Raw genomic sequence first — 57,671 nt, forward strand, 5'->3', positions numbered from 1 at the left:
AAGTTATGCGAGATAAATTCGAAAAAGTTATCACTGCTCAAAATGGCGATGAAGGACTTAAGAAATTTAAAAAATATAATCCAAATATGGTTATAACAGACGTTTTTATGCCTATAATGAATGGCCTTGATATGGCTAAAAGCATTAAAGAAATTTCAAAAGATACACCTATTATAGTTTTTAGCACAAATAGTGAAAAAGAGACACTTCTAAAAGCGATAGATGTCGGTATTGATAAATACGTTTTAAAGCCGATTGATCTTGATGATTTTTTGGTTACGTTAGAAAATGTTGCTAAAAATAAGATAGAAACAGCAAATATTATTCAGGTTACAAATGGATATAGTTTTAATAAAATAAAACGTGTGCTTATTAGAGATGGTGTTGAAATTTCTCTTACAAAAAAAGAGCTTGCATTTATATCTTTACTCATAAAAAGACTTGGTACGCTTGTGCTTCACGATGAAATAAAAAATGTTGTTTGGGTTGGCGAGAGCGTGACAGAGGCTGCTATTAGGACCTTTGTTAAACGTGTTAGAGATAAAGTCGGTAGTAATTTTATAAAAAATGTTCCTGGACTTGGTTACAAAATAGATAGAAGACTCTCCTAGTAAAAGAGAATTTATATTAATTAAGTCTTTTTATAGTTTTTCTACTCTAAAATAACCGAAAATTAATATAAATTTAACTAGGAGGAAAATTTATGCGACCATCCCAGTTGCTACATTATGATTATAGTGTGGCAAAACTCTTTATGTTCTCCACGATATTTTTTGGTATTGTTGGTATGGCTATTGGTGTTTTGGTAGCTTTTCAGCTTGCCTGTCCTGATCTAAACTATATAGCTGGTGAGTATTCGGCATTTGGTAGATTGCGTCCTCTTCATACTAACGGTATCATTTTTGGTTTTATGCTCTCTGGTATATTTGCCACTTGGTATTACATAGGACAGCGTGTCCTAAAAGTATCAATGAGTGAATCTCCATTTTTGATGTTCATTGGTAAGCTTCATTTTTGGCTTTATATACTTGTTATGATTCTAGCTGTTGTGACACTTTTTATGGGCGAGAGTACGTCTAAGGAGTATGCCGAGCTTGAGTGGCCACTAGATATTGCTGTAGTAGTAGTCTGGGTGCTTTGGGGTGTTAGTATATTTGGACTTATTGGTATTCGCCGTGAGAAGACGCTTTACATCTCAGTTTGGTATTACATTGCTACATTTCTTGGCGTTGCTATGCTTTATCTATTTAATAACATGGAAATTCCAACAAGACTAGTTAGTGGATATGGCTCATGGCTACACTCAGTTTCGATGTATGCTGGCTCAAATGATGCTTTGGTTCAGTGGTGGTACGGTCACAACGCAGTTGCGTTTGTGTTTACAGTAGCGATCATCGCCCAAATTTATTATTTCTTACCAAAAGAGAGCGGACAGCCAATATTTTCTTATAAGCTTTCGTTATTTTCATTCTGGGGCCTTATGTTTATCTATCTTTGGGCTGGCGGTCACCACCTAATATATACTGCTGTGCCTGATTGGATGCAGACTATGGGTTCGGTTTTTTCTATTGTTTTGATTTTACCTTCTTGGGGTTCAGCTATTAATATGCTTCTTACAATGAAAGGCGAATGGACACAACTTCGCGAGAGCCCGCTTATTAAATTTATGATTCTAGCTTCAACTTTTTATATGTTTTCAACTCTTGAAGGCCCTATCTTAGCCATCAAATCTGTAAATGCACTGGCTCACTATACTGACTGGGTGCCAGGACACGTACATGATGGCGCACTTGGCTGGGTTGGTTTTATGACTATGGCAGCACTTTATCATATGACGCCACGTGTCTTTAAGCGCGAAATTTATTCAAAATCCTTAATGGAAGCTCAATTTTGGATACAAACAACAGGTATCGTTTTATACTTTGCTTCGATGTGGATTGCTGGTATTACGCAAGGTATGATGTGGAGAGCAACTGATAGCTATGGAAATTTACTCTACTCATTTATTGATACTGTTGTAGTACTTATACCTTATTATTACATTAGAGCTATTGGCGGACTTTTGTATTTGATTGGCTTTTTGATGTTTGCTTACAATATTTATAAATCAACTTCTGCTAAAGCTATTTTGGCAGAGCCAAAAAGTGCAACGCCTATGGGTAGTGCTAAAGCCAATGTGGAGGTGATGTGATGTTTGCTTGGTTAGAAAAAAATCCATTCTTTTTTGCAGTTTGCGTCTTTATCGTCATAGCTTACGCTGGCGTGGTAGAAATTTTACCTGACTTTGCAAATAGAGCTAGACCACTCGAGGGTACAAAGCCTTATACAGTTTTAGAGCTTGCCGGAAAAAATATATATATACAAAATGGTTGCAACACTTGTCACTCACAGATGATACGCCCGTTTAAAGCAGAGACTGATAGATACGGCATGTACTCGTTAAGCGGCGAATTTGCTTATGATCGCCCTCATCTTTGGGGTTCAAAAAGAACGGGCCCAGATCTTATGCGTGTGGGTAATTATAGAACGACAGATTGGCATGAAAATCATATGTTAAACCCAGCCTCAGTTGTGCCAGGCTCGATCATGCCAGCATATCCATTTTTATTTAAGAAAAATGCTGATATAGAGACTGCTTACGCTGAAGCGCTAACTGTTAAAAAGGTTTTTAACACACCTTATGATGAGAAAGATATGCCAGCTCTTGGCACTTTTGAGCAAGCAAATGCTAATGTAAAAGAGCAGGCTGCAAGTATCGTTGAAAGCATGAAAGATGAGCAAGTAAAAAGTGCCTTTGCAAAAGGTGAGATTCGCCAGATTGTGGCACTTATCGCCTATCTAAATAGCCTAAAATAGGAGTTAGTAATGGATATTAGAGAACTTCAAGCTTATGGCTATTTTATTTTGACAGCATTCTTAGCTATCACTTTGTACGCTTATTTTTTTCATCTTTACAAAAGCGAAAAGCAAGGTAGAAGAAATTATGAGAAGTATTCAAGATTAGCCCTAGATGATGAGATCGGTAGTAAAATTTTAGAGCAAAAGGCTACAAAGGAGAGCGTATGCAATGGCTAAATTTAGAAGATAATATAAATTTACTTGCGTTAATAGGTGCCATCTTAATTATCGTACTAACTGTCGTTGTAGCTGGCAAGTATGTTGGTCAAATGAAAGTTAAAAAAGATGAAAGTGTAGAGCTTAGCGAGCACAACTGGGACGGAATAGGCGAGTATAAAAATCCAGTTCCATTTGGTTGGGCGGTAGTTTTTTTACTAACGCTTGTTTGGGCGATCTGGTATTATTTACTTGGTTATCCACTAAATTCTTACTCACAAATCGGTGAATATAATAAAGAGGTAAAAGAGGCAAACGCTAAATTTGAAAAAGAGTATGCAAACCCAAGCAAAGAAACGCTTCATGCTATGGGAGAGAGCGTATTTTTGGTGCAATGCTCAGCATGTCATGGCATCACAGGCGATGGCATTGGTGGCAAAGCTGCAAATTTACAAATTTGGGGTAGCGAACAAGGAATAATTGATACGATACTAAATGGCTCAAAGGGACTTGATTATCCTATGGGTGAGATGCCAGCAGGGCTAGCTGATGCTGATGGAGCAAAGGCTATCGCAGCTTATGTTGCAAAAGAGATAAGTGCTATAAAAAGTACAAAAAATGAAAATTTAGTAGCCATGGGAAAAGAGCTTTACGCAGCTTGTGCAGCTTGTCACGGAGATGATGGTAAAGGCATGGATGGTATGTCGGCTGACCTTAGTAAATATGGTTCAAGTGAGTTTATAGTGGATGTATTAAATCGTGGTAAAAACGGCAACATCGGTGTTATGCCTAAATTTAATGACGGCAGGCTAAACGAGATACAACAAAAAGCAGTTGGCGAATATGTCATATCGCTATCAAAGGGCGAATAATGGAAAATAAAAATAGAAACATCTTTGCTTTAAATGGTATTAGCGGTTATTTGGTGGCAGTTTTGCTTTTGCTATCTATCCTTGGCGTACTTACTTATATTGGTATTGGCTTGCAAAAAGATGTAGCAACTAAGCCTTACTCATTAAAAGATGCAAGTAGCATTGAGATGAAGAGCGTTGATAACGCTAAACACGTCATTATAAAGGAGTAGCGATGCTAGGCATAATAGAAAAAGCCATAATCTTGCTGATAGTTGTTGCAGGAGCTATTTGTGCGTGGTCAGTGCTTACATCAAACCACCTTTTTGTAGGCTAGGTGTGAGAAAATTTATACTCATTTTTATATTTTTGCTCTCACAAAGTTTGGCTTTGGGAGCAAATTTTGTGATAAATAATGATAAAATTCTAAGCCAAAAAGTAGGTGTAAAGCTAAATGAGATCGGTAGTGAGCTTTACGCAAAAAGCGGTATAAATTTAGCGGTTGGCATATATAAAGATGGTGAGCTAGAAGCTCTTTTTAAAGAGCAAAACCTTAGCTTGCCTTATGCTTTTTTACTGCTTATAAAGGATAAAAAGAAAGTAGAAATTTTTGCCGATTCTAATACTTCAAAGCTTTTTAATAAAGAACAAATTTTAAGTGTAAATCCAGAATCAGGAACGATAATTCCTATTTTGGTTTCTAAAAATGGCAAAGATGTCTATAACGCTGCTATATTAAATGGCTACGCTGATATTGCCGAACAAATCGCATCTAGCTTAAATTTACAGCTTGAAAGTAGTGTTGGAAATTCAAACAAAACTACATTAAATTTTTTAAGATTTTTCATCTATGGCTTGGTTGTATTTTTTATAATTGTTATCTTTTATAAAAAGGTAAAAAATGGATAAAAAAACTTTTTGGCCTTATGCTATTGTGCTTAGTTTCATTGCTATCATTATCGCTTGTGCAGTAACGATCATTATAGCACTGAAACATCCAGTCGAGATGGATAGCTCCTATATGCAAAGCTACCAAAATGTCGATGAAAACATAACCTTTATCAAAGAGAGTGAAAAACGCTTTGATGGAAAATTTGATCTAAAATTTGAGCCAAATTTTAATGTCCTAAATGCTAAGTTTAAATTTCATCTAACTCCTAAAAAAGGAGAAATTTCAGCTTTAAAATATGAAATTTTACTCACTCGCCCACAGACAAATAAAGAAAATAAAATTTTAAGAGCTTCATGGCATGAAAATGATCTAGTAAGTGAAGAAACAAGCCTAAAAGAAGGCAGGTGGCAGCTACTTTTAAGGCTAAGTGACACTAATGATACAAGGTATTATAAATTTGACCTTAATGTCACAAAATGATCTTAAAAATGCAGCTTTGGTATCCAAGAAAGATCTCGAAGCTGGATTTAAATTTTAACAAACTAATCTTTTTGGCTAAAACTAAAATCAAGTTGCTAAGTTCTTATCAAATAAAGCTATAAATCAAATCTCTTTAAATCCAAAATTTAATCCTAAACGCTCGCAAGTGCCGACATATTCTTTAAATTTATAGATTAATGGATGCCATTTTTGCGTATCTATCTTTTCATCTTTTAGTAAATTTTCATCTACAAAAATGCCTGTAATCTTGCAAGTAACGATGCTAAACCACTCTTTTAACTCTATCTTTTCTATAACCGTTTCTATCTGTATCTTGCACTCTTTTATCCTGACGGTTTTTACATTTATGCCAGGTTCTTTGCTGAGATTTGCTACCTTAAATTTGTCGTGCTCGTAGGTGTAGCCAAGATTCTTTTTTTCTTCTGGCACGTTACTATCACCAGTTAGTTTTTCCATTTTTTGCACAGCTTCTAACAGACCTTCATCACATAAATTTAGCGTTATATCTGAACCATTTTTGATATTTTTAAAGCCTTGATTTTCAATGCCTATGCCAAGCACTACTGTATTTCCTAACGTCCAAGAAGATGAAAGCACCGTGATATCATCGTTTGCATTTTTATCTTTTGTGGTGGCTAGCAAAACCGGAAAGCCGTAGTAAAAACCTTGTCTGTTTAACTTTTTATGCATTTTTGCTCCTTTTTTGTGATTGTAGCTTTTGGCTCTTTAAGGCTTAAAATTTTAATGTATTTAGATAAAAATTTAAAGCTTTAGCTAAGCGTAAAAAGCGCTCTTTTATCAGCATTTAGCTATCATTGCTTAAAAATTTAAGAGAGAAAAATGCATAACCTAAACCAACTTTTTGTATTTACGAACTCGCGTAAGATTCGTGAATTTAATGCAAGTTTTAATGATGAGCTAATCCCAAAAAGCCTAAGTATCGCTGAGTTTTATAAAAAGGTAGTTTATGTAGATGGTAGGTTTGAGATTGATAGCACCTATGCTTTAGTGCTTATGAATAGAGCCTGTGTCAGCGTCAAAAAGGCAAACTCGGTTCTTAAAATTCCAACTGAGTTTTTTGAGTTTTTGAAAAATAATGACTATCTTTTTTCATTTTTTAAAGAGCTAGCTATTAGTAAAAAGAGTATTGCTGAGATCAAATTTAACGATATTTACGCTAACTTTGAGGAGCATTTAGACATACTTGAAGCGGTTTTAAAAGAGTATGAGGACTTGCTTGATAGAGAAAGTCTCTACGATGATATAACCTTGCCAAAAATTTATAATGTAAATGAAGCTTACATCAAAAGCTTTAGTGAAATTTCACTACACATAGATGGAATTTTAAGCGAGTTTGAGTGGGAAATTTTAGAGAAAATCTCAAAGCTAACTACGCTAAAAATTATCTTTCAAACCAGTGTTTTCAACACAAAGCTAATCAATAAAATAAAGCAAATTTCAGCTATTAGCGAGATTGAAAACTATAAAAAATATGAGCTAAATTTAAAGACAAATGAGCTAATTTGCTTAGAAAATATCAAAAAATTTGAGCCAGTTTTAGAGAAGCGATTTGCGACTAGAAGCCTGCAATGTGCCTACGCTATGGCAAAGGCGAGCGAGTTTGTGCGTGAGGGCATAAAGCCTGAAAACATCGCTGTTATATTGCCAGATGAGAGTTTTAGTGAAATTTTAAGGCTACATGATAAAGATAAAATTTTTAACTACGCTATGGGTGAGAGCTTTAAAAATACAAAATTTTATGAGGCGCTTTTTTACATTACAAGAGCGATAAACGAAGAGGCAAGACCGGTTTTTGATCAAAGTAAGTGTGAGAGCTACGAGGAGCTTGGCTTTATCTTGAACACACTTGGCGTAAGCGAAGAGCTTTTTAATAAATTTAAATCAAGCTATTTTGATCTTTGCGACTTTGCTAAATTTAAAGAGCTAATAGATGAGCTTTTAATGCTTGAAAATGAGCCAAAATGCGAAGAGAAGCTCGCGCTTGAGCTTTTTAGGATTGAAAATTTATGCAGATATTTTAGCTTTAGCCTAAAGCAACTAAGTGAAATTTTCTTGCTAAATATCTCGCGTCTTAGCATAGATGATGTGGGTGGCGGAAAGATTAGTGTCATGGGCATGCTTGAGAGCCGTGGAATGAAATTTGATGGTGTGATCATAGTTGATTTTAATGATAACTTCATCCCAGCAAGAAGCACAAACGAGATGTTTTTAAACTCAAAAGTGAGGCAAAAAGCGGGGCTTATAAGCTACCTTGAGCGTGAAAATTTGCAGAGATTTTACTATGAAAGTCTTATAAACAATGCCAAAAAGGTCGCCATAAGCTGTGTTTTAAACGAAGAGAGTATTCCTTCAAGATTTTTAAAAAATTTCAAAACAATAAAAGATGAGAAATTTAGTGACGAGGCGTATTTAAAATTATTTTTAAAAGGAAGTACAAGCCTAAATTTAAGCGATAATGAGATTATTTTGGAGCATGATTTTTTCACTAAACCGCTATCATTTTCGACGCTAAATCTATTTTTAACTTGCCCAAGAAAGTATTATTACGCAAAGATAGCTGGTATAAAAGGAGCAAAAGCCATAGCAACTGAGCCAGGATCTAAACAAGGAAATAGCGTGCATAAGGCGCTTTATGAATACTACACAAGTGATTTTTATAGACAAAAAAATACCTTTGATTTGGCTATTTTTAAAGAAATACTTGCAAAGCAAGATTTTTCTTCGCTTGAGCTTGAGATTTGGTCGCAGAAATTTAAAGAATACGCAGAGTTTGAAAATGAACGTTTAAGTGCTGGCTTTAGAGTGCTTGAGTGCGAAAAAGACATAGAGAGCAGTTTTTGTGATGCAAAGATAAAAGGCATTATCGATAGGATCGATGCTAGCCCTGATGGCGAACCTTTTATACTTGATTATAAAACTGGTGAGGCAAATGCGAACTCGCTTCAGCTTGCATTTTATGAAGCACTTTATGGTAGCGAGGTAAAAAGTGCTTATTTTGCTCTAAAGAATGAACCTATGCTTATTAACTCTAAAAAAAGCGTAGATGATCTAAAGGCCGAGATAGAAAATCTAAAGAGTATAAATAACACTAAGATAAATTTTGAAAGAAAAAGCGGAGCTTGTAAATTTTGCGAGTATGCCATACTTTGTAGGAGAGAGTTATGAAAGATTTTTTAGCCCTAAAAGCAAGTGCTGGAAGCGGAAAAACATTCGCTTTAAGCGTTCGTTATATCGCTTTGGTGCTTAGAGGCGAAAATATAAACGAGATCATCGCTCTAACCTTTACCAAAAAAGCGGCCAATGAGATGAAAGAGCGCATAATCACAACTTTTTTGGACTTGCAAAACAAAAAAGATGAGCTTGATAAGCTTTGTAAAGAGCTTAGTTTGAACCAAGATGAGGTCATAAAAAGACGCGATGAGAAGCTTGATAGGTTTTTGCAAAGTGAGCTAAAAATTTATACATTTGATGCATTTTTTTCCGGAATCCTAAAGAAATTTAGTCAAAATTTAGGGCTTAGTCCTGATTACAGCGTGCAAGATAGTCTGCAAGATTTGGCGTGGAAAAAATTTGTAAAAGAGGCAAGTAAAGATCAAAAGCTTCTTAGTGAGCTTGCACTCATGATGATAATCTCAAGCCAAAAAGAGGCGAGTTTTTCGCAGACTTTGGCTAAATTTTATGAGAGCTTTGGTGGTGAGCTAAAAGATAGTGGTGCAAGCTATCCAGATGATAGCAAGGTAAGAGCAGCGCAAAAGGAGATAAATGAGCATATAGCCTTGCAAAATGGTGCTAGTGATACGGCTAAAAAGACATTTATTGAGCAAAATTTGTTTGAGCTTTTTAAAAACAAGGTCTTTGAAAGAGAGAGCCTAGATTACCGCACTTTTAGCAAAATTTATACAAGTGAGCTTGATAGACTCTTTAACGAGCTAAAAGAGGCGGCAAAAGAGTATATTTTGGAGGTCGAAAGATACAGACTTAGCGGTTTTAGCAAGCTCTTAAATGTTTATAAACATTCAAATTTAGAGCTAAATAAAGAGATAAACGCTTTAAGTTTTGCTGATATAAATAAGCTGGTCTTTAAGCTTTTGGTTGAAAATTTTGATAAAGATGTGCTTTATTTTAGGCTTGATGGCCGCATAAATCACCTTTTGATAGATGAGTTTCAAGATACAAACGTGATCCAATATGAGATCATCTTGCCAATTATCACTGAGATCGTTTCAGGATACGGACAAAACGGGCTCGGGAGCTTTTTTTATGTTGGAGATACGAAGCAGAGTATCTATAAATTTAGGGGCGGTAAAAAAGAGCTTTTTGATAAGCTTGGAGAGAAATTTGAGCAAATTTTGGTAGAAAATTTGCCTCGCAACTATCGCAGTTTAAAGGCTTTGGTGAAATTTAATAATGCTATTTTTGAAGAAATTTATCATAGGTATGGGCTTAGCTTTGAGCCGCAAGAACCAGCTAAAAAAGATAAGGAGCTAAGCTACAAAGTAAGTGGCGAGTGTCCTTATTTTGAAGCCGAGGAAGATGACTATGGCTACTTGCGTGTGCTAAGTGACGAGGATATCGCGGGTGCGGCAGTTTCACAAGTAAAAGAGCTACTTGTTGCTGGCGTAAATGCAAGTGAGATAACTGTGCTTTGCTGGAAAAATAGTGACATCAGCCTCATCTCAGAGGTGCTTAGCAGTGAGGGAATAAAAAGCGTAAATGAAGGCACCTTGGAGCTAAAGCGAACACCGTTTGTTGCAGCGATCATCGAGTATGCAAAATTTTGTCTTTTTAGTGAAGAAATTTATGAAAAAAATGTAAAAGCACTCATAAACACAAATCCTAAAAGGCTAAAAATAAAAGCTGAAGATAGTGCGACAAAAAGCCTATTTTATCTAGCTAAAAATTTATACATAAATATGGCTGACGTTGATATTTTAAGGCTTTTTGAGTTAAGTAGTGGCTACAAAAATTTAAGCGATTTTATCTTTAATCTTGAAAATTTCAGCTCTAAAATCAGTCCTAAAAATGCTGACGGCGTAAAAATAATGACAGTTCATAAGTCAAAAGGGCTCGAGTTCGCTCACGTGATAGTTTGTGATATGATGAGTAAGGGTAGGGGTGATGACTCAAACTTTATAACAGAATATAACGAAAAAGGCGAGTGGATAGTAAAAAGTAGAATTTCTGGCAGAGAAAATTTTGACCCTGAGTATGCTGGTGTGTTAGAGCAAATAAAAGAGCTTGAAAAGCAAGAAAATATCAATAAAATTTACGTTGCTTTCACTAGAGCTACAAAGTCACTTATCATCGTTAAACAAGCTACTCCAAGTGGAAATAGCCCTAGCTTTTTTTCTTTTTATACTAGAAGTGATAAAAGCGAAGTAAGCGACTATCTTGATCTAAAAGAGTTTAGCTTTGGCAAAATTTTGCCTAGCAAGAGCGAGCAAAAAGAGGCTACAAAAGATGAAAAAATGCCTGAAATTTTAAAGATAGAAAGGCAAGATGTAGAGGCAAGAGAGCAAAAAACGAGCGGTAAAAATTTAGAGGCAATCTATTTTGGTTTAGCGTTTCACTATTTGCTTGAGATGAGTGAGAAATTTGATGAAAATTCGCTTTTAAAAGCTAAGAGTTTAATGCTAAATAAATTTTATAAATTTCTCTCACCTGATAGGCTTGAAGATGCCTTTAAACGGGCAAAAATGCTAATAAATGAGCCAAAATTTCTAAAGTGTATAAAAGATAAAGAAATTTACAAAGAGCAGCCATTTAAAGTAAAAAACGAACTAAAACAGATGGACTTATTTTGTATTGGAGAGAGCGAAATTTGCGTGATTGACTATAAAACGACAGATAAAAATATTGAGGAAAATAAAAAACAAGTTGGAGAATACAAAGAGGCATTAAGTAAATTTTATCCAAAACATAGTATAATCGCCGTCATCTTCTACGCTCTTGATGGAAAAATTTCATATATTGAAGTTTAAATGCTACTTAATTTAAGCTTTATAAAAGCATTGTTTAAATACAATCACAACTCAAAAATTAACTTGGCAAAGGTAAGAAAATGACAAAAATAACAAAGCCAAACGAAGTTAAACGAGACTGGATCGTTGTTGATGCAGCTGGTAAACGTTTTGGTAGATTGCTAACTGAGGTAGCAATTATACTTCGTGGCAAAAACAAACCATGCTTCACGCCAAACGTAGATTGTGGCGACTATGTTATCATCATAAATGCTTCAAAAGTAGAATTTACTGGTAATAACAAAGCTGAAGATAAACTTTATCACAGACACTCAGGATACTTTGGTAGCGTAAAGAGTGAAAAATTTGGCGATTTGATAGCAAATAAGCCAGAAAAACTATTTAAATTAGCTGTTCGTGGAATGCTTCCAAAAACTAAACTTGGAAGAGAGATGATAAAAAAACTAAAAGTTTATGCTGGCAGTGAGCATCCTCATACGGCACAAATAGCTAAAAAAGAAGGAAAATAATTATGGCAAAAGTTTATGCAACTGGTAAAAGAAAAACTGCCGTAGCAAAGGTTTGGATAAAAGCTGGAAGCGGTAAAATCGTAGTAAATGGTATGGACCTTAATACTTGGCTTGGCGGACATGAAGCTATAAAGCTTAAAGTAATTCAGCCACTTTTAGTAACAAAACAAGAGAGTTTAATAGATGTAGTAGCCACAACTTTAGGTGGTGGTTATTCAGCACAAGCAGAGGCTTTGAGACACGGTATTTCACGTGCTTTAGCTGATATGGATGCTGATTTTAGAGCAGCACTTAAACCAAAAGGCTTATTAACTAGAGATTCTCGTGTTGTTGAACGTAAGAAATTTGGTAGAAGAAAGGCAAGAAGAAGCCCACAATTCTCTAAACGTTAATGAGTTTTTGCAAGTGCTTTTGCATTTGCAAAATTTAAGTTGTGTAAATTTCAAATTTACATTGTTAATTAAATTATGATTTAGAGTCGGTTAAATTTTATTCAGTTAAAATGTAACCACTTTAAAATAAATCCTAAGAAAGGAATTCTAAATATGAAAAAGATTGCTTTAGCTATGGTTGCCGCAACAGCGGTTTTTGCGTCTAACGCAGCATATAATTATGAAGTTACTCCAACTATTGGTGGTGTTCACCCAGAGGGAAATTTACGTGTAAAAGACCACAACTTCGTTGGTGTTAGAGCTGCTAGAAATCTTGAAGATTTTTTCTTTGACCAAGTAGAGCTTGGTGTTGATTACACTCAAAAAGCAAAAGAAAAAACAGGTAGCTTAACAAGAGAAGGAAGAGTTCTTAGATATCATGCAAATCTTGTAAAAGATATAGTTGATTTTGGACCAGTTAGTCTATATGGCTTAGTTGGTGCTGGTTATGAAGATGTTCCAGCTATTTTTGTTAAAAATGAAGATGGCGGTTTTGGCCAATATGGTTTTGGTTTAAGATATCAAGTAACTGATAGATTCGCTCTTAAAGCAGAAGCAAGAGACGCTATCAAATTTGAACATGCTGATCATAACCTATTCTATTCACTAGGCTTTGGTATCGGTCTTGACTCAAAAGCAGCTCCAGTTGTGGCAGCAGCTCCAGTTGCAGCAGCAACTCCAGCAGCAACTCCAGTTCTTGATGATGATAACGATGGCGTGCCAAATGATATAGATCAATGCCCTAACACTCCAGCTGGCGTGGTTGTTGACGAAAGAGGATGCGAGAAAGTTATCGTTCTTAGAGATCTAGATGTTAACTTTGCATTTGATAGCTACAAAGTTGGACCAAAATATGCAGCTGAGATCAAAAAAGTAGCTGACTTCATGGGTGAACACCCAGATTATAAAGTTGTACTTGCTGGTCACACTGATAGCGTAGGTGCAGAAGCTTATAACCAAAAACTATCTGAAAAAAGAGCAAAAGCTGTAGCTGATGTTCTTGCTGGCTATGGCGTAAGTGAGGATAAAATTTCAACAGTTGGCTACGGTGAGCTTAAACCAATTGCTACAAACAAAACTAAAGAAGGCCGCGCTCAAAATAGACGCGTTGAAGCTACTTTCAATAAATAATCTTAATTGTTTAAAATTACTTCTTTTGGGGCTTAGCTTCGGCTAGGCCCTTTTTTATTTCTACGGAGAAAATGATGGGAAAAACCATACTTTTTGATTTAGACGGTACACTTATTGACTCAACTTCTGCTATTTTAAAAGGATTTGATAGAGCTTTTTTATCTCATGGCAAAAAAAAGCCAGACCATAATGCATTAAAGTCTTTGGTTGGTCATCCGCTTGAAATAATGTTTGAAAGACTTGGTGCAAGCAAAAATTTAATTGATAGCTATATAAAAGAATATAAAGCTTGCTACGAAAAAATTTATCTTGATGAGACGGTACTCTTAGATTATGCAAGTGAAGCATTGAAGGAGGCAAGTAGCTTTGCTGATATTGGTATAGTTACTACGAAAACTTCAAAATTTTCTATTATCTTGCTTGAGCATTTAGGGGTTATGAAATATATAAAAACTGTTGTTGGAAGAGACGATGTTGCTAATCCAAAACCAAATCCAGAGCCAATAAATTTGGCTTTAGATAGACTTAATAAAGATAAAAATAATGCATTTATGGTAGGTGATACCATTATGGATATAATGGCTGCACAAGCCGCTTTTATTACAGGCGTGGGTCTAACTTGTGGATATGGTCAAAAGAATGATTTGGAGAAATTTAGTAAACATATTTTCTCAAACCCATTTGAAGCCGTTAGCTTTATAAAAGAAGTTTGATAATCTAATATTCCCGAGCTGCTTATACTTTAAAGTAAATTTAACCTAACGTTTAGCTTGCTTGGCTATAAAATTTATTCCAAAAATTCGTTGCTTTTGTTTGGCATAAAATCTTTTTAAAGTATTTATTATGAATTTTTAACATCTAAATTACTCTGAATAAATTTGCTTAAAAACGCTACTTTCATGGTAATTTTATCTTATTTAAAATATAAAATTTATCTAAAATTAGCTAACTTCTAGGAGATCATGGATTTAAGACCTTAGCCACTTTTAGAGCGCTTGCAAATGCAAAATGCAAGTTATATCCGCCAAGCATGCCAGTGACTTCTAAGACTTCACCAATAAAATAAAGTCCCTTAACATTATAAGCTTGTAAATTTTCATCTAAAAATTCACTCTTTATGCCGCCTTTTGTAACTTCCGCTCTTTCAAAGCCAAATGTCCCAGCTGGGGCAAATTCATAAGCAAAAAGCCTTTTTATGATTTGTCTCTCTTCATCGCTAAATTCATAAAAGGCTCTATCTTTTAAGCTAAAATTTTTTAAGAACTCTAGCACAAATCTCTTTGGTAAGGGCAAAACCGAGCTAAGCTGCTTTTTACCATTTACTAAATTTTTCTCACTAAATTTGGGCAAAAAATTTATACAAATTCGACCCTTTTGCCAAAATAACGAGGCATTTAGTATTGCTGGTCCGCTTATGCCCTTATGTGTAAAAAGCAGATTGTCACTAAATTTATGGCTCTCGTTTTTGCTATTTATCTCCACATCTGCGTTTAGGCTAACGCCACTAAGTTCTTTAAACCAAAACTCATCTTTTTGCACGCTAAATCCAACAAGTGCAGGTGCAAGTGCTGATGTTTCAATGCCAAAATCATTTGCTATTTTATAGCCAATGTCACTTGCGCCAAGGGCTTTGTAGCTTAGTCCGCCACTTGCGATGACTAAATTTCTAGCTCTAAATTTCTTATCTTTTGTCAAAATTTCAAAAATTTCATCTACTTTTTTAGCACTAAGAACCTCTTTGTTGTAAAAAATATCTGCATTTTGCCCTTTTAAAAGTACGCTCAAGACGCTTTTTGCACCGCTATCACAGAAAAATTGATTTTGCTTTTGCTCACTAAATTTAAGCTCGCTAAAAAAAATTAAAACTTGATCTGGAGTCAGTACTTTTAAAATTTGCTCTATAAATTTTTGCTCTCCAAGATAATTTTTAGCGCTTATGAAGCGGTTTGTGATGTTGCATCTACCCCCGCCACTTGTTAGGATCTTTTTACCAGCGCTGCTGTTTTTCTCTAAGATGGCAATCTTTTTACCCTTTAAATTTGCTCCTAAAAATAGTCCGCTAGCACCGGCGCCAATGATGATGACGTCGTAGATCAAAACTTCAAACTCTCTTTTAAAGCCGCCTCGCTTGTTAGGCGAGAGTCAAATTTGATCACTTGATTTTTCTCGTTTTTGTAATAATCCACTACACCTTTTTGGCTATTTAGTAGCTCTAAATTTAAGCTAACTTCAGGGCTTAGATAGATATTTTTAAAAATTCTTGGATCGCTCAGGCTAAAGAGTAAAATAAGCCATATCAGGCAAAGCACCACGCAGATGATGGCGAGTACTTTAAAGCCAAAAGCATGCAAGATGTATCCACCAAACGCACCTCCAACAAAGCTTCCTAAATAACCAAATGAATTAAATACACCAAGGGCTGAGCCTTTTTGTGAGGATTTTACAAATTTTGTTGCGGTTGATTGCATGATGGGTTCGTGAAGGTTAAATCCTATAAAAAATATAGCAACTCCCAAAATGAAGATAAAAAGCGTAAAACTAATGGCAAAAATGGTGTAGGTTAGAGCAAAAAGCAGCGTACCAGCTATCAAGATGACCTTGCTAAGTCCCTTGCCATCGCCAAGGGCGCCAGCTAGCCCCATAGCCAAAAAGCCAAGCACGGCGCCAAGTGTATAGACCTTGTAAAGCTCGCTACTTTCGTAACCATACTCTTTTACCAAAACGATAGGGATCACCAAAAATGCGATACTTGCTAGCATCTTTTGCATAAAAGAGGTGAAATTTATGATCATGTAGTCTTTTTGTAAAAACAGCTTACCAAATGGCACTTTTTCACTTTTGGCACTCACTTTTATCTCTTTTGGCACAACGGTATAAAGAAGTACAATGCAAAGTAGGCTAAGAGCGGCACTTAGGTAAAAAAGGCTTGAAAGCCCGAAACTTCTAGCAAGAAGCGGTCCAAGCACCATCGAAAGCGTGAAGCTAAGCCCTATAAAAGCACCCATTATCGCCATGGCTTTTGAACGTTTTTCTTCTGTTATATAGTCACTTATCATCGCAGTCGCAACTGCTCCGATAGCACCTACACCTTGTAAAAATCTACCAAATAGCATGGTAAAAATATCGCTTGTAAGTGCACAAATTATTGAGCCGATGATAAAAACCAAAAGTCCGATCGTTAATGTTTTTTTGCGTCCTATCCTATCCGAGAGCGCTCCAAAAGGTACTTGAAATATCATTTGTGAGATCGCATAGACGCCTACTATTAGCCCTACTAAAAACTCGTTTGCTCCGTGTAAATTCAAGGCATAAAGGCTAAGTACCGGTAAAACTATAAAAAGACCTAAAAATCTGCTTGCTATGATAAAAGATAGTGGTAAAACGCTTTTTAACATAAAAATTTTCCTTATTTTTAAAAGGACTAAGTTTATCATTTTAACGCTAATTTAAATTTAAAAATTTAATCTATTTTTTTGTAAAATACGCCCAAAAATCAAGGAGCTCTTGCAATGAAGATCGTGCTTGCGACGTCAAATTTAGACAAAGTAAAAGAGATAAAAGAGTTTTTAAAAGGCTATGAAATTTACGCCTTAAGTGAGGTTATAAAGCCATTTGAGATCGTTGAAGATGGCAGCAGCTTTCAGCAAAATGCACTCATAAAGTCAAGAGCCGTATTTGCAAAGCTTAAAGAGCAGGGGCTTGGGGGCGAATTTATTGTACTTAGCGATGATAGCGGCATTAGTGTGGATGCACTTGGCGGTGAGCCGGGGATTTATTCGGCTCGTTATTTTGACCTTGATGAAAATGGCAAAGTATGCGGTAAAAACGCAAATGACGCAAATAACAGGGCAAAGCTCATCAGCAAGCTAAAGGCGCTAAATTTAGAGAGTTCACCAGCTCACTATACTGCTTGTATCGCTATTAGCTCGAAATTTGGAGATTACACTACGCACGGCTTTATGTATGGAAGAGCGATAGATGAGGAGCGTGGTACAAATGGCTTTGGTTACGACGCACTTTTTATCCCAAATGGCTTTAACAAGACACTTGGTGAGCTAGATAATGAGACGAAGCTTAAAATTTCTCACCGTTCAAAGGGACTTGAGCTTGCAAATTTCGTGCTAAAAAGTCTAAAGAAAAACTTTAGTTAAGCCCATTTAGCCCTTTGTTAGCTCTCTCTAAAAGATCCCGTGCGCGAGGATTTTGCTCTTTTCCATTTAAAATTTCAAGCACTTTTTTGTAGTTTTGGGTAGCTTCGTCCTTTTGATTAAGCTTTGCTAGGTCGTTAGCAAGCTCTACTAAAAGCTCTGATCGCACAAGCTCGTTGCCGCTTAACTCCGGCGTGATATCAAGTAAATTTAGCGCTAAAAGGTGGTTTTCGTGGGCTTTGTCAAAGTCGTTTTTTAGGTAGTAGGCGCTAGCGATGCCTTTTATACAGATGAGTTCGTCGTTCATTGGGGCATTTGGCGCGTTGTCATAAATTTTTAGAGCTTCTTGAAAATTAGCAAGTGCTTCGTCGTATCTGCCTAGCGCCTTTTGTGCCGCACCTAGGCTATGATAAGAGCGAGCTAGTAGCAGCTTGTCGCTAACGTTTGCCGCAAGCTCTAGGGCTCTTTGTGAGAGCTCTAACGCCTTTTGTGGCTCTTTATTTACCATGCAAATGCTAGCGCTATTTATGAGCGAAGTGATCGCCTGCTCGGTGTCGCCTTCTTTTAAGCAGACATCAGTCGCTTGCTCGGCTAAATTTATGGCTCTCTCCAAATTTCTATCGCTTTTATAAAACTCCCTCACACTCTCTTGTATTAGTTCGTCACAGCTACTTGCAAAGAGGCAAATAGGCGCTAAAAATGGCAAAATTTTCTTCATGTTTTTACCTTTAAAATTTCGCGCTATTGTAGCGATTAAAAGCAAATTTTGTTCAGTATTGCCTCATAAATCATTATTATTTCTTGGCAAATAAACTTGTGACATTATTTTTATGTCTTCTTCTGGATTTTCGATTTGAGTATCAATTATCTGCCTCATTAGCGCCATGCAAAATTTCATACCCATCTCTTCTGCGATTATATCTTTTAGATAAATATTTGTTATTTCATTGTATTCACTGGGAAATTTAACAGAAAAATAAGTCATTTTTTTCTTTTTTACTTCCCATATTCTATATTTGACCTCTGATTTATCATCAATTTTATATTCTTTTGCCTTGATGAGAAATTTATTTATTTGCCCAGCCTTATCCCAAGTGGCAAGACTTTTATTTATATATACTTCATCCCATGTGTCAAAAATAGGAAAGTGCAATAAGAGGTTTCTAATAAAACTAAATAGATCATCGGCAATCAATCCTTCAAAAAAAGGTCGTCCTCCTTTTTTCATCCACTTTAAATATTCTTTAATTGGTTCATAATTAGAAATCTCTTTAAATACCGAAAATGCTTCTCTGAGTCTATAAAATCTAAAGCATGGCTCTTGAGTTTTAAAATTTTCATTAGAAATTTCATCATATAAAAAATAGAATCTATTATAAAAAAGAGTTAATGCTTCTACCTCTTTTTTATTCGGTCTTTGCTTACCATTTTTAATCATTGGTGTCTCTTTTTGTGTCCTCTTGCCAGGCGCTAATCCATCCAAGTTTTTTAAATCGGTTGCGATATTTTTCTAGATTTAAATATGTTGATTATACCTAAAACATCTAACTTGATAATGTATCGTTGCATGCTTTAGAATAAATTTAGGCACTCAAATTTTAGTAAAAAATTAAACCTAAAAAATTTAAGCTTATTTCTTATACAACCTATCTCAAACTAAAAAATAGAATTTTAGAGAAAATTCATCGTGCGTTATCAGGAGGTAAATTTAATTTTCTGCCGCCAGCAATCGATATGCTACTTATCTGTGTTAGTGCTATCTGCTTTTTGTCCTTCTTATTAGACTTTGTGCTGGCCATAGCTAACTTTATAATTAATAGCACCCCGTCTCTTAAAATTCATCTTAAATTTGCTAAAATCATTAAAATTTAAAGGAGCACAAATGTCAAATATCTTAATCATAGGCGCGGGCGGCGTGAGCCAAGTCGCGACCGTAAAATGCGCGATGAACGCGGACGTTTTTAGCAAGATCACCCTTGCAAGCCGCACCAAAAGCAAGTGCGACGCGATCGCTAAATTTATCAAAGACCGCTTGGGCGTCGCTATCGATACCGCCCAGATCGACGCGGACGATACCGACGCCGTGGTCGCGCTCATCAAAAAAACGGGCGCCGAGCTACTGCTAAACGTCGCGCTGCCGTATCAAGACCTAACTCTCATGGACGCGTGCTCTCGCGCCGGCATCCCATACATCGACACAGCAAACTACGAGCACCCCGACACCGCAAAATTTGAGTACAAGCTGCAGTGGGCGAAGGACGGCGAGTTTAAAGCCGCAAACACGATGGCGCTGCTGGGAAGCGGCTTTGATCCTGGCGTGACGAACGTATTTTGCGCCTACGCGCAGCAAAATCTCTTTGACGAGATCCACGAGATCGACATCCTAGACTGCAACGCGGGCGATCACGGATATCCGTTCGCGACGAATTTCAATCCCGAAATCAACCTACGCGAAGTGAGCGCAAAAGGCCGCTACTGGGAGCGCGGCGAGTGGAAAGAGACCGAGCCGATGGAGATAATGTTTAAATGGGACTACCCCAAAGTTGGCGTCAAGGACAGCTACCTGCTCTATCACGAGGAGCTAGAAAGCTTAGTAAAAAACATCAAGGGACTAAAGCGAATCCGCTTTTTCATGACCTTTGGACAAAGCTACCTCACGCATATGAAATGCCTAGAAAACGTCGGCATGCTGCGCATAGACGAGGTCGAGCATAACGGCGTAAAGATCGTGCCGATACAGTTTCTAAAAACCTTGCTACCTGATCCCGCAAGCCTCGGCCCTCGCACGAAGGGCAAAACCAACATCGGCTGCGTGATACGCGGGCTCAAGGATGGCAAAGAGCGTCAAGTCTATATCTATAACGTCTGCGACCACGAGGCTTGCTACGCCGAGACGGGCGCGCAGGCGGTGAGCTACACGACGGGCGTACCTGCGATGATCGGCTCGATGATGGTTGCAAAGGGCATCTGGAGCGGAAAAGGCGTCTTTAATATGGAAAATTTCGACGCCAAGCCTTTCATGGACGAGCTAAACAGGCAGGGCTTGCCGTGGGAGATAATCGAAATGAAACCCGGAGAAAGGTATGAGGTAGAGTGATAAATAAAATCTACTATGAATCATACGTTATAAGAGACGAGAGTATCAAAAGTATTCTCGTCGCAAAAAAAGATACCTCTCGCACTAAAGATGATTTTTATCGTAATTTCCAAAAACTTTTTTACAATCATTTTGAGCTTGAGCAACCTAAAAAAGAAATATTTTATAAAGATAAATTTTGGGCTTTTAAAATAAAAAAATATACTGTTACGACATTGGACTCTATGAAAAATCATAAAGATAGCTTTTTTAATAAAGTATCAAGTTTTTATAATAGAGGAATACCGTGCAAAAATGACGAGGAAGCTAAAGAAATAATACGTAAGACCAAATGTTGCAGAAATGAAAAAGAACTAGCGGATTGTATAAGTAAATTAAAAAACTATATTTCACAGAATCAGGATTTAAATACAAAAATAAAAAGAAACGTAGAGTTATTTGAACGGTTACCATCTACTATTTATTTTATATTCTTAGAAGATTTTAATATCTTGTTCGGGGTTCGCATAATAGCCGAAGAAAATATTGACTTATACTATAAGAATTTGTTTGTATTTTTGACAGAAAACGATAGTGATACAGTAAGTAAAGCAAACATAAGAACATATTCTGAAAAATGTGGTATTAAGAATATTAATGAACAAAACATTTTTACATCTGACTCTAATAAACTAATGATTTATTTTAATAAGAGTACAGTATTATACTACACTTCATATCCAAAAAGAAAGCATATTTTATCGACAAATGTTTTAAAAGTATTAATTTTGCAGTTATTAATTATATCAAACGATGAAATGAAATTAGAATTTGTAAAAGCACTAAGGCAGTCGCCTCAAAGGTATATATTTTTTAGGAACTTTAGATATTATCGCGATATTTTGACAATGAGAGATAAGATTGTTAATTTGCGATTAGACTTATTTGGTAATTATGGTATAAATTCAAGGGAAACGCTTACAATTTATGAAAAAATAAGGCACCTATACAAGCAAGATGACGAATTAGAAGAAATTTTAACACATGCAAAAGAAAAATTTGAAATTCTTAGCGTAAAGACAGCTAGATGGTGGCAAATAGTAGCCGCAATAATCACAGTTCTTACATTAATAAGCGTACTAGATAACGGCTTTAATTTAATAGATAGATTCAATAAATATACTTTGACTATAAACAAAAAATAATTTTTGATTTTATTTACACATAACCTCAAATTTCTGCTTTAAAATTTTAAAAATCTCGTGCTTTGGGAGTTCGTATTTGTCGTATATCACGGCGTTATCATCGTCGCTAGGCTGCATGAGGCCATATGCTAGCCTGCCTTTTTTTAAATTTTATGTTTGAAACACTAATTTTGCGCTTGGCGTCTATCTCGGGGATGCCGATTTCATCGATATCTTTAAAATAAAATTTCTCATTCTTGCCGCCTTTTTGTATGAAAAATCCGTCATCTTCGATTTTTCGGTATCACAAAATAAGAAACTAGGATAAAGAGGTAACTTCGGCGCAAGCTAATTTACTGGCGCCGAATTTGAAAGTTATTTTATCACCGCTTCAAAGCCAACATCTACATCTGGATAGCTCTTTCCGCCGTGAAATGGTTTGGCGGCAGCGGCAAATTTATCAAAGCTTTCATTTAGCTTCAAATCATTTACAAGATCAACTGAAAATTTTGCTACTAGCTTGCCATTTTGCACTTCATATTTTGTTTTAAAAGTTTTTGAATTGCCATTTATGCTAAGCTCAACATCCATTTCTCCAGCCTTATCGTCGCCATTTACTGCTACGATCTTGCCATCTACTGCCTTGCCATCGAAAATAATGCCAATCCTTTTATCGCGGTCAGGTAGCTTTGTGTCGATATCTTTTGGCTCTAGCTTAAATTCAAAGCTCTTTAAAAAATCAGCAAAATTTGCATTTTCTTGACTTTTAAAATTTATTGTTTTAAAAGTACCTGGTACGGCTGTTTTATTTGCTAGCTTATAGCCAGTAAATGTTACCTTTGGTTCACCTTCTACGCTAAATGCAAGAGCTGAAACTGCAAAAAATGAAGCTGCTAAAGCAACATAAGTAAGTTTGTTCATAAAGAATCCTTTTTATAATATTGATAATAAATATCGTAAATTATATATCCACTTACTTCAAAAAAGACTTAAAAACTCTTTTTAATTAATGAATAAATTTTTAATGACTTCTTACTCTGGGTCATCGCTAAAATCGTTATCCCTAAAGATCGCATAAAAATTTATGAGCCAAAAAACAAAAGCGATTGCTATGAGTGTTGCTGGTAAATGAATGTAAAAGCCACTCCAAAAATAAGCCAAAATTCCTCTACTAACACCAGCTAAAAGAACTAAAATAAAAGCAACCTTACTAAGGCGTAAAAACTCAAGTTCTTGTCCGCTGTGACGAAGTCCTGCGACATTAAATATAAGCATCACGCTAAAAATTACCGCATTTATTGCTATTAGGTGCATAAAATTTGTTTCAAGATGGAGCCCAAAAATACCGCTAAAGCCGATTCCTAAAAATCCAACCGCTAAAAATAGCTGCATAAAATAGTATAAAAGCACAAAGCTATGTTTAAAAAGCTCTTTATAGTGCCACTCTTTAAGCTTTGCAAGTACCGCACTTCCACAAGCTATCGCAGCATAATAGACACCCATGCTTGCTTCAAAAAATATATTTAAAAGTAAAAAGGCACAAACGCAGCAGATAGCGATATTTTTATAGATAAAATTTGGCACAAAAACAGCTTCATCCATACCTTTTTCTCTTTTTAGCGCTTCTTTTCCAAGCACGACACTAACGCGGTATGAGATGAGTAAGATAGCTATTGCGTGGATAAAAACTTGTAAATTTAGAAATTTTTCATTGCCGCTTACTAGATAATAAATTTCAAAGCCTAAAATACCAAACAAAAAGCCAAGCACGCCAAATTGATCATCATTTTTATCTCGCCAGATCATATAAACACAAAGCAAAACCAAGTAAAGCCAAAAAAGAGTGATAAAGCAGTGTGCTAAAAATAGGCTAAAAAATGTCAAGATAAAGCTTATAAAAAAGAGTGAAAATAATATATAGGCGTGTATTTTTAAAGATGCTTGAAAATTTGTCCAATCAGTTAGTCCAGTTAGCAAAAATCCAGCATAAGCAAGCGCTAAAAAGAGTTGCAAAAATATAAATTTATGCAAACTCACAAAATCAGTTGGAGTAAAAAACACACTAGCACCAAGCACCGCACAGGCGGCACTCATTAAGAAAAATATCCTCATAGGATGAGTAAAAAAATTATTAATCATAATAAATTTGCCCTTTGAAATTTTCATCTATCATCTTGCTAATAAAAGTAAAATCACGCTCTTTGAAATCTTTGTCTATTTCAAGTTCTCTTTGTATAACTGCGCCTTTACTTGATAGGAAATAAATTCTATTTGACATCTTTACAGCTTCCATTCTATCGTGTGTGACGAGAACTACGCTCATACCTTCGCTCACTCTTTGGCCAATAATCTCAATTAAAATTTCTTTCATATCATAGTCAAGCCCAGAAAAAGGCTCATCCATCAAAAGCAGATCAGGTTTTGTCACGACCGCCCTTACAAAAGCGACTCTTTGCCTCATACCGCCACTTAGCTCACTTGGATATTTTAAAGTATCCTTTTGACTTAGTCCAACCTTTTTAAAAAGCTCTAAAACAGCGTTAATGTCTGGTTTATTCATAACCAAAAGTACATTTTCAAGAGCATTTTTCCATGTAAGCAGGCGATTTTCTTGAAAAAAATATGTAGTCTTTTTAAAGCTATTAAAAATTTTTCCTTTTCTAGGCTCATTTAGTCCGCTAATAAGCCGAAGTATCGTTGTCTTGCCACATCCAGATGGCCCAAAAAGCGTCACTACCTCGCCACCTTTTACATTTAGGCTAAAATTCCTTACGACCTTATCTCTTAAAATTTCATACTCTACATTTTTAAGCTCAAGCATCATCTTCTCCAAGGCATCAAAGCTATTTTTAATGGCTCGATGATGAGGTATTCAAAAAGCATGATAAGAGTGATGCTTAAAAGAACATATGCCATTACCTCGGTTGTTTCAAGCATTGCCCTTGCATTTGCTATCTTTGCTCCCATGCCGTTATTTGCACCTAGTAGCTCAGCCATTATGACTATCTTTACGCCCATTGCGACAGCTACGCTAATAGAGCTTATTATGTAGCTCGTAAGATGCGGGATGTAAAGGTGTCTTATTTTTTTTAAAATTCCTAGATTATAAGCGTCAAACATCTCTTTTAGCTCCTCATCTACGCTACTCATAGCAACTGCCGAGCTTGCAAAAGTAAGCGGTAAAACGGTTATAAAGATAGTAAAAACGGTGCTAAAATTTCCAAATCCAAACCAAAAAATAGCAAGCACTATCCAAATAATCGGCGGCATTGACAAAAGCAAGATGATAACAGGCTTTAAAAAGGCTGCAAAACTTTTAAAACTACCTGCTATTAGCCCTAAAAATATACCAAAAAATGTTGCCGAGCAAACTCCAATCAGTGATCTGCAAAGCGTTATGTTTATCTCGCTGTTTTTATAATCTTTTAAAATTTCACAGGCTTTTAAAAATACATCTTTTGGTGGTGGAAGTAGGAGTGGGGAGCTAAACTCGCTTCCCACTTGCCAAATGGCTAAGATCAAAAAAACTACGGCAAATCCGCTAAATCCGCCCCAAAAATAGTCAATTATTTTTAAAAAGCTTGAGCGATCTTTTTTAATGCCATCGATTAGTATCATAAAAATAGACCTTTATCTGGTATCTTGCCGCCTAGAAATTTTGGATTAAACTGATAAATTTCTTCAAAAAATGCCATGATCTCATTTTGTAGCTCATTTGCTTTTGTTACTGTTAGATTTGCCTTATCAAAAGCATTTGCAAGTGCTACTTCCGGAGCTGGCAAGTAGCTTGAGCCTATCTTTGCTGCACTTTGCTTGTTCTCAAGTATCCAAGAAAGTGCATTTTTAAGATCGCTATGAAGCGTGTCAAATAGACTTAAGCTTTTCTCGTAAAAGCCTCTTTCTACGATAATGCCAGCCATTGGGATTATTGGTTTTGTGCCAAAGCTCTCGCCCCAAATTTTTGGAAAATCAACTGAATAATGCACGCTAACGCCTGCTTTTTTACCACGCAAAATAGTCGCTTCGCCAAGAGGTTGTGGAACTATTAAAATGTCAAAATCTTTTTGTAAAAATAAAAGTAGGGCTTCAGGAGGCGTTGCTGTATAGGTGATGTCTATTTTGCTAACGTCTATGCCTCGCTTCTTGCAAAGCGCTCTTAAAACAAGATCAGGCATGTCACCTCTAAATGGCATGATAAGCTTTTTGCCTACAAAATCCTCTAAATTTTTGATCTTTTCATCCTTAACCATAGCGTTCATAACGCCAAGTGTCAGTAAATTTAACATCGCAAAATCAAGCCCTTGATTTCTTAAATTTGCAGCGACATTTGATGGCGACATCGTGACCTTGATATCCCCACTAGCCACGCCTGCACGAAGCTGATCTGGTGTTTTCCAGATATTTAGGCTTACATCATAATTTTTATTTAACTCGCCTTGCAGCGCAGCAACCGCCATGATAACGCTTGGGATCGCTGGTGCACCCCACATAGTAAAGCTCTCTTTTGCAAATAAATTTGGTGCAAATGCGCTAACGCCTAAAGCTGTGCTAAGTCCTAAAAATTTTCTTCTATTTAACATCTTTTTCTCCTTTAAAAACTGCTGTGGAAACTAATGAAAAATGTCCTGCCAGGGGCATGAACGACTACTGGATCAAGTGCTGCCACGTGATCACCGCTGATAAATTCTGCATAATCTTTGTCAAATAAATTTGCTACGCCAAATCTTATGCCAACTTTATTTTTAAACTCTACGCCGCCATAAAGATCAAGCAAACCAAATCCTTTTGCAGCCTCTTTTTTTGTCGATACCTAGGCCATTTTGCTTGCTAAAATCGCCTCTAGTTTGCTTTGAAACTAGCCTTAGTGCGGTGCCAAGATTATAGCTGCCAAAGCTTGCATAGTCTTTGTAGTCAAATGCAAAATTTGCCTCAAAAGGCCTTATTTGATAAAGTGGTCTGCCATCGGTTTTGTTTTGTCCGTAGTTGTAGTAAAGTGAGCTTTTTAACCCAAAGTGCCTTGCAAAGCTATATTCTGTATTGAAATTTACACTATAAAGCGTTGCATCAACGTTTCTTGAGATGACGGCATTTTTATTTATTAGTGGCATCGCAGCCTTTGAGTGGCGTCTATCAAAAATGATCAAATTTTTAACGCTATCAGCGATGAAATGTCCGCTAAAGCTAAAGGCATCTTTGTTTTGTAGAGAGTTTAGGTATTCTTTGTAAAACTCACTGCCAAATTTAAAGCCAAGAACTGCTCTATTGTGCCTTTCTGGCTCTAAATTCGGATTTGCTATCCAGCCTTTATCGTCTGGACCATAAAGTGCATTGAAACGCTCCATATTGCTTGGCAAGCGAGATAAGCTCTCAAGTTTTGCAAAGTAGCTATCCTTGTCATTTGGTGTAAATTTATATTTTAAACTTGCACTAAAAGCGTCTTTTTTGATTTTATCGCTTACGTCTTCACCATAAATTTGACGAACTAATTTACGAGTGGTATTAGGTGCGATCGGATTTGGCACAAAAAATTTAGTGTCGATACCATTTAATTTACTTCTTTGCTCTTCATATTTTAAGGCAAGAGAAGCTTCATTTGCTTCATTGAATTTATAAGCAAGTGTATCAAAGAGCATAAATTTATCATTTCTAACATCAGCAAATCTATATCCGTTAAAGACCCAGTTGTTGCCTTGCTTCATGTATCTTTTGCCGTCATGTTTATCCTTTTCAAAGCCAGCGCCTATTTGATTGTGAAAGCTTGCAAAGTCAGCATCATACTTTAAATTTGCCTCAAATATATTTCTCTTTAAATCCACTTTCACATTTGGAGTAGCATCTCTTAGATGAAAATTATCAGCTTTTCGCTCAACCTTTTTTAGGATAAAATCGAAATTTAGCGTATTTGAAAGATCTTCTTCGCCTAATCTAATATTTAGTTTGCCGACTTTTCTTGTCGTTTTAAAGGCATCCATCACGTGCTCTGGCTGCTTGTCTTTATCAATATTATCCCTTAAAAACGTAAGTCTAAGCTCGCTAAGATCATTTGGTACGAAGCCTAAGATAGCACTTTGGCCTTGCCTATTGTAGCCATAGTCCCATCTTTTGCCACTTCCATCTTTATAATTATTTGCTTTGGTGAAATTTGCATTTAAAATGGTGTAAAAATTTGCGCCACGATATTTAAAAAGCGATGAATTGTAAAAGCTTTTGCCATACATTCCAGCTGAGATATGAAACATATCAGCTGAGTTATCAAGTAAATTTGTAACAAATGGGTATTCGCCTCTTTGAGTGCGGTCAAATTGATTTTCGACAAAGGCACTTTGTGCAACGTTTGGCGTAATGACTGGTGGCGGAGCAAATTCTCTAATAGGCTTTATAATATCTAAATTTGCTTCATTTGCTAGAAGCAGTGATGAAAGAACTGCTAGGCTTAAAATGGGCCTCATGTAAACTCCTTTTAAAGATATAATTATGATTTCTTTTATCAGAATTGTAGTAGCAAAACCCTTTATAAAAGTTGATGTAAGTCATCCTTTAAATTTTTAATCCACATTTACGAGCTTATTGTAGATAAAATGCTTAATTTTATTTTTGCAAGAGTAGTTAAATGGTGTAAATTTAATGTGAAAAAATGTATAAAATTTTGATAATTGTTATATAAAAATTTTTAGATTATAGGTTGATTTAATTATGCTCTAAAATTATTAAGCCTATCTCTTAGCTCTTTTGAAATGGTAAATTTTGAGAGTTCATATTTATCAAAAATGATGATCAAATCATCACCTAGTGGTTGCACTAATCCAAAGCAAGCATCTCTATCAAGACGGTTTTTCTTAAATTTTACACTCAAAGTTTCAACTTTTTTCTTATCGCCAAAACTCTTAATGGCGATTTCGTCGATATCCTTAAAGTAAAATTTTATGCTTTTTGAGCCTTTAGTGATGATAAATCCATCATCTTCAATACGTAAAAAGTTGTTTTGAAAAATTTTTCTGATACAAAAGAACACTGAGAGAGCGCCAATGATGATGCCAAAGAGAGACGCTGTGCCAAGAGCTAGATAAAAGTAGCCAACGATGCTAAATATAAAAAGCCCAAGCCCAAAGGCTAGCGCCCAAAAAACATCTTTTTTACTCTCTTTTGTTATCATCATTTTTCCTTTTAAGCTAAAATTCCAGCACCATTTATCGCTTGGCTGCGCTCTTTTGCATAAATTCTCTCGCCATTTATCACGTCATATTTCCAGATCGGCGCATTTGCCTTAAAGTCCTCGACAAATTCGTTTATGAGCCTTAGCGCGACCTTTCTTTGAGGGCTCACAATGCCTGCTACATAAGAGCTCGTATGCACCGCCACATCGCCTTTTGAGTGAGCAAAGAGTACGTAGGCATTTTCTTTTTTGGCTCGCTCTTCCCAGGCATCTAGCCATTTTTTAAGTATTGGCTCATAGATATCAAAGCTAAGTGCCGAAATGCCGCCTTCCTCTCTTACGATTCCAACAAAAGTGATGAGTGCGCCGCAGTTTTTATACTTAAAGCGTTCATACCACTCGTTTGTGATGCTTTGAACATCCAAACTTCCATTATAAATTTGCATCTTAGCCCCCACAAACTGGTGGTAAGATAGAAATTTTATCACCTGATTTAAGAGCAAAATTTATATCGCTTACGATCTCGTCATTTACGGCAACCGCACAGATATTTAGCCATTTTTTAAGCTCTTCTTTCTGGCTTAAAGCCGCTTTTACTTCGCCTAAATTTTTTACTTCTACTTTTATATTTTCAAGCCCGATAGGCCCAAGAAATTCGATCTCTATCACGTTTTATCCTTTGAGATTTTTGCTGATTTTACTTAAAAATAAATTTAGATATACTTATTTAAAAATTTAAAAAGCGAGTAAAAATGAACGAAATTTTAAAGAGCATAAAAACCCCAGCCTACGTCTGTGAAGAGGTAAAAGTACGTAAAAATTTAGAGCTTTTAAGGTACGTAAAGGAGCAAAGCGGAGCTAAAATTTTGGTAGCACTTAAGGGCTTTGCATTTAGCGGCGTGATGGATATGGTTGGCTCTTATCTTGATGGTGCGACTTGCAGTGGGCTTCATGAGGCAAAATTTGCAAGCGAATACGTAAAAGGCGAGATCCATACGTATAGCCCAGCGTTTAAAGAGGAGGACTTTGATGAAATTTTAAAAATTTCAAAGCATATCACATTTAACTCTTTTGCTCAGTGGCAAAAATTTAAAGGCATTGCCCTGCAAAATGGCATCATCTGCGGCCTGCGCGTAAATCCAGAGGTCTCGCTAGCACCGACTGATAGCTACAACCCATGCGGTAAATTTAGTAGACTTGGCATTACAAGGGCAAACTTTAAGCCTGAGCTTCTTGATGGCATCACTGGGCTACATTTTCACGCACTTTGCGAGGAGAGTGCTAGCAGCTTACAGGTCGTGCTAGAGGCATTTGAGGAGAAATTTGGCGAGTTTATACCAAAAATGAAGTGGATAAATATGGGCGGCGGCCACCACATCACGAGGGCTGATTACGACGTGGAGCTGCTTATAAAGATAATTAGACGCTTTCGCGAAAAATACGGCGTGGAGGTCTATCTGGAGCCAGGCGAGGCTGTGGGCTGGCAAACTGGCTTTTTGATAAGCAGCGTGCTTGACATCGTGCACAACGAGAAAGATATCGCCATCCTTGACACCTCAGCTGAGGCGCACATGCCAGATACCGTGCTCATGCCTTACCGCCCAGCCGTTAGAGGCGAGAGTGAAAACGGCAAATTTGCTTATAGATTTGGCGGCAATACCTGCCTAGCTGGCGATATAGTGGGTCTTGAAGCGGGCGATGCGGAGTATAAATTTGATAGCGAGCTAAAAATCGGCGACCGCGTCATATTTGAAGATCAAATTCACTATACCATCGTCAAAAACACGACATTTAACGGCATTAAATTGCCTAATTTAGTGCTTTTAAAAGAAAATGGTGAGATAAAGATGATCCGTGAATTTGGATACGAAGAGTATAGACGCAGAAACTAATCACTAGTGTTTTGGTTAGCTTTTGATAGCTAAATACTAAAAGTTCATTTGTATGTTTGTATGTATATCTATAAAATTTTTATAGATTAATATCCATAAATTTTGGCAAATTTATCTATCTTTGAGCTTTCTTGCCAGTTGTATTCGGTCTCGTTTGCGATATTTTGGGCTAGCTCCTTGCCAAAATGATCACTGATAAATCCAAGCGCCATATCCATGCCAGCAGCCACGCCTGAAGCTGTATAAAATTTACCTGCCCTCACCCATCTGGCGCGCTCTTGCCACTTTACAGCTTCGCCGCAACTTTTTACCCACTCAAGCGATCTTTTATTTGAGGTAGCCTTTAGTCCGTCAAGCACTCCTGTGCGAGTGATGAGCGCTGAGCCAGTGCATACACTTAGGCAAAATTTAGATGCCAAAACGCACTCTTTAAGTCTTGAGATAAACTCACTATCATTTACAAGCGCTCTTGTGCCTTGACCTCCAGGGGGTAGCAAAACGCTCTCATTTGGCATCTTACTAAGCTTTTTGGTCTTTATAAAAAAGCCTTGTTTGCTTCTTTTCATCCCGCCATCAAACGAAACGTAGCTTATCCTCATTTCAGGCACCCTTGCTAAAAACTCCACTGGCCCCATAAGATCAAGCGTCTCGTACTCATCAAATATAAGGCAAAGAAGATGCATAGCGCAGTCCTTTTTAACTAAATTTTGGCTTTATTTTAGCTAAATTTTCAGATCAAAAAACTCTAAAAGTTAACAAAGCTTAAATATTTTTTATAAAATTTTTAGTAATCTTTTTTGCTAAGGTTTGCTTGTGATTAGCTCTGATATAATAGCGACCAAAATAGCGTAGCTATGCGATTTAACGTATTTAACCAATACTTAAATCGTTTAAGCTCAAACTCATAAAGGACTACAATGACGAGAATTCTTACTCTGCTTTTTACATTATTTGTAACAGCAATGGCAACTCAAGGACCAACTGGCGTCAATCAATATAATAGTGCCATTTGGGCGGCTGAAAGGATAGAAAATATCAAGCCATACGAACAAGGTTTGGGGCCGATATTTACTTTTATCCAAGGTAATGATTATTTTGCAATAGCAGCACTTTCTATCATTTTGGCTGTTATTGGAGCATTTGCATTACACTTTTTAATCATCGGACCAAAACATTTTAGCCATGATGGTAAAAAAGTATTTGCCTTTTCATTGATTATACGTATAGCTCATGGTTTGGCAGCGATCTCATGGATCATTTTAGTACCAACTGGTATCATCATTATGTGGGGCGCAGAGCTTGGCGGTGGAACATTTGTGCGTTTCTGTAGATACTTGCACGATACAGCAACTGTGATCTTTGCTATTTCTGTGCTTCCTATGTTATTTACCTGGACAAAGAGAATGCTTCCGGCAATTTATGATATCAGATGGATGATGATAGTTGGTGGCTATTTATCAAAGAAAAAGAGACCTGTTCCAGCTGGTAAATTTAATGCTGGTCAAAAAGCATGGTACTGGATCGCTATCCCTGGTGGTATCGTTATGATAATTACTGGCGCGATTATGTATTTTACGGACTTCAAAGAGCCAGCGGTTGCTTCTTGGTTTGGTCTTACACAAATTGATCTTTTAAGATACAGCGTAATTATCCATAACTGTCTTGGCATTGCATGTGCAGTATTTTTCTTAGTTCATATTTATATGGCAGCTATTGCTATTCATGGTGCTATTTGGTCGATGATTACTGGATATAAAGAGGAAGAAGAAGTTTATGTTCTTCATCACTACTGGTATCAAGAGCTCGTTAGAGAAAATAAAATTCCAGTATCTGATTATGAAAAGTCTTATACAAATTTAAAATAATTAACTTTATTTTGACCTTGCTAGTAAGCGAGGTCAAAGCTCTCTTTTATCTCAAATTTATACATTAAAATTTTTAAAATAATTAATATTTTTTTGGCTATAATCCAAACTAGTTTCAAGGTTTGAAATACTAATTGCAAAAGGAAAAATCATGACAACAATTGATTGTAGAAATTTAGAGTGTCCAAAACCAGTCATAATGACAAAAAATGCACTTGATGGCTTAAGTGAAGGTGAAAGCTTAGAAATTTTGGTAAATGCACTAGCCCCAAAAGAAAATATTTCAAGATTTTTAAAAAATCAAAATATAGAATTTAGCCTAGAAAGCAATGGCAACGAGACTAAAATTTTAGCTACAAAAGGTAAAAATGCGCTTGAGCTTACAAATTTTGATGAGTTTGTCTGCGACATAACACCAAAAAATAATAAAGTACTCTATCTAAATGAAGAGCGCGCGGGAAGTGGCGAAGTAGGAATAAATTTACTATCAAAATTCCTGGGAGCTTTTCTTCAAGTTGAGAAAAAACCAAAGATAATAATCTGCGTAAATAACGCTGTAAAGATGACTACAAACCGCTCACATCCAAGCTTTAAGCCGCTTAAAGATCTTGAAGCTGCTGGTGTTAAAATTTTAAGCTGCGGAAGCTGCTTGGAGGCTTATAAGCTAGTAAGTGATCTTGCAATTGGCGAAATTTCAAATGCTTATGAGATCATCGATATACTCTCAACTCACGAGCAAATCAAATTATGATCTACTACGACAAAAAGCTTACGCAGTTCGTTAGAGCCGCTGGTTGAGCTGCTAAGCTTGACCCGTCGGGTCTAAACAAAACGATTAGTAGCTTAAATTTATCTCATCCAAATCTGCTCTCAAGCACCAATTCTAACGAGGATGCGAGTGTTTTTAAAATTTCAAGTGATCTTGCACTTGTTCAAACGCTTGATTTTATAACGCCTGTGGTAAATGATCCATTTATTTACGGTCAAATCGCTGCTGCAAATAGCCTAAGCGACGTCTTTGCAATGGGTGGTGAGGTGATAAATGCTCTAAATATCGTAGGCTTTGATAGTTGTAACTTGGCGCCTGAAATTTTAGGAGAAATTTTGCAAGGCGGAGCCGATAAAGTAAAAGAGTGCGGCGGTATAATCGTTGGCGGGCATACGATTGAGACACAGCAGATGTATTATGGGCTTAGCGTCACTGGAAGGGTGCATCCTGATAAATTTTGGGCAAATAATACAGCCATAAATGGCAATGTTTTGATACTTACAAAGCCCCTTGGAAGCGGCATTTTAAGTACAGCAATAAAGGCTGATTTATTAAGCATCGAGCAAATAAAAGAGGCTGCAACTATTATGGCACAGCTAAATTTTTATGCATTAAAAGCACTTGATGGCATCAAAGTCTACGGCGCTACTGATGTGACTGGATTTGGCTTTTTGGGGCATTTAAGCGAAATGCTAAATGAAAAGATCAGTTTTGAAATTTATGAAAAAAACGTGCCAATCATTGCAAGCGCAAAGGAATTTTCAGATATGGGCATTATTCCAGAAGGAAGCTATAAAAACCGCGAATTTGCAAAACATTTTATAGACAAAGAAGCTGACATTTTGCTATTTGATGCACAAACTTCAGGCGGACTTTTGCTCGCAGTTGGCGAAAAGGACGCGATGCTTGCAGTAAAACGCTTAAAAGAAGTAGGTTATGAGCACTCAGCTATCGTTGGCTCTGCGGTGTCAAAGAGCGAGTTTGGTATATTTTTAAGATAAATTTTTTAAAAATAGCATGCTATCCATTGCGTTAGCGAAATCTTTTAATTTACTTAACCATTCTATAATTTCAAAAACTACAAAGGAGAGATGATGAACTATCTTGAAATTTTAAAATTTCGTCATGCTTGCAAGGTTTTTGACGAAAGCAAAAAAATCGGTGCTGGAGAGTTTGATTTTATACTAGAAGCTGGTAGGTTAAGCCCTAGCTCAACTGGCCTTGAGCAGTGGGATATCTTAGTTGTTCAAAATAAAGAGCTTAGGGAAAAAATAAAAGCTCTTTCATGGAATCAAGCGCAAATCACATCTTGCTCGCATTTAGTTGTCGTTTTAGCTAAGATCAAAGAGGTAAAATTTGGAAGCACCTACGTTAATAAAATAATCGCTAGAAATACCAACAAAGATCCTGAAGCCATTGCTGCAAGGCAAAAATTTTATCATGACTTTTTGCTAGCAAATTTTAAAAATGATGATGAGCTAACATTTCAGTGGTCACATGAACAATGCATGATAATCGCCACAAATATGATGAATGCAGCTGCAAGTTTGGGCATTGATAGTTGCCCGATAGAAGGCTTTGACAGACACGCTTTAAATGAACTTTTGGGGCTTGATGAGAGCTTTCAAAGAGTGGCTATCATGGTGCCATTTGGCTACCGCCTAAATCCACAGCCAAAAAAACTTCGCAGAGAAATTTCTGATATCGTTACTTGGATCTATTAAGATATTTGAGCCAAATTTTAAATAAATTTTTGGCTCAATTTTAAATAAATCAATAAATTCTAAATAAATACTTACCTTTATAAACCCAAATCAAGTAAAAATGGGATAAAATCAGAGCCAAAACCTAAACTAACGAGGTGTCTATCGTGCTTGAGAAACAAAAAACCAGCCTTCAAATAGTAAAAATGTTTTATACAAAGGCTATTTTACTTTTACTCTCATTTATATTTTTAGCATTATTTGTAGTTTGTGCTGGTACGAACGATATAAAGTATGATCTTAGCTCAACTAATTCAAATATAAAATCATCAATCTCAAATAGCTTTTTTATAATAAAAAACGATCTATTTTTAAAATCAAAAATGGTTGAAGCAGGTCTTAGCGATATGCTATTTGATAAAAATTCAACAAAAAACGATCTTTATATAGCTTTTTATGTTTTTGATAAAAATAGAAATTTACTCTATTCAAAGAGATTTTTAGGTGCTGATAACATAGCCGAAAAGGATCTATCTCGGCTTAGGTTAAACGAGACAGATGCTGGAAAATTTACAGTATCAGATCGAGTTTATAAAAACAGTCGTTTTAGAGACATTTATGCATCTTATGGACTAAAAAATGGAGGCAGCATTTTAGTTCAAATTGATATAAAATTTTTGCAAAACTACACTAATGTAGGTTACGATGATAAAAGCAAAACTTATGCTTATCTGGTAGATAAATATGGAAATTTATCAAGAGATGAGTTTTATAAAAAATTTGATGAATCGATGTTTTTGCCTTATGTGAGTCTTGGCGACGAGTTTAAAGAGGATAAAATAATATTTTCTTTAAGCCATATGGGCTTTTATCTCATAAGCTATATGCCAGAGTATAAAATTTTTGTTATTACCGCTTCAACGAAACATTTTCATATCTTTATGCAGTTTGTGTTATTTTGGCTATCGATCTTTTGTTTTATATCTTCTTTAATTTTGTGGGTTAGAGATGTGAAATTTATAAAAAATAGAATAATGCCAGCTTTAAAAGAGGTAAGAGATACTTTAGATGGCGATGAATACGAGATAAGACGAAGTTTAAATGTAACAGAATTTGAAGATATAAAAAATGGAATAAACAAGCTAAAGATAGAAACCAAAAAAGCAACTGATGGGCTAGAAGAATACAAAAGTAGATTTGGCTATATTTTTGAGCAAAGCTTTTTGAAAATAGTAGTTTATGATGCTTATAGCGGCGATATTATTGATGCTAGTAATGCATTTTTATCTTCTGTTGGCTACACAAAAGATGAGATTATAGAGCTAAATTTAAATGATTTAATAGATGACGATTTTGCATTGTTTATGCAAATGAAACAAGACGCTCAAAATAGCGATATGAGTTTTAAAATCAAGCTAAAAACAAAAGATGGCGGCACTAAAGAGGGATTTTTACAAGAGTCGCAGATTGAACTAAGGGATTCTAGGCTAAATTTTATGCTTATACATGAGCTTGACGATGGAAAATTTACGAAAAAGGATAACGAAGCAATAAATGATTATTCGTTTTTATCGCCAAATGTAATAGCAGAAGCTTTAAGCAGCGATCCATTTTCTATCGTAAGAAGTACGCAAAATATCGATAGTGTCTTTAAAGTCGCACAAGATAAGAAGCTTATAAATTTAAAAGATCTAATAAGCCCTGAAAGTTTAGATGAGTTTGCTGTAAATATTTCTAATGAATCTAAAAAATTCTTTGAAAAAGGTAGCAAAAATAGCGAGATAAATCTCGTAGCCAATATGCAAACAAATGAAAACAACAAAACGCCATTTAAAATAAAAGTAAAATTTATTGATAATGGTGCTGATAAAGAGCAAAAGATCATCTACTTTTTTAATGACTTAAGTGATATAGCAAAGTTGCAAGAAAAATATGATGCTGAATTAAAATATTTTCAAAGCATACTTTGGGCAAGCCAAGCGCTTGTCTTTTCATGGGATAAAAAAAGCGACACCCTTTATATCCCAAATGCTATCGCCAAGTCGCTCGGATATGCATTAAATGGAGATATGAGTATAAATTTTGAACGTGCAAAAACTATATTTGTAGATGAATTTGTAAGCTTTAAAGACTTTTTTGACCTTATAAAAAAAGGTGAAGTATATGATGGAGAAGTGCGTTTTTATAGGGCTGATAAAGAGATTATTTATGTAAGGATTAGAGCAAAAGCAATAGCTTTTTATGATGGTGAAGCAAGCATCATAAAAGGCACAATGCAAGATCTTAGTGTGCAAAATAGCTTTTTTTCTTATCAAGACCTTTTAGCAAAAATTTTCTCATACGCAAAAGAGCAAATTATTATGCTTGATGATGAGTTTAGGATCATAGATGCTAATGACGCTTTTTTCGATACGCTTGACATTTCTGGAGATAAAAATTTTATAGAGAAAATTTACTCAAAAGATATAATAAATTTTAAAAACGGACTAAAAGATATTAAAGATGAAATTTTAAATTCACTTCAAATAACTGGCTTTTGGCAAGGTCTTATTCATGATGTTCGAAGCAAAAATAGACTCGAAGTTATAAGCATAAGTAAGCTTTTAAACGCGTTTGGCGATCAAGAGGGATATATATTACTAGCTTCAAGCGCAAATGATGATTGCTACAATAAAGAGTATCTCGAATTTATCGCGTATCACGATACGCTGACTGGACTACCAAATAGATTTTTACTTTTTAATAAGCTAGAAAATCTGCTAAAACAAGCGAAAAAAAGCTTAAAAGTAGCAGCCTTTTATGTCGATTTTGATAACTTTAAATCGATAAATGACGGATACGGACATCAAGTAGGCGATAAAATCCTAATAGAAATTTCAAAAAAAATAGATGAAATTTTTCCAAAACAAGGAATATTTGCAAGAATAGGCGGGGACGAGTTTATAGGTGCTATGCCTTATGAAAATTTGGGAGAAATTTACGAGACTGCTGAGAACATCTTAAGAGTGGGCCAGAGTAAAATTTCTATTGATGATGAAAAAAAACTTAGCGTAAGTATTGGTATTAGCTTAAGTGGCGATGCACTTAGCGTTGATGATCTAATTGAAAGAGCCGATTGGGCTATGTATCAAGCAAAGCTTAATGGAAAAAATAAATATTATGTATTTAATTCGAAAAAAGATACGTATTTTAAAAATGAATATAGAGATGACTCAAAGATCATTGAAGCTATCGATGCTGGCGAGATGTTCTTGCTTTATCAGCCTGAGATTGATATAAAAAGTGGGGAAGTTAGTAGCTTTGAGGCATTTATTAGATGGAAAAATGGCGATAAGATATTAAGACCATCAGACTTCTTACCGCTTGCAAAAGGCTCAAAAGCAGTCGTTGCTATCGCATTATTTACGCTAAAAGATGCTTTAAAAGCTAGGGCTGTATGGCTAAAAGAGGGAATAAATGCAAAAGTTAGAGTAAATTTATGCATTAAAAAGCTAATGACTTCTGAGTTTTTTGAGAAATTTAAAAAGCTTTTAAAAGATGAGCAGCTAGACGCTAATGGGTTAATCATAGATATCGTTGACTCTGCAAGTGGTGTAAATTTAGATGATGTTGTTAGATATATCGATGCTTATAAGGAGCTAGGCGTTAGCTTTTCGCTTGATGATTTTGCGTCTTATTCTGGCTCGGTAGAAGCTTTAGGTATGTTAAAAACAAATAGATTTAATATAGATAAAAGATTTTGCAAACAAATTTTTGATTCAGTAGAAGCACTAAAGACCATACGCATGATAAAGTATGTATCAGATACATTTAATTTTGATGTCATGATAAAAAATTTAGAAGATAAAAGCATGCTTGAAATTTTTGTTGGATTTGGCTTTAGTAGATTTCAGGGACGGCTCTTTGCGCCAGAGCTTAGCCTGGATGATGTGCTCAAATTTAAATTCACTCTATCATCTCCGCTAAATGTAAGAAATTTTCAAGATGATGAGAATTACAATATGCTTTGCAAAATAGTAGGCGTAAAAGAGCTTATGACTCGTTTGATAAATTTACTTAAATGCGATGAAAAAATAAGTGAAAAATTAAAAAGCGAAATAGCAAATCAAGTAGATGATATCAGAACAATAAATGAAAAATTAGCTGAAATTTTAGATACGATCCTTGTAAAAATAGATAAAGAGAACGTAATAAATTTAGCTAATGAGGCAATTTTGTTATGCGATAATGATCTAAATTTGAGTGGAGCGAATAAATAATGAATGAAAATGTTTTAAATGTTTATGAGCATGAAATCCCAAATGGAAGCAAGCTATACTTTGCCAGTAGCGCAAAGCTAAAGAGACAGATCGAACAAAAAGCTAGTGAAATTTTAGAAAATGAAGGCTTTAGCGAGATCGTAACGCCATTTTTCTCATATCACCAGCATTTAAGTGTAGATGCGACAAATCTTTTACGTTTTAGCGATAGCCTAAATCACGAAATAAGCCTAAGAGCTGATAGCACGGTAGATACTGTAAGGATCGTGCTTAGAAGGCTAAAGGCAAACGAATCAAAAAGATGGTTTTATATCCAGCCAGTCTTTCGCTATCCAAGTCAAGAAATTTATCAAATCGGAGCCGAGCTAATCGGTGAAAATGATGTTTTAAAAAGTATAAATATCGTAGCAAAGCTTCTTAATGAGCTAAAAATGGATACATTTTTGCAAGTGAGCAATATACAAATTCCAAGAGTAATTTGTGAAATTTTAAGTGTGCCTATTGAAATTTTTGAAAACGGACAAATGGAGAAAATTTTATCTCAAAATGTTCCATGGCTAAGCGCTCTTGCTCTTTTAAAGTCAGTTGATGAGCTGGATGAAGTGATTAAAATTTCTCCAAGTAAACTAAAAGAGCCGCTTGAAAATTTGAGAAATTTAGCCAGCGCTTTAGAATATAAAAATTTAAGAATAGTTCCGCTATATTACTCGAAAATGAGATATTACGATAGTTTATTTTTTAGATTTTTAAGAAATAACAGCATAATAGCAAGTGGTGGTAGCTACGAAATAGACGGAAAAATAAATAGTGGTTTTGCTGTTTATACAGATGCATTGATAGAAGAAAAAATTAATTTAAGGAAGTAAGAATGAGAAAGGCTGATTTAGTAGTTGGAGTTCAATGGGGTGATGAGGGTAAAGGCAAGATAGTTGATATGCTAGGACTAAACTATGACATGATCTGTCGCTCACAGGGCGGTCATAATGCCGGTCATACGATCTGGGTTGATGGCGTTAGATACGCGCTTCACCTTGTTCCAAGTGGAATTTTGCATAAAAATATCATAAACATCATTGGCAATGGTGTTGTTGTTTGCCCAGAAGTATTAATCACTGAAATGGCACAGTTTGAAAATTTGGAGGGAAGACTTTATATTAGCGATAAAGCACATTTAAATCTAAGTTACCATAGCCAAATCGATCAAGCAAAAGAGAGACTAAAGGGTGAAAAGGCTATCGGTACGACTGGCAAAGGCATAGGACCAACTTATGCTGATAAAATAAGTAGAAGCGGTCACAGAGTAGGCGAATTACTTGAACCAGAGCGTTTGTGCGATGCTTTGATGCATGATTTTGAGACAAACAAATGCGTATTTGACGCACTTGGTGTAAAAATTCCTAATGAAAATGAATTGCTTGAAGAGCTAAAAAGATATAAAGAGGTTTTGGCTCCATTTATCGCAAATACTACAAACCTAGTGTGGAAGGCACTTGATGAAAATAAAAAGGTATTACTTGAAGGCGCTCAGGGCACGCTTTTAGATATCGACCATGGCACATATCCATACGTAACTAGCTCAAATACCATAAGTGCAGGTGCTTGCACAGGTCTTGGGCTAAATCCAAAAGAAATCGGTGAAGTAATAGGCGTCATAAAAGCATATACGACTCGTGTTGGCTTTGGTCCTTTCCCAACAGAAGATAAAGGCACGAGCGGCGATAAGATGTGCGATATCGGTAAGGAATTTGGCACAACAACAGGCCGCCGCAGACGTTGTGGTTGGTTTGATGCTGTGAGTGTAAAATATGCTTCAAGGCTTGACGGTGTCGATACTTATGCGCTTATGAAGCTTGATGTGCTTGACGGATTTGAAGTGGTAAAAATTTGCAAAGCTTATCAATATAATGGTGAAACTATCGATTATATGCCAACAGATCTTGAAAATGCAACTCCTATCTATGAAGAACTTGCAGGCTGGGATAGCGTAAAAGGCATAAGCAAATATGAAGATCTGCCAGCAAATGCAAGAGCTTATATCGAGCGAATAGAAGAGCTAACTGGCGTAAAGATCGGCTATATCTCAACAAGCCCTGAAAGAAGCGATACGATCATTAGATGAAAAGCAAATTTACCTCTATCGTCCGCGTAAAAAAACAAGAGATGGATAAGGTAGAGGCAAAGCTTGCCGTTGCTAGGCTTAATGTAAGAAATTTTGAAGAAAATTTAGTACATTTAAGAGCAAGGCTTGAGGAGTTTTGCTTACCAAAAAGTGGCAATATAGGCGAGCTAAAGGAAAATTTAGAGTTTATAAAGATAGCAAGGCAAGAGTTAAATGCCTGCAAAGAGAGCCTTGAAATAGCTAAAAAAGAGGTTTCGCATTACGAACATAAATATAAAAATGCAAATTTAGAGTACGAAAAGATGAAATATCTAGAAAAAGAAGAGTTTAAAAAAGAGATAAAACGCATACAAAAGGCCGAAGCACTTGCGCTTGATGAGTTTGCGGTGATGAAATTTACAACTAAGAGCGAGTTGTGATGAGAGCGGTTTTATTATTCTTTATTATTTTAAATTTTGCATTTTGTTTTGAAGTGCCAGTTGATTGTACGCAAATTTTTGAAGCTAGAAAAGAAGAAATTTCAAAGGAACTTGAGATCATAGATGAACAGCGCCAAGCTTTAGAGGTATTTCGCGCAAGCTCGGCAGCAGCCTATGAAGAAAATAATAAAAAGCTTGCCAAAAAAGAAGCTGATCTAAATGCGACAATGAAAGTGATCGAGCAAAAACGCAAAGAGATCGATGAAGTGGTCGCCAAAAATGAGAAAATTTTAAAAGAACTTCGCACAATGACTAGTGATAAAGTCAATGAGTCGTATTCTAAGATGAAAGATGGCGCGGCGGCTGAGGTGCTCTCTAAAATGCCTAGATCAAATGCGGCTACCATACTTTATGCTCTTGATGCCAAAAAGATATCAACTATAATGGCAAAAATGGATCCAAAAGTAGCATCCGAGATCACCACTTTACTTCAAAAAGGGCCACCATTTGCTGATGAGAAAGGCGATATGCCAACCCCAGCCGGTAGCATAAATATACAGTAATAAATTTTTGCACAAGCAAGCAAAATTTTAAAGAATTTAGACACCAAACATAAAGCTCTATGCTTATAAATTCTTAATTTTAAGCTTGCCTAACTTTAGCTTGTATACTTTTGTGGTAGCTATTTTTTAATCAAGCTTGCTAAGACCCCAACTCCAAGAATGGCTAGAATGATAAAAAGGCTAATTTGTGCAGAAATTTCAAAACCGATATGAAAGATATGAGCAGTCGCATTTACAGCTAGCTTTGCTGCGATAAAAAATAAAAGCACGATCACAGAAATTTCTAGATATTTTAAAAAATTTTTGAGTGCTTCAAGTACAAAATAAAGCGTTCTTAGCCCAAGTATCGCAAATATCATTGCTGAATAAACAATCACAGGATCTTTGCTCACAGCAATGACGGCTGGAACGCTATCAAAAGCAAATATCACATCGCTTAGCTCAATCACGCAAAGGCACAAGAATAACGGTGTTGCTATCCAAGTGGCTTTTAGTCTTAAAATTTGATCGTTAAGAGTAGTTTTTTGACTATCTGAAATTTGTTTAGAAATTTCGCTAAATTTAACAAAAAAACTATGTCCGAAAAGCTGCGGTAAAACTGGGAAGAAGCGATAAACTGCCCTATAGGCTATATGGTTTGAATAATCTTTTATATCCTCATCACACTTATCTTTTTTTATCATCATTACAGCACTATATGCGACTATTGCTGCAAATATTAGCTCCATCCAAGGCGAGATGGCAAAAAGCATCGTACCTACGGCTACAAAGATGAGTCTAAATACCATAGCTCCTATAACGCCAAAATAAAGCACTCTGTGGCGATAAATTTCAGGTATATTAAACCATGAAAAAATCGCCATCATCACAAAAAGATTATCTACCGAGAGCGACTTTTCTAGCGCATATCCTGCAAAATAAAGGCTTGCTATTTCGCTGCCTCGCTCAAAATATAAATATATACCAAAAAGTACCGAAACTCCTATCCAAAAGATAGACCAAATGCCAGCTTGTTTTAGTGAAATTTTCTCATCATGTTTATGAGCAAAAAGATCTATTCCAAAGGCAAGTGATGCCATTATAAGAAAAACTATAATTGTTTGAATTTCTGACGTGTTCAACTTTTATCCTTAAAATTTTTAACAAGGCATCATCAAGACTTCTACTATCTCGCCTTTTTTAAGAATTTCTTTATCCATTGGGATCATTAAAAGTGCAGCTTTGTTTGTTAAATTATTTACGATCGCTGAACTGCCAAGCTTTTTGCCATTTAGATTTACAAAATTTTTTCCTTCACGATTTTCTAAATTTACAGCTGTAAATTCCAAAAATGGCGAGCGTTTTTTATAGTCTTCGTCCATTATCGCCGTGATCTTTGGCTCTTCTTGACCAAACCACGCATTTATTAGGACCCTCACGTAAAGCACACACATAACCATTGCCGAGTACGGAAATCCTGGCAGTGCAAAGATATATTTGTCACCTGATTTTGCCACTCTGATGTGACGGCCCGGTTTTATTGCAGCACCCTCGATGATAAGGCTAAAATTTTCATTTAAAGCGCCTTTTACAAAGTCGTAATCACCCATGCTTATGCCACCAGTCGTCACTAATATATCAGCTGATTTTAGTGCGTTTATGATCGCTTTTTCGACAAGCTCGGCCTTATCTCTTACGATCTCGCAAAGGATCGGCTCCGCACCCATTTTGCGTATCTGCATAGCGATCCCTACGTGGTTTGAGCTGTGAATTTGTGCTGGATTTTCTAATGGCTCGCCAAGGTCTTTTATCTCACTACCAGTCGCTAGTATCGCCACTCTTGGGCGTATGAAAACGCTTACGTGAAAGACACCAAGCTCAGCAAGAAGTGCTATCTCAGCGTAGCTTAGACGAGCGCCTTTTTTTATTAAAATTTCACCTTTTTTGTAACTTTCCCCCACTTCGCGCACAGCAAAGCCCTTTGGCACACTCTTTTTGATGAGTATTTTTGAGCCGTTAACCTCGACATTTTCTACCGGCACAAGAGTATCAGTGCCTTCGCTCATTAGTGAGCCAGTGAAAGTTTTTACACATTTACTACCCTCTATAACTAGTCCTTTGTCGCTTCCAGCGGGCAGGTCTGTGATGAGCTCAAGCTCGCTTAGGCCATCTTTAAAGGCAAAAGCGTATCCATCCATCGCTGAAACCGGCTTTGCTGGGTAATTTTCAGTGGCTGTCACGTCGTAGGCGATATTTCTATCAAGTGCGTCCGTGATGGCTACTTTTTCGACCTTTTCCCACGCATTTATTGTATCTTTTAGAATTTTTAGGCTATCTGCGTAACTCATAAAATCTTTCATTTTTATCCTTTTTATGAAATTTTTGCATATTCTATCCATTTCGCTCTTAAAAAATTAATCTTTGTTTTATTTAATGATTATTAAAATGCCATTTAAGAAATCAGTTTGATTTTACCCTATACACAGGAAAATTCATGAATAAAACAGTGCTTTACATCATCGCAGGTGCAAGCCTTGGCATTCTTGGCCCAGTGCTTGTTTATTTTGGCAACCCAGCAAACATGGGCGTTTGTGCGGCTTGCTTTTTAAGGGATAGCGTAGGTGCTCTTGGCTTTCACCAAGCCAAGGTCGTGCAGTATCTAAGGCCAGAAATTTTAGGTCTTATTATCGGAGGCTTTCTAGCAAGTATGCTTTGGAGTAGAAATTTCACTCCAGTATCAGGCAGTGCGGCATTTTCTAGATTTTTCTTAGGCGTGTTTGCTATGATTGGTTGCCTTATCTTTTTGGGCTGCCCATGGAGAGCATTTTTACGACTTGGTGGCGGAGATATGACTGCTATTGCTGGTCTTGTCGGTCTATTTGCTGGTGTTTTTGTTGGACGATTTTTTAAGAAAAATGGTTACGTCATACCTGAAAATGATGCCACTACAAAACCAGTTGCGTTTTTGCCATTAATCATTGCTATTTTGCTTTTAATAGCCCTTGTCTTTGGCTTAAAACTTGGCGATAATGGTGCATTATTTAGCTCAGAAAAAGGCCCAGGCTCACAGCACGCAAATATCTTTATCTCACTTATTTGCGCCATTGTTATTGGCATTTTTATGCAAAGAAGCAAATTTTGCTCGGTTGGTGCGATTAGCAAAGTTTTTGAGCGTGATCTTTCAATGTTTTATGGCATTGTATCTATCATCGTTTTTGCAAGTATCACAAATTTAGCTCTTGGGCAATATAAATTTGGCTTTGAAGCTCAACCTATCGCTCACAATGACGTCCTTTGGAATTTCCTTGGCATGAGCTTGGCTGGTCTTTGCTTTAGCCTAAGTTATGGCTGCCCAGGCAAACATTTAGTGCAAATGGGAGCTGGAAATTTAAGCTCAGCAGTATTTGTTTTAGGCATGGGAGCAGGCGCTGCGATAAGCCATAACTTCATACTTGCAAGCTCTGGAGCTGGCATCACTCCTTACGCTCCATATGCTGTAGCGATCGGCTTTATATACGCTATTTACGTTGGATTTTTCACTAAAAAAGCTTAACTAAATTTGGCTGCTTTTGCAGTCAAATTTACTCACTTTTTATATCTATCACCTCATCAAAAAGTTCAAAAAGCTCGCGTTGATGTGTGATCATCATCACGCCAAGTTCCTTAAAATCGCTCTTTAAATTTTTCAAAATTTCAGCCGCTGAAGTATTATCCAGTGCTGAGGTTGCCTCGTCTAAGAATAAAAATTTAGGCTTTGCAAGATAGACTCTGGCAAAATTTAGCCTCTGAGCCTCGCCTCCACTCATTATCTTAGGATAGTCTAAAATTTCATCTAAATTTTTAAATTTGCTAAGGCCAACTCTGGCTAAAATTTTATAAATTTCACTATCATTTTTGCTCATTTTTGTTCGGATAGGAGATGAGTTCTCTTAAGCTAGATCTAACCAAATATGGCTTTTGGGATAAGATTTGTTACTTTTAGGTAGCTTACACTAAAGCTAAAATATATTTATGGGAGTTAAAATTGAAAAAAGTTTAATTCTATTGAGAGAATTTAGCCACCAAAGATGGCTAAATTTGAAGTTATCTTAAAATTTGAATCTTTGCTTTTGCGCGGAGTTTATCAAAATAATCAGCCATAAGTTTTTCTTGCTCACCTTGATAAAGCTCATTTATAACATTATCCTTAACGTCTGCAAAGCTTGGAGTGTATGAGCCTATTTTCTCTTTTACATAAAACATATCAAAGCTGTCAGGCCCTTGCAAAGGCTGTGTGTAGTCACCGTTATTTGTGCTTGAGATGATCGCAGCAAGCCTTGGATCTATGCTTTGATAGTCCAAACTAACCTCTTGTGTTTGCACGCCGTCTAACAGCTTCGGACTTGTCTTTTGAGCCTCAAGTAGCTCAGGATCTTTTGCTCTATAAACTACGACTCTAGCGGTGCTAAAGACCTTAAATTTATCAGGATTAGCGTCAAAATACATCTTTGCTTTTTGCTCATTTACATTTTTGCCAGCTTCAGCCAAGATGCTTTTATAAAGCTTTTCTTGAAGCATCTTTTTTTCTATGTTGTTTTTAAACTCCAAAAAGTCCATGCCTTGAGCTTGGATAGAGCTTCTAAACTGCGAATTTGTCATACCATTTTGCTTTGCAATTGATTCTATTCTATCGTTTAGCTCAAATGGTGTTACACTAATGTTTAAATTTTTTATCTGAGCATCTTCGAGTCTATCTCTTATGAGTAAATTTAAGGCATCTTGTTCGCTAGCTCTTAGCTGCTCTTTCAAGCTATAAACTTCATAAAGCGTGATTGGTTCGTTCTCTACAATAGCTGCGATACCGTTTATCATCTGAGCCGAATATAAATTTAAAGCACTTAGCATGCCAGCAGCCAAAAAGAGCAATTTTTTCATAATAAAACCTTTATTTAAGTATTTAGTAAATATAATTTTGGGCAATTATAACATAAAAATAAGGCACAAAATGATAGTTACTAGATTTGCTCCGTCGCCTACTGGATACCTACATATAGGCGGACTTAGGACAGCCCTTTATAATTATTTATACGCAAGAGCTAATAATGGAAAATTTTTACTTCGCATCGAAGATACTGACCTAAAACGAAATTCAGAAGAAGCCACGAAAGCCATAAAAGAGGCATTTGCTTGGTGCAAGCTAGATCACGACGGCGAAGTGACATATCAGTCAAAGAGATTTGATCTTTACAAAGAGTATGTTAAAAAACTACTTGAAGAAGGCAAGGCATATAAATGCTATATGAGCAAGGACGAGCTTGAAGAGCTTAGAGCTAGCCAAGAGGCTAGAAAAGAGCGCCCAAAATATGATAATAGATATAGAGATTTTAAAGGCACGCCTCCAGCTGGCATCGAGCCAGTCATCCGTATCAAAGCCCCACTTAGTGGCGAAATCGTCATACATGATGGCATAAAGGGTGAGGTTAAATTTAAGGTTGAAGACATATTAGACGACTTCATCATCGCAAGAAGCGACGGCACACCAACTTATAACTTCACGGTTGTGATAGATGACGCACTAATGGGCGTAACAGACGTCATCCGTGGTGATGATCACCTTTCAAATACCCCAAAACAGATCGTTCTTTACGAAGCACTTGGCTTTAAGGTACCAAAATTTTATCACGTCGCTATGATAAACGGAGAGGATGGTAAAAAGCTTAGCAAAAGACACGGCGCAACTGACGTTATGGAGTATAAAAAGATGGGCTACCTGCCTGAAGCGCTCTTAAATTTTCTCGTTCGTCTTGGCTGGAGCCACGGCGATGATGAGATTTTTACTATCGATGATATGCTTAAATACTTTAATCCAAACGATATCAACAAAAGCTCAAGCACCTACAATGCTCAAAAGCTTGACTGGCTAAATTCTCACTACATCAAGACCTTGCCTTACGAGAGGCTAGCGCACGATATGCTTGAGTTTGGCGTTGATTTTAAGGCTTTGGTAAAGGGCGAGCTACTGCTAAATTCGCTCCGTGAGAGATCAAAGACATTAATCGAAATGGCAAATAGCGCAAACACGATCATCAACGCTCCAAAAAGCTACGATGAGAAAGCTTGGGCTAAATTTATAAATGAAAATAGTAAAGAAAATTTGGCTAAATTTGCTCAAATTTTAGATCGTGACCTTGACGCAAAGGGCTACGAGGAGCTAACAAATAAATTTTTAGAGCAAAATGGCTTAAAGCTAAAAGACCTAGCTCAGGCTCTAAGAATAGCGCTAACTGGCTCAAGCGTGAGCCCAAGCATATTTGAGGTGCTTGAAGTAGTGGGCAGTAGCGAGACGAAAAATAGAATACAAAATTTATTAAAGGAAGAGAAATGACACATGTAACTAAAGAAGAAGCACTAAACTACCACATAGGTGGTAAGATCGAGATAAAGGTAAAGACACCTTGCGAGACGTCAAGAGACCTTTCAATGGCCTATACACCGGGTGTTGCAGAGCCTTGCAAAGAGATAGAAGCTGATAATGAACTAGCTTATAAATATACAAATAAAGCAAATTTAGTAGCCGTTATCACCGATGGCACAGCTGTTCTTGGACTTGGCGATATAGGCGCTATCGCTGGTAAGCCAGTTATGGAAGGAAAGTCAGTTTTATTTAAAAAATTTGCAAACGTTGATGCCTTTGACATCGAGCTAGATGAGCATGATCCTGATAAGATCGTTGAAATTTGCAAGGCTCTTGCTCCGACATTTGGCGGTATAAATTTAGAAGATATCCGTGCTCCAAAGTGCTTTGAGATAGAAAGAAAGCTTCAAGAAGCAGTCGATATCCCTGTAATGCACGACGATCAGCACGGTACAGCTATGATAACAAGTGCTGGTATGATAAATGCGATGGAAATTTCTGGCAAAGATATCTCAAAGATAAAGATCGTAGTTAGCGGCGCAGGCGCAGCTGGCATAGCGTGCGCTAAGATGTATAAAGCACTTGGTGCAAAACACATCGTGATGATAGATAGTAAGGGCGTAATTCATTCAAAAAGAACAGACCTAACGCCTGAAAAGGTAGAGTTTGCGCTTGAAACTGAGGATAGAACTCTAGCTGATGCGATGAGGGGCGCTGATATGTTTTTAGGTCTTTCTAAGCCTGGTGTGCTTACAAAAGAGATGGTTGCGTCAATGAATAAAGAGCCTATCATCTTTGCTTTGGCAAACCCAGTGCCTGAAATTTATCCAGAGGACGTTGAGGCTGTAAGAAGTGACGTTATGATGGGCACAGGCAGAAGTGACTATCCTAACCAAGTAAATAATGTTTTAGGTTTCCCTTTTATCTTTAGAGGCGCGCTTGACGTTAGAGCTAAAAAGATCACTGAAAATATGAAAATGGCTGCAGCTAGAGCGCTTGCGCAGCTTGCAAAAGAGCCAGTGCCAGCTGAAGTTTTAAAAGCAAGTGGCGTTAGCGAGCTAAAATTTGGCAAAGAGTACATCATCCCAAAACCATTTGATAAACGTGTGCTAACAGCGGTTGCTCCAGCAGTTGCAAAAGCTGCGGTTGAAGATGGTGTAGCGAGAGTAAAAGATTTTGATGTTGAGGCTTATAAAGCCAAGCTTGCAAAAGGATTTTAAAATTTAGCCCAAATTTTGGGCTAAACTCTTTTGGCATTTTGTAAAGATAAACCCTGTAAAAATAGTAAATTTAAGGATAAAAAATGCAAAACGTGAAGCTCATCTCACACCCACTGATCGAGCATAAATTAACCATTCTACGTGATAAAAACACCCAACCTTTTCAGTTTCGCATGCTAGTTGATGAGATCAGTTATCTTATGATCTTTGAAGCGACTAGAAATTTAAAAGTAAAAGATGTAAAAATCCAAACTCCAGTTGCGGTGGCAGATGCAAAAAGGCTTACTACAAAGGTGATGATATGCCCTATTTTAAGGGCCGCACTTGGCATGCTTGATAGTGTCTTTACCATCATCCCAGATGCAAGCGTGGGCTTTTTGGGCTTTCAGCGAAACGAAGAGACAGCGCAGGCTGAGTTTTTCTACGCAAAGCTTCCAAAAGACGCAAAAGAGCGCATGGCGATCATCATCGATCCTATGTTTGCAACTGGCGGCACGGCGATAGATGCGGTCAAATTCTTGCGTGAAAAGGGCGTTAAAGAGATCAAATTTATCTCTATCATCGCTGCTCCTGAGGGGCTAAAGAGATTTAGTGGAATTTATCCAGATGTCGAGGTCTATACGGCATCGATTGATGAAAAACTAAACGAGAAAAACTACATCGTTCCAGGTCTTGGTGATGCTGGCGATAGAGTTTTTAACACGCTTTAAGGGCAAAATTTGAACAAAAGACTTTTGCCAGCCTTAGTCGCCTTTATCATTGCTATTATTGTTGGCACTTTTTTCTTTTCAAATAATGGTAGTGAAGCAAATAAAAATGCTCAAATTTTACTTGAGCAACTAAACAAAGAGGGACAAAAGAGCCAGAGTCTCGCAGAAAACGGCTCATACACCTCAAAAGATGAGGTTGCTCTTTATATCTATAAATTTAACAAGCTACCAAAGAATTTCATAACCAAAAAAGAGGCACTTGATCTTGGCTGGGATGCAAAAAGTGGAAATTTATGGCAGATAAGTGGTGGCAAAAGTATCGGCGGAGATAGATTTTCAAACAGAGAAAAGAGACTGCCTGAGGCTGATGGTAGAAAGTGGTTTGAGTGCGATGTAAATTATAATGGTGGCAGACGCGGCGCTGAGAGAATTTTATATTCAAACGACGGGCTTATCTACTATACGCCTGATCACTACGAGCATTTTTACCTGCTTTATGAGAAGAGGATGCAATGAAAAGCGTGATCTTAGATGCTAAAAAGATGCTCGAAAAAGAAAAAATGCATGAGTATTTTGCTAAGAAATTTGACCTACCAGAGTACTACGGCAAAAATTTAGACGCGCTCTTTGACTGCCTTTGTGAGATAAATGAGCCAACGCTTATAAAGCTAAAAAACGAAAATGCTTTGGATAGTGCCACAAAAGAGAGCTTAACCCAGCTATTTCGCGATGTTTGCAGTGAAAACGCGCTAGTTAAATTTGAGCTTGTAAAAGATGAAAAATGATATTTGGAAAGATCGATTACCTAAATTTACTCCCATTTCACGTATTTTTAAAATCAGCCCCACTAAGCTCTCAGATAAAAAAGGCGATCGAGTTTAAAAAGGGCTTGCCAAGTAAGCTAAATAGGGCACTAAATGCCAGAAAGATCGATGCTGCGGTGATCTCAAGCATAGCTAGCAAAAAGGCAAATTTAAAGAAACTAAATTTTGGAATAGTCGCCAAAAAAGAAGTAAAAAGTGTGCTTGTGCGCAAAAACTCAGCCCCAAAACCAGATCCTGCCTCAGCTAGCTCAAACGCCCTAGCCAAAGTGCTTAAGCTAAATGGTGAGGTGATCATAGGTGATAGGGCGCTAAAGGCATACTTGAGTGAGGGCAAAGAGTGCTTTTATGACCTTGGTAAAATTTGGCACGAAAAGACAAATTTGCCATTTGTTTTTGGTAGATTTTCTTACGTAAAAAATGGCTCGTTCTACAAAAAACTGGTCGTAAAATTTTTACAAAAAAACGTAAAGATCCCAAACTATATCTTAGCCCAGTATGCTAAAAGCCGCGACATAAACGAGCAAGACATTAAGTGGTATCTTAAATTTATAAGCTACAAGATCGGTGCAAAAGAGCAAAAATCACTCCGAAAATTTTTTAAAGAAAATAGACTATTAAAAGCAGCAAAAAAGAATTAAATTTTTATAGTTTCTTGGCAGGCGCTAAAAGCTATAAAAATTAGTTATGATGTATATTAGTTGAGTTATCATTACTTATATTTTTATATTTATCATCATTTTGTGGTGATCGTATATATGCATGTTCATCGCGCCCTCATTAGCCCTGTAGCCAGTTATGGTGGGATCAATCATGACAAATATCATAGCGACGTGTCCGACGATTAAAAAGAATATGAGCAGGCAAAAGTGAAACTTTAGCCTTACCTTTTTGCTTGCGTTTTTATAGATCAAATTTAGCTCTAAAAGGGCTATGCTAAGAAGTGGGATGACGCCGATAAGATAAAAATTTACACATAGATGGCAAGATAGCTACAAAATTTAAGAAGATATAAATTTACTCAAAGCCTAAGCTAAGAGTAAATTTAAGCTAGTCTTTAAACTCGTGTGAGATGACTGGAGAAAATTCCTCCCAATGAAGCTTGGTTTTAAATGTTGGCATCTTGCTTTGAAATGGCTCTTTCTTAAGTGCCGCCATAGCGACACTATCGCCTTTTGGCTTAGCTGGTGCTTCTACGTTTAGTATAGAGCGTTCAAGATCGATGAAATCTTTTAAAATAATAGTATATGATTTAAAGAAATTTGCCTCTTTGTGAGCTGAAAGTAGCTGAGAAAACTCATCTACAAATAAATTTAAAGTCTCGCCAAAGAGCTTATTGCTAATATTTTTTGCATCATCAAACTCATCTTTTAAAAATGTAGCCATCGCTAAAAATATAAATCCAACGTAGTCCTCACTATCTTTGCAAAGCTCGCTATCACGTCTATATGGGCTTAGTTTTAAACATTCAATAACCCTAAGCCTAGCTGCTCCGTTATCTCTGCCCTCTTCATAAAATGAGGCACTTAAAGGGATATTTGTAAAGCCAAAAAGAACGTCATTTTGTTCTTTTGAAAATTCTTCAAAGCTAAATTTATCTAAATTTTTAAACGCAGCATCACTATCCTCGCTCAAAGGATTTGCGCTTAAGTATCTTAACTGCTCTTTCCACCTTGAAAATTTCTCATCATTTGTGTAAAAAAACATAGGATATGCTAGAAATTCGTAAAAATATGATCTTGCTTTTATGATGTTTTTATCCATTTAATAAATCCTCTTTCATCGCGTTTATTTGGGCTTGAACCATTAGTTTGGCCTTACAGTCAGCACAGCAGTAAAGCGCTTTTATCTTGACCCTATCGTTACCAAATCTTGGTTGCATTATAGTTGCGATCTTTTCGACCGCTTTTTTAGTCGCAAACTCTTTTCCGCACTCAACACAGGCAAAAAGCTCATCTCGTGCTAGCTCATTATATGTAAAAAACCCAGGCTTAAGAGAAATTTTTCCAACTTCAAGGCTTATGGTATCTTTTTCAGCACAGCTTAGTTCGCAGTATCCGCAAGCTGTACAGACGCTTGGATTAAATAAAATCGAATTTGTCTTTTTATCAGCCACTAGCGCGCTTACGTTACAAGCGCCAACGCAACTTAGACAAAGTGTACAGCTATCAGTGTTTATCTTGACATCGCCGTATCTTATCATCTCGCCGCTTTTTACTACGCCAAGATCTTCGCTACCTACTAAAAACTCGAGCCTTTTTGCAAAAATTTCTCTTTTTGGTAAGGCATATTCGTTTATCGTGTGTTGTGAGTCAGCTATAAATTTTGCTTTTTTGAGTGATTCTTCAAGCTCGTTTTTATCTTTAGCGTGATAGATCGCCATCTCTTTAAATTTAAGCTCATAAATTTGATTTAAGATGCTAATGGCGTCTTTTTCGCCTTTGCCAAGAGTTTTGCTAAATAAAATCACACTCGCACCACTTTCTTGAAGCAATGTAAGAAGATGCGCTTGATTTAACATATGCGGTGCTGATATAAAAAAAGGCAAGACATTTTCAGGTAGGCTTATATTTAGCTCGTCTAAATTTGTTTCATTAGAGATTATTAGTGGAATTTTACCTTTGTAAAGTTTGGCAATAGTAGCAAATGAGTTTTGTGGCATAAGTGTAGAGTCAAGAGATCCGCTAGGGCAGACGCTAATGCAGTTACCACAATTTACACAATCGATTTGTGAGAAAACAAGATGCTTTGTCTCGTCTTCTTTTAAAATGGCCACAGTTGGACAAACATCGACACAGCGTCCACAAATTTCATTTCTTCGCTCATGGTATTGACAGATCGAAGAATCGTATTGAGTTAGGCTTTTGTACTTAAATTTTGGAGTTTTTTCATTTAAAATTTTAAGAACAGCTTTATCTTCTAGCCCAGCTATCTCGTAACAGCCGCTTTGCTTTAGCATATAATCCCTTGCGTTTTCAACCAAGAAAAAGTCACAATCGACCTCAAATTCGTCATTTGCTCTAAGTATCAAAACGCTAAGCTCGCCAGCTGCGCCATAAATAAATTTCACTTCAAAATGCGTTAATTCAATGACTTTATAGCCATTTTCTTTTAATAAATTTGCTAACTCCTCACGGCCTGAGTTGCTTACTATTACGACATTTTTGCCGACTTCTTTTTCGTAATCAACATCCTTTGCCATGTCAAATGCAGTTGCTCTTGCTTCATAAAGCAAAAGTGTATTTTTAGCTTTTTCTAAGACGCTTGCAGTTGTATTTTTTAGATAAAAATTTATCTCAGGTGCGATAATGTTTGCTTTAAGCTTTGGCGAGTTAGAAACTAAATATTCTTCCTTTTCGTTATTTATTTCTATCTGTTCATTTAGCATTAAAGTATCGTCAAAATCGTTATAAAAGCCAAATTCTTTCATAATTTCTCCTATTATCAAAAACAGGCTTATTTTAATATTAATGGGATTAATAGACTCTGAATTTTATATGTTCCTTTTTGCTCTAAGGTTTAATTTATAATATTTTTTATGTTAAAATCATGGCTTGGTAAAACTAACTTACTAGGAGCACGAATTGAGCGATTTAAGAGATATCCCACAAGTTGATAAAATCATAAAAAACGAAGCTTTTTCAGGATTTGATATAAATTTAGTCACATTGCTTGCGAGGCAAATTTTAAATGAAGTTAGAGCTAAAATTTTAAATGAAAATGCAAATTTTGCGTTGCAAGAAATAATAGATTTAATCCTAAACGAATATCATAAATTTAATGAATCAAGCCTTCAAAGAGTGCTAAATTTAACTGGTGTGACCATTCACACAAACCTTGCTAGAAGTGTCATCGATAAAGAAATTTTAAGTCGTGCAACTCCGGTAATCACAGGATATTCTAACCTTGAATACAACCTAAAAACAGGCAGTCGCGGCAACAGATATGACTATATCGGTGAGATGATCGCAAGAGCATTTGGTTTTGAAGATGCCATCATTGTAAATAACAACGCAAGTGCTGTATTTTTAGTGCTAAACACCTTCGCAAAGGGTAGAGAAGTCGTCGTTAGCAGAGGCGAACTAGTCGAGATCGGCGGTAGTTTTAGAGTACCTGAGGTGATGGTAAATGCGGGCTGCTTTTTGAAAGAGGTTGGCACGACAAACAAAACTAAGCTAAAAGACTACGAAGAGGCGATTAGTGAAAATACGGCGATGCTTGTAAAGGTTCATCGCTCAAATTTTGACATTGTGGGCTTTAGCGAAGAGGTTACAGCAAATGAACTAAGTAAATTGGCATGCGAGCAAAATTTGATAGATTATTTTGATCTTGGCAGCGGATTTTATGGAAATTTGCCATTTAACTTAGACAAAAATGAGCCAGATCTAAAGAATTTAAAAGATGTTTCGCTAGTTAGTTTTAGCGGCGACAAGCTGCTTGGCGCGGTGCAGTGCGGCATCATTGTCGGCAAAAAAGAGCTCATCGCAAAGCTTAGAAAAAATCAGCTTTTAAGGATGCTTCGTGTCGATAAAGTGATCATCTCGCTTTTGGCTGAGAGCATGAAAGCTTATTTAAATAAAGAATTTGAGCTAATCACAACGCAAAAACTGCTTCACAAAAGCGTAAAAGAGCTTGAAAACTTAGCAACTTTTATAAATAAAAATCTAAAAACTCCGCTTGAGATAGTTCGTACACAAACCTTTGTAGGAGGCGGTGCGATGCCAAATAAAAAAATTCCAAGTATGGCTTTGGCGGTTAGTGGAGATGCAGTTTTAAATGAGCAAAAATTTAGGCAAAAAAAGGTGATCGGCCGCATAGAAAATGATAAATTTTTACTTGATTTAAGAACGCTTTTAGATGAAGATGTAAATGGACTAATAAAAATAATAAATGAAACGGAAGAAAAATGAGTTTAATAATAGGAACAGCAGGGCATATCGACCACGGAAAAACCGCGCTTATAAAGGAGCTAAACGGCTTTGAGGGGGATAATCTTGAAGAGGAGAAAAAACGTGGCATAACGATTGATCTAAGCTTTTCAAATTTAAGTAAAAATGATGAAAACATCGCATTTATAGACGTGCCTGGGCATGAAAATCTCATAAAAACGATGATAAGTGGCGCGTATGGCTTTGATGCGTGCTTGTTTGTGGTGGCGGCAAATGACGGCCTTATGCCTCAAAGCTTGGAGCACCTTGAAATTTTAAATCTCCTTGGTGTGAAGTCTTTGATCGTGGCACTTACAAAGTGTGACCTCGTAGATGAAGCGACTATAAATTTAAGAAAAAAAGAGATAAGAGATGAAATTTCTAAATTTAAAAACCTACAAATTTTAGAAATTTTTGCCGTTAGTATAAAGGATAAGGCAAGTATCGACGAGCTTAGAAACTACCTCTTTACGCTAAGAGCTAAAAAGCGCGATGAAGAGGGCGTTTTTAGATACTACATCGATAGGGTTTTTAGCCTAAAAGGTATTGGAAATGTTGTAACTGGCACCGTTATAGAGGGAAGTGTTAGTAAAAACGAGAAGCTTTTTAACTACGATGCTGGTAAAGAGGTGCTAGTAAGAAGCGTGCAAAGCCATGATAAATTTGTAGATAATGCAGGGGTTAGCAGCCGTGTGGCGCTAAATTTGACAGGAATTGAGCTTAATGAGTTAAAAAAAGGGCAGCTACTTAGTAAAAAAGGCTATTTTAGAGGATTTAGAGAGGTTGATGCGGTCGTAACTGCTAAAAATTTGATTCACTCGCAAAGCGTAACATTTTGCGTGGGCGCTAAAAATGTGCCTGCAAAGGTGCTAATCCTTAGCCAAAAAGATGATAGCTACTTTGTTACCTTTAAATTTCAAAGCGATATGTTTTTGAAATTTGACGAGGCTTTTGTGCTCATTTCAGACGCACGCGTGATAGGCGGTGGCAAGATGCTAAATCCTGTGCTTGAGCCACTAAAAAAGGCTGGCAAAATTCTCTTTTTGGCTGCACTTTTAAAGCATGATTTTGTTGGGGCATTTTCTATCTTAAAAGAAG

Annotated in this window: 59 protein-coding genes (2 of these 59 cut by a window edge); 36 read left to right on the forward strand and 23 right to left on the reverse strand. The window is 36.4% G+C overall.

All coding sequences use genetic code 11. The annotated features are described in order from the left end of the window. The 8 genes from G6W45_RS00300 to G6W45_RS00335 form a co-directional block, all read left to right on the forward strand. Positions 1-611, forward strand: partial view of a response regulator transcription factor gene (locus tag G6W45_RS00300; protein WP_194167141.1) — the 3' portion only. 73 nt of this gene lie to the left of the window's left edge; 611 of the gene's 684 nt are visible here — the last part of the coding sequence; the start codon falls outside the window, past its left edge; its stop codon occupies positions 609-611. A 92-nt stretch (positions 612-703) separates the two neighbouring features. Further along, entirely contained in the window at positions 704-2,191 is a 1,488-nt protein-coding gene (gene ccoN, locus G6W45_RS00305) for a cytochrome-c oxidase, cbb3-type subunit I (RefSeq protein WP_194167142.1), read from the forward strand. Continuing rightward, positions 2,191-2,856 carry a cytochrome-c oxidase, cbb3-type subunit II gene (ccoO, locus tag G6W45_RS00310; protein WP_084041629.1) on the forward strand — a complete coding sequence of 222 codons (666 nt, stop codon included), beginning with the start codon at positions 2,191-2,193 and terminating at the stop codon, positions 2,854-2,856. The genes ccoN and ccoO overlap by 1 nt, the downstream gene beginning before the upstream one ends. Positions 2,857-2,865: 9 nt before the next feature. Further along, the gene (locus G6W45_RS00315; RefSeq protein WP_021090915.1) at positions 2,866-3,075 is read left to right on the forward strand and encodes a cytochrome c oxidase, cbb3-type, CcoQ subunit; all 210 of its coding nucleotides are present in this window, start codon (positions 2,866-2,868) and stop codon (positions 3,073-3,075) included. Continuing rightward, the gene (locus G6W45_RS00320) at positions 3,063-3,926 is read left to right on the forward strand and encodes a cbb3-type cytochrome c oxidase N-terminal domain-containing protein (protein ID WP_103592810.1); all 864 of its coding nucleotides are present in this window, start codon (positions 3,063-3,065) and stop codon (positions 3,924-3,926) included. Before G6W45_RS00315 ends, G6W45_RS00320 begins: the two co-directional genes overlap by 13 nt. Continuing rightward, positions 3,926-4,138: a DUF4006 family protein gene (locus G6W45_RS00325; RefSeq protein WP_021090794.1), complete on the forward strand. Its 213-nt coding sequence runs from the start codon at positions 3,926-3,928 to the stop codon at positions 4,136-4,138. The genes G6W45_RS00320 and G6W45_RS00325 overlap by 1 nt, the downstream gene beginning before the upstream one ends. A 106-nt stretch (positions 4,139-4,244) precedes the next feature. After that, positions 4,245-4,814, forward strand: coding sequence for a hypothetical protein (locus G6W45_RS00330; RefSeq protein ID WP_194167143.1), 570 nt, complete (start codon positions 4,245-4,247; stop codon positions 4,812-4,814). Further along, positions 4,807-5,277, forward strand: a complete 471-nt coding sequence (locus G6W45_RS00335) for a FixH family protein (protein ID WP_194167144.1) — start codon at positions 4,807-4,809, stop codon at positions 5,275-5,277. The genes G6W45_RS00330 and G6W45_RS00335 overlap by 8 nt, the downstream gene beginning before the upstream one ends. A gap of 123 nt (positions 5,278-5,400) precedes the next feature. Here G6W45_RS00335 and G6W45_RS00340 read toward each other — a convergent pair whose 3' ends face one another. After that, positions 5,401-5,988 (reverse strand): flavin reductase, encoded by a 588-nt coding sequence (locus G6W45_RS00340; RefSeq protein WP_194167145.1) that lies wholly within the window; start codon positions 5,986-5,988, stop codon positions 5,401-5,403. A gap of 150 nt (positions 5,989-6,138) precedes the next feature. On the opposite strand from G6W45_RS00340, the gene G6W45_RS00345 reads away from it, so the two are divergent. The 6 genes from G6W45_RS00345 (at position 6,139) to G6W45_RS00370 (ending at position 14,084) form a co-directional block, all read left to right on the forward strand. Then, positions 6,139-8,484, forward strand: a complete 2,346-nt coding sequence (locus G6W45_RS00345; RefSeq protein ID WP_194167146.1) for a PD-(D/E)XK nuclease family protein — start codon at positions 6,139-6,141, stop codon at positions 8,482-8,484. Beyond that, complete coding sequence (locus G6W45_RS00350; protein ID WP_194167147.1) at positions 8,481-11,300, forward strand: RecB-like helicase; 2,820 nt, start codon at positions 8,481-8,483, stop codon at positions 11,298-11,300. The genes G6W45_RS00345 and G6W45_RS00350 overlap by 4 nt, the downstream gene beginning before the upstream one ends. An 80-nt stretch (positions 11,301-11,380) precedes the next feature. Further along, positions 11,381-11,809 carry a 50S ribosomal protein L13 gene (rplM, locus tag G6W45_RS00355; protein ID WP_194167148.1) on the forward strand — a complete coding sequence of 143 codons (429 nt, stop codon included), beginning with the start codon at positions 11,381-11,383 and terminating at the stop codon, positions 11,807-11,809. Between the two features lie 2 nt (positions 11,810-11,811). Then, the gene (gene rpsI, locus G6W45_RS00360) at positions 11,812-12,201 is read left to right on the forward strand and encodes a 30S ribosomal protein S9 (RefSeq protein ID WP_021084780.1); all 390 of its coding nucleotides are present in this window, start codon (positions 11,812-11,814) and stop codon (positions 12,199-12,201) included. A 153-nt stretch (positions 12,202-12,354) separates the two neighbouring features. Next, positions 12,355-13,371, forward strand: a complete 1,017-nt coding sequence (locus G6W45_RS00365) for an OmpA family protein (protein ID WP_084041636.1) — start codon at positions 12,355-12,357, stop codon at positions 13,369-13,371. Positions 13,372-13,445: 74 nt separating this feature from the next. Next, positions 13,446-14,084, forward strand: a complete 639-nt coding sequence (locus G6W45_RS00370) for an HAD family hydrolase (protein WP_194167149.1) — start codon at positions 13,446-13,448, stop codon at positions 14,082-14,084. 247 nt (positions 14,085-14,331) lie between these two features. Here G6W45_RS00370 and G6W45_RS00375 read toward each other — a convergent pair whose 3' ends face one another. After that, positions 14,332-15,468, reverse strand: a complete 1,137-nt coding sequence (locus tag G6W45_RS00375) for a BaiN/RdsA family NAD(P)/FAD-dependent oxidoreductase (RefSeq protein WP_194167150.1) — start codon at positions 15,466-15,468, stop codon at positions 14,332-14,334. After that, entirely contained in the window at positions 15,465-16,766 is a 1,302-nt protein-coding gene (locus tag G6W45_RS00380) for an MFS transporter (RefSeq protein WP_194167151.1), read from the reverse strand. The genes G6W45_RS00375 and G6W45_RS00380 overlap by 4 nt, the downstream gene beginning before the upstream one ends. 114 nt (positions 16,767-16,880) lie before the next feature. Between G6W45_RS00380 and G6W45_RS00385 the strand changes: the two genes are divergently transcribed. After that, positions 16,881-17,522 carry a non-canonical purine NTP pyrophosphatase gene (locus G6W45_RS00385; protein WP_107709262.1) on the forward strand — a complete coding sequence of 214 codons (642 nt, stop codon included), beginning with the start codon at positions 16,881-16,883 and terminating at the stop codon, positions 17,520-17,522. On the opposite strand, the gene G6W45_RS00390 is transcribed toward G6W45_RS00385, so the two are convergent. Next, positions 17,515-18,237, reverse strand: coding sequence for a tetratricopeptide repeat protein (locus G6W45_RS00390; protein WP_194167152.1), 723 nt, complete (start codon positions 18,235-18,237; stop codon positions 17,515-17,517). The two genes, G6W45_RS00385 and G6W45_RS00390, sit on opposite strands and share 8 nt — an antisense overlap. Positions 18,238-18,300: 63 nt before the next feature. Beyond that, entirely contained in the window at positions 18,301-18,957 is a 657-nt protein-coding gene (locus tag G6W45_RS00395) for a hypothetical protein (protein WP_084109095.1), read from the reverse strand. A gap of 444 nt (positions 18,958-19,401) precedes the next feature. Here G6W45_RS00395 and G6W45_RS00400 point away from each other — a divergent pair, with 444 nt between their 5' ends. Together G6W45_RS00400 and G6W45_RS00405 are read left to right on the forward strand one after the other, a co-directional pair. Beyond that, the gene (locus tag G6W45_RS00400) at positions 19,402-20,616 is read left to right on the forward strand and encodes a saccharopine dehydrogenase family protein (RefSeq protein WP_194167153.1); all 1,215 of its coding nucleotides are present in this window, start codon (positions 19,402-19,404) and stop codon (positions 20,614-20,616) included. Next, a complete protein-coding gene (locus G6W45_RS00405; RefSeq protein WP_194167154.1) occupies positions 20,613-21,800 on the forward strand; it encodes a hypothetical protein in 1,188 nt (395 codons plus the stop codon). The genes G6W45_RS00400 and G6W45_RS00405 overlap by 4 nt, the downstream gene beginning before the upstream one ends. Before the next feature lie 354 nt (positions 21,801-22,154). On the opposite strand, the gene G6W45_RS00410 is transcribed toward G6W45_RS00405, so the two are convergent. The 10 genes from G6W45_RS00410 to G6W45_RS00450 all read right to left on the reverse strand — a co-directional run bounded on the left by G6W45_RS00410 (position 22,155) and on the right by G6W45_RS00450 (position 29,601). Then, positions 22,155-22,700, reverse strand: a complete 546-nt coding sequence (locus G6W45_RS00410) for a hypothetical protein (RefSeq protein WP_194167155.1) — start codon at positions 22,698-22,700, stop codon at positions 22,155-22,157. A 111-nt stretch (positions 22,701-22,811) separates the two neighbouring features. Next, entirely contained in the window at positions 22,812-23,918 is a 1,107-nt protein-coding gene (locus G6W45_RS00415; protein ID WP_194167156.1) for an NnrS family protein, read from the reverse strand. Then, entirely contained in the window at positions 23,911-24,600 is a 690-nt protein-coding gene (locus G6W45_RS00420) for an ABC transporter ATP-binding protein (protein WP_194167157.1), read from the reverse strand. Before G6W45_RS00420 ends, G6W45_RS00415 begins: the two co-directional genes overlap by 8 nt. Beyond that, the gene (locus G6W45_RS00425) at positions 24,600-25,397 is read right to left on the reverse strand and encodes an ABC transporter permease (RefSeq protein ID WP_194167158.1); all 798 of its coding nucleotides are present in this window, start codon (positions 25,395-25,397) and stop codon (positions 24,600-24,602) included. The genes G6W45_RS00420 and G6W45_RS00425 overlap by 1 nt, the downstream gene beginning before the upstream one ends. Continuing rightward, entirely contained in the window at positions 25,394-26,359 is a 966-nt protein-coding gene (locus G6W45_RS00430; protein ID WP_194167159.1) for an ABC transporter substrate-binding protein, read from the reverse strand. Before G6W45_RS00430 ends, G6W45_RS00425 begins: the two co-directional genes overlap by 4 nt. 11 nt (positions 26,360-26,370) lie before the next feature. Then, complete coding sequence (locus G6W45_RS09695; protein WP_234402266.1) at positions 26,371-26,553, reverse strand: TonB-dependent receptor; 183 nt, start codon at positions 26,551-26,553, stop codon at positions 26,371-26,373. Beyond that, positions 26,546-28,228 carry a TonB-dependent receptor gene (locus tag G6W45_RS00435; protein ID WP_242039013.1) on the reverse strand — a complete coding sequence of 561 codons (1,683 nt, stop codon included), beginning with the start codon at positions 28,226-28,228 and terminating at the stop codon, positions 26,546-26,548. Before G6W45_RS00435 ends, G6W45_RS09695 begins: the two co-directional genes overlap by 8 nt. 242 nt (positions 28,229-28,470) lie before the next feature. Beyond that, on the reverse strand, positions 28,471-28,932 hold the full coding sequence (locus G6W45_RS00440; RefSeq protein ID WP_194167160.1) for a molybdate transport repressor: 462 nt from the start codon (positions 28,930-28,932) through the stop codon (positions 28,471-28,473). Between the two features lie 11 nt (positions 28,933-28,943). Then, complete coding sequence (locus G6W45_RS00445; protein ID WP_194167161.1) at positions 28,944-29,378, reverse strand: molybdopterin synthase catalytic subunit; 435 nt, start codon at positions 29,376-29,378, stop codon at positions 28,944-28,946. 1 nt (position 29,379) lies between these two features. After that, entirely contained in the window at positions 29,380-29,601 is a 222-nt protein-coding gene (locus G6W45_RS00450) for a MoaD/ThiS family protein (protein WP_194167162.1), read from the reverse strand. A gap of 83 nt (positions 29,602-29,684) precedes the next feature. Between G6W45_RS00450 and nspC the strand changes: the two genes are divergently transcribed. Beyond that, a complete protein-coding gene (gene nspC, locus G6W45_RS00455) occupies positions 29,685-30,824 on the forward strand; it encodes a carboxynorspermidine decarboxylase (protein ID WP_194167163.1) in 1,140 nt (379 codons plus the stop codon). A gap of 86 nt (positions 30,825-30,910) precedes the next feature. Here nspC and G6W45_RS00460 read toward each other — a convergent pair whose 3' ends face one another. Then, positions 30,911-31,507 (reverse strand): DJ-1/PfpI family protein, encoded by a 597-nt coding sequence (locus G6W45_RS00460; RefSeq protein WP_194167164.1) that lies wholly within the window; start codon positions 31,505-31,507, stop codon positions 30,911-30,913. A 234-nt stretch (positions 31,508-31,741) separates the two neighbouring features. On the opposite strand from G6W45_RS00460, the gene G6W45_RS00465 reads away from it, so the two are divergent. From G6W45_RS00465 to G6W45_RS00505, 9 genes are all read left to right on the forward strand, one after another. Then, entirely contained in the window at positions 31,742-32,689 is a 948-nt protein-coding gene (locus tag G6W45_RS00465) for a formate dehydrogenase subunit gamma (RefSeq protein ID WP_085657804.1), read from the forward strand. A gap of 151 nt (positions 32,690-32,840) precedes the next feature. Continuing rightward, positions 32,841-33,440, forward strand: a complete 600-nt coding sequence (gene yedF / locus G6W45_RS00470; RefSeq protein WP_021090823.1) for a sulfurtransferase-like selenium metabolism protein YedF — start codon at positions 32,841-32,843, stop codon at positions 33,438-33,440. Continuing rightward, entirely contained in the window at positions 33,437-34,459 is a 1,023-nt protein-coding gene (selD, locus tag G6W45_RS00475; RefSeq protein WP_194167165.1) for a selenide, water dikinase SelD, read from the forward strand. The genes yedF and selD overlap by 4 nt, the downstream gene beginning before the upstream one ends. Before the next feature lie 93 nt (positions 34,460-34,552). After that, complete coding sequence (locus tag G6W45_RS00480; protein WP_103560518.1) at positions 34,553-35,182, forward strand: NAD(P)H-dependent oxidoreductase; 630 nt, start codon at positions 34,553-34,555, stop codon at positions 35,180-35,182. A gap of 146 nt (positions 35,183-35,328) precedes the next feature. Continuing rightward, complete coding sequence (locus G6W45_RS00485; protein WP_194167166.1) at positions 35,329-39,420, forward strand: diguanylate cyclase domain-containing protein; 4,092 nt, start codon at positions 35,329-35,331, stop codon at positions 39,418-39,420. After that, positions 39,420-40,286: an ATP phosphoribosyltransferase regulatory subunit gene (locus G6W45_RS00490; protein WP_107858462.1), complete on the forward strand. Its 867-nt coding sequence runs from the start codon at positions 39,420-39,422 to the stop codon at positions 40,284-40,286. The genes G6W45_RS00485 and G6W45_RS00490 overlap by 1 nt, the downstream gene beginning before the upstream one ends. A 2-nt stretch (positions 40,287-40,288) precedes the next feature. After that, entirely contained in the window at positions 40,289-41,539 is a 1,251-nt protein-coding gene (locus G6W45_RS00495) for an adenylosuccinate synthase (protein WP_084041659.1), read from the forward strand. Then, positions 41,536-41,958 (forward strand): flagellar export protein FliJ, encoded by a 423-nt coding sequence (locus tag G6W45_RS00500; protein ID WP_021090542.1) that lies wholly within the window; start codon positions 41,536-41,538, stop codon positions 41,956-41,958. The genes G6W45_RS00495 and G6W45_RS00500 overlap by 4 nt, the downstream gene beginning before the upstream one ends. After that, on the forward strand, positions 41,958-42,521 hold the full coding sequence (locus G6W45_RS00505; protein ID WP_084041661.1) for a MotE family protein: 564 nt from the start codon (positions 41,958-41,960) through the stop codon (positions 42,519-42,521). The genes G6W45_RS00500 and G6W45_RS00505 overlap by 1 nt, the downstream gene beginning before the upstream one ends. Before the next feature lie 119 nt (positions 42,522-42,640). Here the strand turns inward: G6W45_RS00505 and G6W45_RS00510 are convergent, their stop codons facing one another. Both G6W45_RS00510 and G6W45_RS00515 read right to left on the reverse strand, forming a co-directional pair. Beyond that, complete coding sequence (locus tag G6W45_RS00510) at positions 42,641-43,642, reverse strand: TerC/Alx family metal homeostasis membrane protein (protein ID WP_194167167.1); 1,002 nt, start codon at positions 43,640-43,642, stop codon at positions 42,641-42,643. Between the two features lie 18 nt (positions 43,643-43,660). After that, complete coding sequence (locus tag G6W45_RS00515) at positions 43,661-44,860, reverse strand: molybdopterin molybdotransferase MoeA (RefSeq protein WP_194167168.1); 1,200 nt, start codon at positions 44,858-44,860, stop codon at positions 43,661-43,663. A gap of 134 nt (positions 44,861-44,994) precedes the next feature. On the opposite strand from G6W45_RS00515, the gene yedE reads away from it, so the two are divergent. Next, positions 44,995-46,053 carry a YedE family putative selenium transporter gene (gene yedE / locus G6W45_RS00520; protein WP_194167169.1) on the forward strand — a complete coding sequence of 353 codons (1,059 nt, stop codon included), beginning with the start codon at positions 44,995-44,997 and terminating at the stop codon, positions 46,051-46,053. A 28-nt stretch (positions 46,054-46,081) separates the two neighbouring features. Here yedE and G6W45_RS09895 read toward each other — a convergent pair whose 3' ends face one another. Together G6W45_RS09895 and G6W45_RS00530 are read right to left on the reverse strand one after the other, a co-directional pair. Then, on the reverse strand, positions 46,082-46,402 hold the full coding sequence (locus G6W45_RS09895; RefSeq protein ID WP_194167170.1) for an ATP-binding cassette domain-containing protein: 321 nt from the start codon (positions 46,400-46,402) through the stop codon (positions 46,082-46,084). Positions 46,403-46,583: 181 nt separating this feature from the next. Continuing rightward, positions 46,584-47,414, reverse strand: a complete 831-nt coding sequence (locus G6W45_RS00530; RefSeq protein WP_151227342.1) for a peptidylprolyl isomerase — start codon at positions 47,412-47,414, stop codon at positions 46,584-46,586. 70 nt (positions 47,415-47,484) lie between these two features. Here G6W45_RS00530 and gltX point away from each other — a divergent pair, with 70 nt between their 5' ends. From gltX to G6W45_RS00560, 6 genes are all read left to right on the forward strand, one after another. Beyond that, positions 47,485-48,864, forward strand: coding sequence for a glutamate--tRNA ligase (gene gltX / locus G6W45_RS00535; RefSeq protein ID WP_194167171.1), 1,380 nt, complete (start codon positions 47,485-47,487; stop codon positions 48,862-48,864). Next, complete coding sequence (locus G6W45_RS00540; RefSeq protein WP_054196129.1) at positions 48,861-50,114, forward strand: malic enzyme-like NAD(P)-binding protein; 1,254 nt, start codon at positions 48,861-48,863, stop codon at positions 50,112-50,114. The genes gltX and G6W45_RS00540 overlap by 4 nt, the downstream gene beginning before the upstream one ends. Positions 50,115-50,197: 83 nt before the next feature. Then, positions 50,198-50,824 (forward strand): uracil phosphoribosyltransferase, encoded by a 627-nt coding sequence (gene upp, locus G6W45_RS00545; protein WP_194167172.1) that lies wholly within the window; start codon positions 50,198-50,200, stop codon positions 50,822-50,824. 9 nt (positions 50,825-50,833) lie between these two features. Then, positions 50,834-51,340: a ribonuclease domain-containing protein gene (locus tag G6W45_RS00550; protein ID WP_107686252.1), complete on the forward strand. Its 507-nt coding sequence runs from the start codon at positions 50,834-50,836 to the stop codon at positions 51,338-51,340. Beyond that, positions 51,337-51,609, forward strand: coding sequence for a barstar family protein (locus tag G6W45_RS00555; RefSeq protein WP_103609438.1), 273 nt, complete (start codon positions 51,337-51,339; stop codon positions 51,607-51,609). The genes G6W45_RS00550 and G6W45_RS00555 overlap by 4 nt, the downstream gene beginning before the upstream one ends. Next, positions 51,606-52,286, forward strand: coding sequence for an MqnA/MqnD/SBP family protein (locus tag G6W45_RS00560; protein ID WP_194167173.1), 681 nt, complete (start codon positions 51,606-51,608; stop codon positions 52,284-52,286). Before G6W45_RS00555 ends, G6W45_RS00560 begins: the two co-directional genes overlap by 4 nt. Before the next feature lie 75 nt (positions 52,287-52,361). Here G6W45_RS00560 and G6W45_RS00565 read toward each other — a convergent pair whose 3' ends face one another. The 3 genes from G6W45_RS00565 to G6W45_RS00575 all read right to left on the reverse strand — a co-directional run bounded on the left by G6W45_RS00565 (position 52,362) and on the right by G6W45_RS00575 (position 55,075). Beyond that, positions 52,362-52,604, reverse strand: a complete 243-nt coding sequence (locus G6W45_RS00565) for a DUF6803 family protein (protein WP_346265356.1) — start codon at positions 52,602-52,604, stop codon at positions 52,362-52,364. Between the two features lie 91 nt (positions 52,605-52,695). Next, entirely contained in the window at positions 52,696-53,409 is a 714-nt protein-coding gene (locus G6W45_RS00570) for a TorD/DmsD family molecular chaperone (protein WP_194167174.1), read from the reverse strand. After that, positions 53,402-55,075: a 4Fe-4S binding protein gene (locus G6W45_RS00575; protein WP_194167175.1), complete on the reverse strand. Its 1,674-nt coding sequence runs from the start codon at positions 55,073-55,075 to the stop codon at positions 53,402-53,404. Before G6W45_RS00575 ends, G6W45_RS00570 begins: the two co-directional genes overlap by 8 nt. 154 nt (positions 55,076-55,229) lie before the next feature. On the opposite strand from G6W45_RS00575, the gene selA reads away from it, so the two are divergent. Both selA and selB read left to right on the forward strand, forming a co-directional pair. Continuing rightward, on the forward strand, positions 55,230-56,555 hold the full coding sequence (selA, locus tag G6W45_RS00580) for an L-seryl-tRNA(Sec) selenium transferase (protein WP_194167176.1): 1,326 nt from the start codon (positions 55,230-55,232) through the stop codon (positions 56,553-56,555). Continuing rightward, on the forward strand, positions 56,552-57,671 hold the 5' portion of the coding sequence (gene selB / locus G6W45_RS00585; RefSeq protein ID WP_194167177.1) for a selenocysteine-specific translation elongation factor. 701 nt of this gene lie beyond the right edge of the window; 1,120 of the gene's 1,821 nt are visible here — the first part of the coding sequence; its start codon is at positions 56,552-56,554; the stop codon falls past the right edge of the window. The genes selA and selB overlap by 4 nt, the downstream gene beginning before the upstream one ends.

Origin of the sequence: Campylobacter concisus (assembly GCF_015229955.1) — a bacterium.
Lineage (GTDB): Bacteria > Campylobacterota > Campylobacteria > Campylobacterales > Campylobacteraceae > Campylobacter_A > Campylobacter_A concisus_AT.

Excerpts from the sequence above, each read along its gene's own strand:
- G6W45_RS00505 (WP_084041661.1), top strand. The coding sequence starts at position 41,958 with ATGAGAGCGGTTTTATTATTCTTTATTATTTTAAATTTTGCATTTTGT.
- G6W45_RS00530 (WP_151227342.1), bottom strand. The coding sequence starts at position 47,414 with ATGAAAAAATTGCTCTTTTTGGCTGCTGGCATGCTAAGTGCTTTAAAT.
- G6W45_RS00515 (WP_194167168.1), bottom strand. The coding sequence starts at position 44,860 with ATGAAAGATTTTATGAGTTACGCAGATAGCCTAAAAATTCTAAAAGAT.
- G6W45_RS09895 (WP_194167170.1), bottom strand. The coding sequence starts at position 46,402 with ATGAGCAAAAATGATAGTGAAATTTATAAAATTTTAGCCAGAGTTGGC.
- G6W45_RS00490 (WP_107858462.1), top strand. The coding sequence starts at position 39,420 with ATGAATGAAAATGTTTTAAATGTTTATGAGCATGAAATCCCAAATGGA.
- G6W45_RS00435 (WP_242039013.1), bottom strand. The coding sequence starts at position 28,228 with ATGAGGCCCATTTTAAGCCTAGCAGTTCTTTCATCACTGCTTCTAGCA.
- nspC (WP_194167163.1), top strand. The coding sequence starts at position 29,685 with ATGAACGAAATTTTAAAGAGCATAAAAACCCCAGCCTACGTCTGTGAA.
- G6W45_RS00575 (WP_194167175.1), bottom strand. The coding sequence starts at position 55,075 with ATGAAAGAATTTGGCTTTTATAACGATTTTGACGATACTTTAATGCTA.
- G6W45_RS00415 (WP_194167156.1), bottom strand. The coding sequence starts at position 23,918 with ATGATTAATAATTTTTTTACTCATCCTATGAGGATATTTTTCTTAATG.
- G6W45_RS00480 (WP_103560518.1), top strand. The coding sequence starts at position 34,553 with ATGAACTATCTTGAAATTTTAAAATTTCGTCATGCTTGCAAGGTTTTT.
- G6W45_RS00380 (WP_194167151.1), bottom strand. The coding sequence starts at position 16,766 with ATGTTAAAAAGCGTTTTACCACTATCTTTTATCATAGCAAGCAGATTT.
- G6W45_RS00385 (WP_107709262.1), top strand. The coding sequence starts at position 16,881 with ATGAAGATCGTGCTTGCGACGTCAAATTTAGACAAAGTAAAAGAGATA.
- ccoO (WP_084041629.1), top strand. The coding sequence starts at position 2,191 with ATGTTTGCTTGGTTAGAAAAAAATCCATTCTTTTTTGCAGTTTGCGTC.
- G6W45_RS00370 (WP_194167149.1), top strand. The coding sequence starts at position 13,446 with ATGGGAAAAACCATACTTTTTGATTTAGACGGTACACTTATTGACTCA.
- G6W45_RS00395 (WP_084109095.1), bottom strand. The coding sequence starts at position 18,957 with ATGATTAAAAATGGTAAGCAAAGACCGAATAAAAAAGAGGTAGAAGCA.
- G6W45_RS00460 (WP_194167164.1), bottom strand. The coding sequence starts at position 31,507 with ATGCATCTTCTTTGCCTTATATTTGATGAGTACGAGACGCTTGATCTT.
- yedF (WP_021090823.1), top strand. The coding sequence starts at position 32,841 with ATGACAACAATTGATTGTAGAAATTTAGAGTGTCCAAAACCAGTCATA.
- G6W45_RS00495 (WP_084041659.1), top strand. The coding sequence starts at position 40,289 with ATGAGAAAGGCTGATTTAGTAGTTGGAGTTCAATGGGGTGATGAGGGT.
- G6W45_RS00425 (WP_194167158.1), bottom strand. The coding sequence starts at position 25,397 with ATGATACTAATCGATGGCATTAAAAAAGATCGCTCAAGCTTTTTAAAA.
- G6W45_RS00445 (WP_194167161.1), bottom strand. The coding sequence starts at position 29,378 with ATGCAAATTTATAATGGAAGTTTGGATGTTCAAAGCATCACAAACGAG.
- G6W45_RS00420 (WP_194167157.1), bottom strand. The coding sequence starts at position 24,600 with ATGCTTGAGCTTAAAAATGTAGAGTATGAAATTTTAAGAGATAAGGTC.
- G6W45_RS00365 (WP_084041636.1), top strand. The coding sequence starts at position 12,355 with ATGAAAAAGATTGCTTTAGCTATGGTTGCCGCAACAGCGGTTTTTGCG.
- G6W45_RS00320 (WP_103592810.1), top strand. The coding sequence starts at position 3,063 with ATGCAATGGCTAAATTTAGAAGATAATATAAATTTACTTGCGTTAATA.
- G6W45_RS00440 (WP_194167160.1), bottom strand. The coding sequence starts at position 28,932 with ATGATAACAAAAGAGAGTAAAAAAGATGTTTTTTGGGCGCTAGCCTTT.
- G6W45_RS00340 (WP_194167145.1), bottom strand. The coding sequence starts at position 5,988 with ATGCATAAAAAGTTAAACAGACAAGGTTTTTACTACGGCTTTCCGGTT.
- G6W45_RS00335 (WP_194167144.1), top strand. The coding sequence starts at position 4,807 with ATGGATAAAAAAACTTTTTGGCCTTATGCTATTGTGCTTAGTTTCATT.
- G6W45_RS00555 (WP_103609438.1), top strand. The coding sequence starts at position 51,337 with ATGAAAAGCGTGATCTTAGATGCTAAAAAGATGCTCGAAAAAGAAAAA.
- G6W45_RS00410 (WP_194167155.1), bottom strand. The coding sequence starts at position 22,700 with ATGAACAAACTTACTTATGTTGCTTTAGCAGCTTCATTTTTTGCAGTT.
- G6W45_RS00345 (WP_194167146.1), top strand. The coding sequence starts at position 6,139 with ATGCATAACCTAAACCAACTTTTTGTATTTACGAACTCGCGTAAGATT.
- G6W45_RS00390 (WP_194167152.1), bottom strand. The coding sequence starts at position 18,237 with ATGAAGAAAATTTTGCCATTTTTAGCGCCTATTTGCCTCTTTGCAAGT.
- rpsI (WP_021084780.1), top strand. The coding sequence starts at position 11,812 with ATGGCAAAAGTTTATGCAACTGGTAAAAGAAAAACTGCCGTAGCAAAG.
- G6W45_RS00350 (WP_194167147.1), top strand. The coding sequence starts at position 8,481 with ATGAAAGATTTTTTAGCCCTAAAAGCAAGTGCTGGAAGCGGAAAAACA.
- G6W45_RS00465 (WP_085657804.1), top strand. The coding sequence starts at position 31,742 with ATGACGAGAATTCTTACTCTGCTTTTTACATTATTTGTAACAGCAATG.
- ccoN (WP_194167142.1), top strand. The coding sequence starts at position 704 with ATGCGACCATCCCAGTTGCTACATTATGATTATAGTGTGGCAAAACTC.
- G6W45_RS00540 (WP_054196129.1), top strand. The coding sequence starts at position 48,861 with ATGACACATGTAACTAAAGAAGAAGCACTAAACTACCACATAGGTGGT.
- gltX (WP_194167171.1), top strand. The coding sequence starts at position 47,485 with ATGATAGTTACTAGATTTGCTCCGTCGCCTACTGGATACCTACATATA.
- G6W45_RS00315 (WP_021090915.1), top strand. The coding sequence starts at position 2,866 with ATGGATATTAGAGAACTTCAAGCTTATGGCTATTTTATTTTGACAGCA.
- rplM (WP_194167148.1), top strand. The coding sequence starts at position 11,381 with ATGACAAAAATAACAAAGCCAAACGAAGTTAAACGAGACTGGATCGTT.
- G6W45_RS00570 (WP_194167174.1), bottom strand. The coding sequence starts at position 53,409 with ATGGATAAAAACATCATAAAAGCAAGATCATATTTTTACGAATTTCTA.
- G6W45_RS00400 (WP_194167153.1), top strand. The coding sequence starts at position 19,402 with ATGTCAAATATCTTAATCATAGGCGCGGGCGGCGTGAGCCAAGTCGCG.
- G6W45_RS00560 (WP_194167173.1), top strand. The coding sequence starts at position 51,606 with ATGATATTTGGAAAGATCGATTACCTAAATTTACTCCCATTTCACGTA.
- upp (WP_194167172.1), top strand. The coding sequence starts at position 50,198 with ATGCAAAACGTGAAGCTCATCTCACACCCACTGATCGAGCATAAATTA.
- yedE (WP_194167169.1), top strand. The coding sequence starts at position 44,995 with ATGAATAAAACAGTGCTTTACATCATCGCAGGTGCAAGCCTTGGCATT.
- G6W45_RS00500 (WP_021090542.1), top strand. The coding sequence starts at position 41,536 with ATGAAAAGCAAATTTACCTCTATCGTCCGCGTAAAAAAACAAGAGATG.
- G6W45_RS00325 (WP_021090794.1), top strand. The coding sequence starts at position 3,926 with ATGGAAAATAAAAATAGAAACATCTTTGCTTTAAATGGTATTAGCGGT.
- G6W45_RS00430 (WP_194167159.1), bottom strand. The coding sequence starts at position 26,359 with ATGTTAAATAGAAGAAAATTTTTAGGACTTAGCACAGCTTTAGGCGTT.